Genomic DNA, 53,143 nt, shown 5'->3' with positions numbered 1-53,143 from the left:
CCTCGCACCAGATCGACCTGGCGTTTCTGCTCGGCCCGCTCAGGGATGAGCGCGCCGAGAATCTGTTTCTCTGCGATTACCCCTTGTCATGGCTGGCCAGCCCCAAGCTCAAGGTCGGCCGCCAGCCGGTGGCGCTCAAGCACCTGGCGCAGTGGCCCATCATCACCTATAGCGCCACCACGGAGCCGCACCGCGCCGTGCGCCACGCCTTGCAGGAGGCGGGCGTGAAGGCGCCGCGCATGTATGGCAGCTCGGCGCTCAGCGTGATCGTGCGCATGGCCATGGACGGCATCGGCACCGCCGTGATCGCGCCCATCTTCCTGCGCGAAGAGCTCAACCAGGGAGAGCTGCGCATCCTGCAGGTCAAGGCGCCGGACCTGCCGCCGCTGCATTACACCGCGAGCTGGATGCGCGGGCCGGACAGCCATGTGCCGGAGGTGGTGGCGCGCATGGCGCAGGAGATCGCGCATGCCGACAGCCAGCGGCGGGCCAGCGCGGCGCCGCGCTAGGCCTTCTCCTGGCGTTTTCCCTTAAGGGTTTAACCCTGATAAGAAAAGTTGATCGGGCGGTATCGCAACATGTGATTGGACGCTGGCGGCGGCATGAGGTGCAATGCCGCCCAACAACAGACATCACAAGGGAAAAACCATGGCCTCATCCGCCAAGCCTGCGTATCAGGCGCGCCTGGATGCGCGCAACGGCAAACATACCGGTCCCACGGCCAATGTCGCGCCGGGCCATGTGCAGGCCAACCTGGCCATCCTGCCGCGCGCGCTGGCCGCCGATTTTCTGCATTTCTGCCAGCTCAATCCCAAGCCCTGCCCTTTGCTCGCGATGTCCGAGCCGGGCGACCCCAGCCTGCCGCTCCTGGGCGAGGACATCGACATCCGCAGCGACCTGCCGCGCTACCGCGTCTGGAAGCACGGCGAACTGGTGGCCGAGCCCACCGATGTGCACGCCTATTGGCGCGACGACCTGGTGTCTTTCCTGATCGGCTGCTCCTTCTCGTTCGAGGAGGCCATGCTGGACAACGGCCTGCCGGTGCGCCATATCGAGCAGGGCTGCAACGTGCCCATGTACCGCACCAATGTGCCGACCGAACGGGCCGGTCCGTTCGGCGGCCCGCTGGTGGTTTCCATGCGCCCCTTGAAGGCCGCCGACGCCATCCGCGCCATCCAGGTGACCTCGCGCTTTCCGTCCGTGCATGGCGCGCCGGTGCATCTGGGCGACCCCTCGCTTATCGGTATTGCCGATATCAATCGGCCCGACTATGGTGATGCGGTCGAAATCCGCGAAGGGGAAATCCCGGTCTTCTGGGCTTGTGGCGTGACACCGCAATCCGTGGTGGCCGCCGTCCGGCCGGAGTTCTGCATCACGCACGCGCCGGGCCACATGCTGGTCACCGATTGGCTGAACAGCCGCGTGGCCATTCTTTGAGTGCTGAAGGCCCAAGGGCCGTCTGTTTCATCCGCTTTTCATAAACCAAGAGTCCTCCAGAGGACGAGAGGCGACAAGGCTTCATGCCGCGGCACGGCCGCGGCGAAGTGCCGCGCCGGTTGGCGGCGCGGCGCTCCCGATCTGCTTTCTACACAGAAGTATTTTTCAGGAGTCGAGTGATGAAGATGAAACGCTACGCGGGCGCAGCCGCGATTCTGGCGCTGGCCTGCGCCGCCTTCGGGGCCCAGGCCCAGGACAAGACGGTGCGCATCGGCGCCATCTATCCGCTGAGCGGCGCGCTGGCCTCCACGGGCGCCGAGATCAAGGCGGCCATCGAGCTGGCGGTGGATATCGTCAACAATCCGCATCCGGAGCTGGAGGGCATCCCGCTGGCCGCCGGCAGCGGCCTGCCCGCGCTGGGCGGGGCCAAGATCGAGGTGGTGTTCGGCGACTCCCAGGGCAAGCCCGAAGTGGGCCTGGCCGACGCGCAGCGCCTGCTGGACCAGGAAAAAGTGGTGGCCCTGACCGGCGCCTACCAGTCGGCGGTGACCAAGACGGCCAGCCGCATCGCCGAGCAGCGCGGCATCCCTTACGTCAACGGCGAATCCAGCAGCCCGGACCTCACCGAGCGCGGCTACAAATGGTTTTTCCGCACGTCGCCCAATGACGACACCTTCGTCGAGAACATGATGCAGTTTCTCGATGGCATCAAGGCCGTGCCCACGGCCAAGATCGCCGTGGTGTACGAGAACACGGACTTCGGCGTGAACACGTACAAGGCGGTGGAGAAATTCGCCAAGCAGTACAAGCGCCAGCTGGTGGCCAATATCGCCTATAGCGCCGGTTCGGCATCGGTCACGGCCGAGGTGCAGAAGCTGGCCGCGGCCAAGCCGGATGTGGCCATCTTCGCCAGCTATACCTCCGACGCCATGCTGTTCGTGCGCACCATGCGCGAGAGCAAGTATGCCCCGCCGGTGTTCCTGGCCAATGACGCGGGCTTCATTGATTCGCGCTTCGTGCAGGAAGTCGGGCCGCAGGTGCAGGGCGTGCTGTCGCGCGATGTCTGGGGCAACGACGTGGCGGCGGCCAAGGCGGGCCTGAAGAAGATCAACGATATGTACAAGGCCAAGACCGGCAAGGACCTGAACGGCAACAACGCGCGTTCCATGCAAGGCGTGCTGGTGCTGGCCGATGCCATCAACCGGGCGGGTTCCACCGATCCCGAGGCCATCCGCAAGGCCCTGGTGGCCACCGACCTGGCCGAGGCCCAGGTGGCCATGCCCTGGGCCGGCGTGAAGTTCGACGAGAAGGGCCAGAACACCAAGGGCGCCGGCCTCATCCTCGAACTCAAGGGCAACAGCTACCAGACCGTGTGGCCCGAGAAGTATCGCAGCGACAAGAGCCTGCCCACGCTGCCGTTCAGCTGGAAATAAACCTGTTGCGTGACGGAGGCGGCCGCGCGGGGCCGCCTCGGGGAGTTCGATATGTTTGAAGCGCTTTCGGCGGGCCTGTTCAACGGGCTGATCTACGCCGCCGTGGCCGTGGGCCTGGCCTTGATCTGGGGCATCACCGACGTCATCAACTTCGCCCATGGCGAGTTCCTGATGCTGGGCATGTATGCGGCCTATTGGATGTTTACGCTGGGCCACCTGGATCCGACCCTGTCGGCGCCCTTGGTCGCCATTCTGCTGGGCTTCGTGGGTTTCCTGACCTACGCCCTCATCATCAAGCGCCTGCAGAAGGGCCCGGCCATGGCCGTCATCCTGGCGACCTTCGGCCTGGGCCTGGTGCTGCGCCAGCTCGCCTTCATCGCTTTCTCGCCCGACTACCGCAGCCTGCCCGACACCCTGGTGTCCGGCAGTGTGTCGCTGGCCGGCATCTCGCTGGGACGGCCCCAGGTCGTGACCGGGCTGGTGGCCCTGGCCCTGGTGGTGGCGCTGTTCTTCCTGGTGTACCGCACGCGCTGGGGCCATGCCCTGCAGGCGGTGGCCGAGGACCGCCAGGTAGCCGCGCTGGTGGGGATTTCGCCGGACCGCGTCAATGCCCAGGTCTGGATGCTGGGCAGCGCGGCGGTGGGCCTGGCCGGCGCCTTGCTGACGACCTTCTTCTATGTGTTTCCCTCGGTAGGCACGGTGTTCGGCCTCCTGGCCTTCGTCGCGGTCTGCATGGGCGGCTTCGGTTCGCTGCCGGGCGCTTTCATCGCCGGCATCCTGATCGGAATCATCGAGGCGATGACGGGCTATTTCGTGGCCCCGGCGCTCAAGACCGTGAGCGTGTTCATCCTCTTCATCCTGGTGTTGTGGTATCGCCCGCGCGGGCTGTTCGGGCGGTGGTGAGATGCAGATGACAGATAAACAAATCCCGGCGGCCGGCCACCCCGGCCTGCCCAAATGGCCGATCGCGGTGGCGCTGCTGGCGGCCGCGCTGCTGGCCCTGGTGCCCCTGGCCGTGCGCGACGCCTTCACCTTGCAGGTGCTGCTGCTGGCCATCATGTTCGGGGCGCTGGGCGCCTGCTGGAACCTGGTGGGCGGCTTTCTGGGCCGCATCTCCTTCGGGCACGGCGTGTTCATCGGCGTGGGCGGCTATACGACGCTCTTGCTGTTGCAGCATCTCAAGCTCACGCCGCTGCTGGGCATCCCGCTGGGCGGGCTGATCAGCGCGGCGCTGGCCTGGCTGGTGGGCGGCCCCACGCTGCGGCTGTCGGGCCACTATTTCGCCATGGCGACCATCGCGCTCTTGCAGATCGGCCTGCTGCTCATGGTGAACTGGGACTGGGCCGGCGGCGCCGTCGGCCTGGAGGCGCCGATCGCCGATGCGCCGTGGATGCTGCTGTTCCGCACCAAGGTGCCTTATTACTGGATCGCGCTGGCGCTGGCTTTCCTGACGTTTCTCGCCACCTATCTGCTGGTGCATTCGCGCACGGGCTTTTACTGGCGCGCCATCAACGGCGACGAGGCGGCCGCGCGCAGCCTGGGCGTGCCGGCCGACCGCTACAAGATGCTGGCCTTCGTCCTGTCTGCCGGCATGACGGGCGTGTGGGGCGGTTTTTTCGCCATGTACGTGGGTTTCATCGATCCCGAGTCCATGTTCAGCCTGACCATGTCGGTGCAGGTGGTGCTGGTCGCCATCCTGGGCGGGGTGGGCACGCTGGTCGGGCCCTGGTTGGGCGCGGCCGTGCTGCTGCCCTTGTCGGAGGGCACGCGGGTGGCCTGGGGCAGTTCAGGGCTGGGGCTGGATCTGCTGATCTTCGGCCTGGCGATTCTGCTGGTCACACTCTTTCTGCCGGGTGGCCTGGTGACCCTGAGGAGGCGTCGTGGCACTGCTTGAAGTCAAGGACCTGACCAAGCGCTTCGGCGGCTTGGTCGCCAACAAGGATATTTCGCTGTCGGTCGAGGAAGGCGAGATCGTCGCCATCATCGGGCCCAACGGCGCGGGCAAGAGCACGCTGTTCAACGGCCTGGTGGGACACCACGAGCCGACCTCGGGCACGGTGCGCTTCAAGGGCGAGTCCCTGGCCGGCAAGCGGCCCGAGCAGGTCGCCGCGCTGGGCCTGGTGCGCACCTACCAGATCCCGCGCAGCTTCGGCCAGATGACGGTGCTGGAGAACGCCATGGTGGGGGCGCTGCTGCGCCATCCCCGCCTGGCCGACGCGCGCCGCGAGGCCCTGCGCGTGCTGGAGCTGGTGGGCCTGGCCGATCGGCATGACGTCAAGGCCGCGGGCCTGAATGTCGCCGGCCAGAAGCGCGTCGAGCTGGCCCGCGCGCTGGCGACCGAACCGCGCATGCTGCTGCTCGACGAGGTGGCCGGCGGCCTGAACCCGGCCGAAGCCATCGCCTTGGCGGAGATCCTGCGCGGCATCCATGCCGCCGGGGTCACGCTCATCATCGTCGAGCATGTGCTGGAAGTCGTGATGCGCCTGGCGCAGCGCGTGCTGGTGCTGAATTTCGGCCAGACGATCGCCGAGGGGCCGCCGCAGGACATCGTGCGCCATCCCGCCGTGATCGAAGCCTATCTGGGGAGAAAGCACCGTGCCTGACATGATGCTGGAAGTGGAGAACCTGAGCGTGGCCTATGGCGGCGTGCAGGCGGTGCGCGAGCTGTCCCTGCAGGTGAGGGCCGGCGAGATCACGGCGCTGTTGGGCGCCAACGGGGCGGGCAAGTCCAGCACGCTGATGGCCATCGTGGGCGCGGTGCGGCCCAAGACCGGCCGCGTGCGCTTCGAAGGGCGCGACATCACCGGCACGCCGCCCCAGCACCTGGTGTCGCAGGGCATCGCCCTGATCCCGGAGGGCGCGCGGGTGTTCGCGCGCCAGTCGGTGGCCCAGAACCTGCGCCTGGGCGCCTACACCGTGCGCGACGAGGCGGTGTTCGCCGAGCGGCTGGAGCGGGTCTATCGCTTGTTTCCGCGCCTGAAGGAGCGCGAGACGCAGCTGGCCGGCACCATGTCGGGCGGCGAGCGCCAGATGCTGGCCATCGGCCGGGCGCTCATGAGCGGGCCGCGCCTGTTGCTGATCGACGAGCCCAGCCTGGGCCTGTCGCCCCTGCTGGTGGAACAGGTCTTCGATGCGCTGGCCGCGCTCAACCGCGATGACGGCCTGTCGGTGCTGCTGGTCGAGCAGAACATGAACCAGGCCCTGGAGGTCGCGAGCCGGGCCTATGTGATGCAAAGCGGGCGTGTGGCCCTGGAGGGCGGGGCGGCCGAGCTGGCCGCTTCCGACGAGGTCCGCCAGGCCTATCTGGGGATGTAGCGCCGGGCCCTGGCCGGCCCGGCGGCGCGCCCGCCGGGCTCAGCTCAAGGGCAGGGTCAGCACGCCCTGGACCGCCGGGCGCATCATCAGGCGGCGGTACCAGGCGGCCAGGTTGGGCGTCTCGGGCCGCTCGATGGGCAGGCCGAACCAGCGATGGGCGGCGCAGCCCAGCGGGATGTCGCCCATGGTGAACTGCGAGCCGGCGATGAAGTCGCGGCCTTGCAGCGCTTGTTCGAGTAGCAGCGCGCAGGCGGCCGAGCGCTTGACCGCGGCGGCGATGGCGGCGGGGTCGCGCTGTGCTTCGGGCGTGCGGATCAGGCCCAGGAAGGCCGGGCCCAGGGCGGGCTGCCACTCGGTGGCCTGCCAGTCCATCCAGCGGTCGGCATCGGCGCGCACACAGGGATCGGCGGGCCACAGCGAGCCCGCGCCATAGCGCGCGGCCAGATAGCGCACGATGGCGTTGGATTCCCAGAGCACGAAGCCGCCGTCGTCGATCACGGGCACGCGGCGGTTGGGATTCATGCGGCCGTACTCGGGCGTGTCCAGGCCGCCGAAGGCGCCGCCGGCTTCGGTCAGGGTGTGGGGCAGGGCCAGTTCGCGCACGGCCCAGACCACTTTCTGTACGTTGACGGAACTCAGCCGTCCCCAGATCTTCAGCATTGCTGTCCTCGTCGTCAGCGCGGCGGCAGGTCGCGCCGCAGAAAGCCTGCGCCGCGCGCGAAGCGCGGCCAATCGAAGGCGGGGCCCGGGTCGGTCTTGCGCCCGGGCGCGATATCCTCGTGCCCCCAGGCCGCGCGGATGGGCAGGCGCGCGCGCAGGCGCTGCGCCAGTTCGGCCAGGACGGCGTATTGCGCGTCGGTGTAGGGCAGGTCGTCGGTGCCCTCCAGCTCGACGCCGACCGAGAAGTCATTGCAGCGCTCGCGTCCCTCGAAGCGCGAGACGCCGGCATGCCAGGCGCGGTCGTATACCGAGGCGAACTGCACGATGCCGCCGTCGCGCCGGATGAAGAAGTGGGCCGAGACCCGCAGCCCCGCCAGGCGGGCAAACCAGGGATGGGCGCCGAGGTCGAGCCGGTTCAGGAAGAGATCGGCCACATAGGGGCCGCCGAACTCGCCGGGCGGCAGGGTGATGTTGTGCACGACCAGCAGCGAGACCTGCGCGCCGGGCGGGCGGGCATCGACATTGGGCGAGGGCAGTCGCGTGACGGCGGGCGCGGGGCGCAGCCAGCCGTGGCGATCCAGTTGCAGCGTCATGGCGGATGGCGGATCAAGGGCAAGCCGCATTATGCAGGCCCCGCCGCCGCTTGCCTATGGCGCCGGCCCCAGGCGGGCGTGTTCTTGGCCGCACCAGGTCCGGCCGTTGAGGAGCAAGGCCTCCGAGCGCGGCAGGTGGATGCCGCAATGGGCGCAGCGCACCATGGGCTCGGCGGCCCGGGCGGCCGGCGGCGCGGCGGGCTTGCGGGGGGCGTCGCGGCGGCTGCCGCGCGCGTTGAGCATGCGCCAGGCGGTCAGCACGACCAGGATGGCGAAGAACCAGAAAATTATCTTGCCCACCTGGGGTCAACTCCGATGCAGAATCATTTCCAGCACGAACCGGCTGCCGGTATAGGCGAGGATGAGGAAGCAGAAGCCGGCCACCGTCCAGCGCAGCGCCACCCGGCCGCGCCAGCCGCGCGCCTGGCGCCCGACGAGCAGGCCGCCGAAGGTCAGCCAGGACAGCAGCGTGAAGATGGTCTTGTGGTCAAAGGGCAGGATGCGGCCGGTCAGCAGGATGGAGGCCACCGAGCCCGTGGCAACCGCCGCGCTCAGGACCAGGAAACCGATGAAGATGATGCGGAACAGCAGCTGCTCCTGCACCAGCAGCGGCGGCTGGGCGTCCAGGACGCGGCCGACGATGCTGCGGGAAGCCGGGGCGTCCAGGGGGCGGTGCAGGTGCCGGTCCAGCAGCGCCATCAGCATGGCGTGCAGCGCCGCGATCGTGATCAGGCCGTAGGCGGCCAGGGCGATGATCAGATGGATCCGCAGCCAGGGATTGCCGGCATGGGGCACGATCACCCCTTGCGGGAACCCGGCCGCCAGCAGGGTGGCCAGGGTGGCGGCCGGCAGGAGCAGCAGCTGCACCCCGTCGATGCGGATGAACAGGCTTTCGAGCCAATACATGATCAGGCCCAGCCAGAGGGCGGCCGACAGGGCCAGGGCCCAGCCGATGAAGATGTGATCTGTCCCCAGCATTGATTCGCGCAGGGCGTAGCCGTGCACGATCAAAGCCCCGAGCAGGCAGAGCCGGGCGATCTTGCCGGTCTGCTCGACGCTGCCGGCGCGCTGCAGGCGGCGCCACATCGAGGCGCCCAGCACGGCGTAGACCAGGGCGGCCACGGCGTGAAATACAATGCCTGATGACATAAAAACCGTTGTCTGGGTGGGGCCAGGGCAAATGTCACCCGCTGACATCGCCCGCCGCGGGCCTTTGCGGCCCGCGCGGTCCCGTTCAATCAATTAGTTTAAGCGGAAACGCCTCTCATGCTCGATAACCTTACCCAACGCCTGTCGCGCGTCGTCAAGACGCTGCGCGGCGAAGCCCGCCTGACCGAGGCCAACACCCAGGAGATGCTGCGCGAAGTGCGCATGGCGCTCCTGGAGGCCGACGTGGCCCTGCCCGTGGTGCGCGATTTCGTCGCCCGCGTCAAAGAGAAGGCCCTGGGCGAGGAGGTGTCCTCCAGCCTGACGCCGGGCCAGGCCCTGGTCGGCGTGGTCCATAAAGAACTGACCGCCCTGATGGGCGGCGACCTCGGCCCGGGCAGCGGCGAGCTGTCGCTGGCCGTGCAGCCGCCGGCCGTCATCCTCATGGCCGGCCTGCAGGGCGCCGGCAAGACCACCACCACCGGCAAGCTGGCGCGCTGGCTGGCCGAGGGCGAGCACACCCAGGGCGGGCGCAAGACCGGCAAGAAGAAAGTCCTGGTGGTTTCGGCCGACGTCTACCGCCCGGCGGCCATCGAGCAGCTCAAGACCGTGGCCGCCCAGGTGGGCGTGGATTTCCTGCCGTCGGACCCCAGCCAGAAACCCGAGGACATCGCCCGCAACGCGGTCGAGCATGCGCGCCGCCACCACTATGACGTGCTGATCGTCGACACGGCCGGCCGCCTGGGTATCGACGAGGCCATGATGCGCGAGATCGCCGCGCTGCACGCCCTGGTCAAGCCGGTGGAGACGCTGTTCGTGGTCGACGCCATGCAGGGCCAGGACGCGGTCAATACCGCCCGGGCCTTCGCCGAGGCGCTGCCCCTGACCGGCGTGGTCCTCACCAAGCTCGACGGCGATGCGCGCGGCGGCGCGGCGCTGTCGGTGCGCCACATCACCGGCAAGCCCCTGAAATTCGTCGGCGTCTCCGAGAAGCTCGACGGGCTGCAGCCCTTTCATCCCGAGCGCATGGCGCAGCGCGTGCTGGGCATGGGCGATATCGTCTCCCTGGTCGAGCAGGCGCAGAAGAACATCGACATCGCCGAGGCCGAGAAGCTGGCCAAGAAGATCAAGTCGGGCGATAAGTTCGACCTGAACGATTTCCGCGAGCAGCTGGGCCAGGTCAAGAAGCTGGGCGACATGAATTCCCTCTTGGAGAAGCTGCCTTCGCAGTTCCAGCAGGCCGCCGGCCAGCTGCAGGGCGGCCAGGCCGAGAAGCAGCTGCGCCGCACCGAGGGCATCCTCAATTCCATGACGCCGGGCGAGCGCGCCAAGCCCGAGCTCATCAAGGCCTCGCGCAAGCGCCGCATCGCCGCCGGCGCCGGCGTGCCGGTGCAGGAGGTCAACCGCCTGCTCAATCAGTTCGAGCAGATGCAGGGCATGATGAAGCAGATGAAAAAAGGCGGCATGGCCAAGATGATGCGCGCCATGGGCGGCCTGAAGGGCATGGGGCGTTTCGGCGGATTCGGCCGCTGAGCCAGCCTTCGCCCCAAACAAAACAGGGTGCCGCGAGGCACCCTGTTTTGTTTGGCCGGCACCCGCTCAGCGGGCCTTGGCCACGGCGGCGTTCCAGGCCGCGACGACCTTCTCGTAGTCGGCGGCCGCTTCGAGCTGGTCCACCGGGAAGATCTTGATCGAGGCCAGCTCCGGCAGGGTGGTGAGCTTGGAGACTTCGATGTCGCTGCGCGAGGGGCGGCGGAAGTTCTTCACCAGCTGGGCCGTCTGGGCTTCCTTGCTGAGCAGGCCTTCGTACAGCTGGCGGGCCGCCTCGACGTTCTTGGCGCCCTTGATGATGAACATGCCTTCGGGCGCCAGGTAGCTGCCCTCGGACGGATAGACCAGCTTGATTTCCTTCTGGCCGCCCGCCACGTATTCCTGCGCGGCGTATTCCAGCGTCAGGCCCACGGCGTATTCGCCGGCGGCCACGCCCTTGTACGTCGTGCCCGAGGAGCCGGTGACCACGGCATTGGCGGCGATCTTGTCCAGGCCCTCGGTGCCGAACTGTTTGTACAGGCCGTAGACCAGCATATAGGCCGTGCCGCTCTTGGACGGGTCGGTGATGGCGAACTTGCCCTTCCATTGCGGCTGCATCAGGTCGGACCAGGTGGCGGGGGCGGGCGCGCCCTTGAGCTGGCGCTCATTGACCATCATCACCATGACATGGACATTGGTGCCCATCCAGAGATTGTCCGGGCCGCGGAATTCGGCCGGAATGGCGGCCACGTCCTTGGGCGTATAGGGTTCCAGCTGCGCCCGGTAGGCGCCCAGGGTGCCGAAGCCGCCGCTCCAGAACAGGTCGCCGCGCGGGTTCTGCGCCTCGGCCTCGATGCGCTTCATCAGCGTGCCCGTGCCGCCGGTGACCGGCCGCACATCCAGCTTGGGCATGGTCTTCTTGACCGCTTCCAGCGCGGTGTCGATGGTGTCGGTATTGTTGGACGAATACAGGATGACGGTCTGGGCCTGGGCGGCGCCGCCGGCGAGGGCGGCGGCCAGCAGGCTGGATTGCAGCAGATGAGAGAAGCGCATGGAAAGGCCTTTTTCTGAGAGTGCTACTTGCCGGAGAACAGGTTGACCTTGAAGGCCTTGATCGACACCACCACCGGGACCAGGATCACGGTGACGAGCGCGGCGCCATAGGCCGACGCCATGCCCAGGCGCCCGCCGTCAACCTGGCGGAAAATGGCGATGGGCATGGTTTCCAGCCCGCCGCTATAGGCCACGATCGAGGCCGAAAGCTCCGAGATCGTGGTCAACCACATGAGGATCGCCGAAGAGATGATGGAGGCCTTCATGGCAGGCAGCATCACCTTGAAGAAGGTCATGAGCGGCGAGACGCCCAGGCTGATCGAGGCTTCCTCGATGGAGTCGGGGATGTTGAACAGCGTGGACGAGGCGTTGCGCACCGCGAAGGGCAGGCGGCGCACGGTGTAGCACAGCACCATGATGGCCGAGGTGCCCGCCAGTATCAGCCAGCCCGTATTGAAGGTCTGCACCAGGGCGATGCCCAGTACCGTGCCGGAAATCGTCAGCGGCAGCACCAGGATGTAGTCCAGCAGCTGGGTGGCGCGGTTGCGCTTCTTGACCGTGAGATAGCTGGCCAGCACGGCGAAGGCCACGCCCAGCAGCGTCGCCAGCGAGGCGAACTTGATCGAGTTCAGGATGGGTTCGGGCGCGCCATGCAGGGCGCGCTGCATGCTGGCCAGCGACCAGCTGCCCCAATGCATGACCGGGCCGCTGGTATGCGTGAAGGCGGCGATGAAGACCACCACCAGCGGCAGCAGCGACAGCAGCACGATGAGCGTGACGCCGCCGGCATAGCCGGCCGCGGCCCAGGAGCGCACGCGGCGCGGCGCCGGCGCGCGGCCCTGGGTCATGGTGTAGACCTTGCGCTCGACCATGCGCTTTTGCACGAAGAGCACGGCGGCCACGATGCCGATCGACACCACCGACATGGCGCTTTGCAGCGTGGGGCTGCCGCCCATTTCGTTGACGAAAGTGTTGTAGGTCATCACCGACAGCAGCGGCACGCGGCTGCCCAGCATGATGGACAGCGCGAAGTTGCCCACCACCAGCGTGAAGACCACCAGGGCATTGACCAGCACGGCCGGCGCGATCACCGGCACCATGACACGGATGCGCGTAAGCCAGGGCGGGGTGCCCAGGCTCAGGCCGGCTTCCTCCAGCTGGCCGTCGAAGCCGCGCAGCGCGGCCAGCACACCCAGGTAGATATAGGTGTAATAGACCAGCGTCATGGAGAAGATCATGCCGCTCCAGCCGTAGAAGGAGGGCAGCTCGATGCCGATCTCGCGCAGGGCATTGGTGAGCAGGCCGTTGTTGCCCAGCACCAGCAGCCATGACTGGCCGACGATGATCTCGGGGATCACGATGGTCAGGATGGGCAGGATGGCCACGAGATTTTTCAGCGGAAAATCGTAGCGCGCCACCATATAGGCGAAGGGCACGCCCACCAGCACCGTGCAGGCGGTGACGACCGCGCCCAATACCAGGGTGTTGCGCAAGGCCTGCAGGTATTCGCCGTCTTGCGCCAGGGCGGCAAAGCCTTCGAGCGAAAAGCCGCCGGAGGCGCCGGTCACGCTGTTGCCGAAGAGCACGGCCAGCGGGTAGATCACGAAAAACAGCAGCAGGGCCAGGCATGCCGCTGTCAGAAGGCCCCAGGGCCACCACTTGAAGCTCATGGCCGGCCTCTTATTCGCTGACCACGCGGCTGTCGGTGGGCACCAGCACCTGCACGGCATCGCCGGGCTGGAAGTCGGCCACCATATTGCCGGCATGCAGTTCGACGCGGATTTCGCTGTTGTCCTCCAGCACGATGCGGTAGGCGGTCTTGAAACCCAGGTATTGGCGCCGCAGCACGCGGCCGGGCAGGGAATTGGGGATGCGGGGCGCGGCGGCGATGAGGCTGAGCTCTTCCGGCCGGGCAATGAGGATGCCGCGCTCGCCCAGCGCCGGGCTGCCCTGGGCGCCGTCGAACGGGTGCGCGCCGATCCGGTAGCGCACATGGGGAAGCCCGCCGTTGTCGCTGCCGGAGACAATCTCGGTGGGCACCGGGATCACATTGGCCGAGCCGATGAAGTCCGCCACATAGGCGTTGACCGGCGTGCCGTAGAGGTCTTCGGGCGAGCCCAGCTGGGCGATGTTGCCGCGGTCCATGATGGCGATCTGGTCGGACATGGCCAGGGCTTCTTCCTGGTCGTGGGTGACGAAGACCGTGGTGATGCGCGCCTCGCGCACCAGGTCCAGGATGACGTCGCGCATCTGCACGCGCATCTTGGCGTCCAGGTTGGACAGCGGTTCGTCCATCAGCAGCACGCGCGGCCGGATGACCAGGGCGCGGGCCAGGGCCACGCGCTGGCGCTGGCCGCCGCTCATCTGGGCCGGGTAGCGGCCGGCCAGCGCGGCCAGGCCGACCTTGTCCAGGGCTTCGGCCACCCGGGTCTTGATCTCGGCGCGGCCCACGCCGCGGGCGCGCAGCCCATAGGCGACGTTGTCGAACGCCGTCTTGTCGGGGAAGAGCGCATAGTCCTGGAATACCATGCCGATATCGCGGCGGTGCGCCGAGACATGGGTCATGTCATCCTGGTCGAACAGCAGGCGGCCGCCGTCGGGCTCGTAAAAGCCCGCGATGCAGCGCAGCAAGGTGGTCTTGCCGCAGCCGCTGGGGCCCAGCAGGGTGTAGAAGGCGCCGTCGGGGATGTGCAGAGACAGGTCCCGCAGGACGCTCTGGCCGTCGAAAACCTTGACGATACGGTCGATAGTGATGGATGCCATGGATGATCCTGCTTCTCGCTGCCCGCATCATAGAAAGGCGGCCGCCACGCCACCAGCGGGCATTTTTAAACACAGCTGTAAGTTTTTCTGGGGGCTGGGCCGCGCCGCATCCCCTAGAATGGCCGCAACCGCAACAGCGCCGCCGGCAACGCATCGGCGGCCGCAGAGATAGAACGCACAAGTGGGAAAGAATCGCAAACGCAGGCAGGCCGGGCGCTGACCATGGCCCGCAGCCTGCCTCCTCTCAAGGCCCTGAGGGTGTTCGAAGCGGCGGCGCGGCTGCGCAGCTTTACCGCCGCCGCGCAGGAACTGAACATCACGCACAGCGCGGTCAGCCAGCAGATCCGTGCGCTGGAGGACTTCATCGGGCAGCCATTGTTCGCGCGCGAGGCGCGCGGGGTGGCCCTGTTGCCCGATGCCCTGGGGTATTTCTCCGAGGTCCAGGCCAGCCTGGAGCGCATCGCCCAGGCCACCGCCCACCTGAAACGCCCGCGGCAGGCGCGGCAGCTGCGCCTATGCGCCACGCCCTCGCTGGCCATGAAGCTGCTGATCCCCGGGCTGGCGGATTTCCAGCGCCTGTATCCCGAGATCGATGTCGAGGTCTCGACCCTGGGCCGGCAATTCATCGATCGCGCCGACGCCGCCCACGACCTCATCATCCAGCATGGCCCCATGCAAAGGCCCGACCACGTCTGCCTGCCCTGCCTGGAAGACAGCTATGTGCCGGTGGCTTCGCCGCGCTTCATCGCCCGGCACCGCCTGCGCCGGCCGGCCGATTGCGTCGGGCATCCGCTGCTCAAGGTCAGCGGCTGCCTGGACCACTGGACCCAGTGGTTCGGCCTGGCGGGCGTGGAGGTGCCTTCCATGCTGCCCGGGCCGGTCTTCGACCATCATTTCCTGTCCATGCAGGCGGCCAGCAATGACCTGGGCCTGGCCCTGGCGCCCTGGTGTCTGCTGGCCGAGGATATCCAGGCTGGCCGCCTGCAACCGATTTTCGAGCAACCGCGCCTGCCCAATGCGGGCGTGCATGGGCTGTTCCGCCCCGATTCGCCGGCCGCGCCGCTGGCGCGGCTGTTTCTGGACTGGCTTGCCCGTCCCAACAAGGAGTACGCATGACTGCATTGACGCTTGCCCCCGGCCTGAGCCTGCGCGGCCCCCGGCCCCGGCTGCGGGATTTCAAGCTCATCGCCTTCGACATGGACTCGACCCTGCTGGCCATCGAGACCCTGGACGAACTGGCCGATTTCGCCGGCCGCAAGGAGGAAGTCGCGGCGCTGACCGAGGCGGCCATGCGCGGCGAGATCGCCGACTACAAGGCCAGCCTGCGCCAGCGCGTGGCCCTGCTGGCGGGCTTGCCCGCAAGCGCGCTGGATACCGTCTGGCGCGAGCGGGTGAGGCTGAACCCGGGCGTGGAGACGCTGATCGCGGCCTGCAAGGCCGCGGGCCTGCGCTGCATCCTCGTGACGGGCGGCTTTACCTGTTTCACCGATCGGCTGGCGGCCCGGCTGGACCTGGACGATGTGCGCGCCAATGTGCTGGAGATCGCCGATGGCCGCATCACCGGCCGCCTGTTGCCCCAGCCCTGGGGCGATATCTGCGATGGCGAAGAGAAAAAGCGCATGGTGCTGCAGACCTGCCAGGCCATGGGCATCGCCCCGGCGCAGGCCATCGCGGTGGGCGATGGCGCCAACGACCTGGCCATGATGGGCGTGGCCGGCCTGAGCGTGGCCTACCGGGCCAAGCCCGCCGTGCGCGGGCAGGCGCGCGTGGCCATCGACGACGGCGGCCTGGACCGGCTGCTGGAGGTCTTTGCCGCCTAGCGCGTCGGACGCGCATAAAAAAACGGCCAAACATTGCGTTTGGCCGAATCAGCCGGCACTGACGGGGATGGCCAGTACCGGCACAAGCCGATCAACGCTGCGGGGTTGGCCGGCTTGATCAGGTATGGGTTCAGGACAGCGGCGGGATGCGCAGCACCTGGCCGGGATAGATCTTGTCCGGGTCGCTCAGCATGGGCTTGTTGGCCTCGAAGATGACGTTGTACTGGCCGCCCTTGCCCTTGCCGTATTGCGCCTCGGCGATCTTCCAGAGCGTGTCGCCCTTTTGCACCGTGTACATGGCGGCTTCGGGGGCGGCTTTCTTGGCCGAGAGCTGGTTGTCCACCTTGGCCACGCCCACGGTGTTGCCCAGGGCAAGCGCGATCTTCTCGGCCTCTTCGGTGGACGCGGCTTCGCCGCTCACCGTGACGGTGTCGCCATTGACGCTGATGTTCAGGTTGGATGCGGACAAGCCGTGCTTGTCGAGTTCTTTCTTGAGTTCTTCCGCCGTGGCGGCCTTGGCTTCGCTGGCGCCAAAGAGTTTTTCGCCGACATCTTTGATGAAACTGAGCAGGCCCATGGTCTTGTCCCTTTTCCGGTTGTTGATGACAACGAAGGCCGGGGTCCGCGGACCCCGGCGCCAGGCTCGATTATGGGCAAGCGGGCATGTCGGCGGAATGACGAGGTTGTAACAGCTTGCTAGCCGGGGGGCTCAGCCCCCGCCGACGGCCACCACGATCTCGACCTGGTCGCCCTCGGCCAACGGCGTGGCGGCATGCTTGCTTTTGGGCACGATTTCGCCGTTGCGTTCGACGGCCACGCGCTTGCCCGCATAGCCCAGGGTTTCGAGCAGTCCGATGACGGTGGTGGCGGCCGGCAGCTCGCGTGCCTGACCGTTAAGGGTAATCTGCATATCAGTCCTTGCTGCTTGCATAGCGGTTGGTGGCTTCGAGCAGCCGCGCCAGGATGCCGGGCTCGTCGAAGGCGTGGCCGGCGTCGGGCACGAGGTGGAAATCCGCCTCGGGCCAGGCGCGATGCAGCTCCCAGGCCGTGCGCGCCGGCGTGCAGACATCGTAGCGGCCTTGCACGATGGTGCCGGGGATGCCGCGCAGCTTGTGCGCATCGCGCAGCAGCTGGCCTTCTTCCATGAAGCCGGCATGCACGAAGTAATGGTTTTCGATGCGCGCGAAGGCCAGCGCCGCGCGGTCGGCCGCATGGCTTTGCTGGTGGCGCGGGCTGGGCAGCAGCGTGATGGTGTGGTCTTCCCACTGGCTCCAGGCCTTGGCGGCGCGCAATTGCTCGGCCGGATCATCGCTGGTCAGGCGCTTGCGGTAGGCCGCGATCATGTCGCCGCGCTCCTGCGGCGGGATGGGCGCCAGATAGTCTTCCCAGCGGTCCGGGAACAGCCAGGAGGCGCCTTCCTGGTAGAACCACAGCAGCTCGGCGCGGCGCAGGCTGAAGATGCCGCGCACCACCAGCTCGCTGACGCGCCGCGGATGGGTCTCGGCATAGGCCAGCGCCAGCGTCGACCCCCAGGAACCGCCGAAGACCAGCCAGCGCTGCGCACCCATGACCTCCTCGCGCAGCCGCTCCATGTCGGCCACGAGGTCCCAGGTGGTGTTGTGCTCCAGGCTGGCGTGGGGCGTGGAGCGGCCGCAGCCGCGCTGGTCGAACAACAGCACCTTGTAGCGCTCGGGATCGAACAGCTGGCGGTGCACTGGCGAGCAGCCGCTGCCGGGGCCGCCATGCAGGAACACGGCCGGTTTGCCTTCCGGATTGCCGCAAAGCTCCCAATACACCTGGTGGCCATCGCCGGTGTCCAGCATGCCATGGCGGTAGGGCTCGATCGCGGGATAGAGCATGGGGCGTACTCTCCAGTGAGGGGTCAGGCCTTGCGCTTGAAGATCAGGTCCCAGACGCCGTGGCCCAGGCGCAGTCCGCGGGTTTCGAACTTGGTCTGGGGGCGATAGCTGGGCCGTTCGGCGTAGTCTTGCGCGGTGTTCTCGAGCAGCGCCTCGCCGCCCAGCACTTCCAGCATCTGCACCGCGTAGTCTTGCCAATCGGTGGCGCAATGCAGATACCCGCCCGGCCGGATGCGGCTGGCCAGCAGATGCACGAAGGGCGGCTGCAGCAGGCGGCGCTTGTGATGGCGCTTCTTGGGCCAGGGATCGGGGAAATAGACATGCACGCCGGCCAGCGAATCGGGCGCGATCATGTCGCGCACCACTTCCACCGCGTCATGCTGGATGATGCGCACATTGGGGATCTGCGAGGTCTCGATCCGGTGCAGCATCGAGCCCACGCCGGCATTGAAGACCTCCACGCCCAGGAAGTTGTCCTCCGGCCGGGCCAGCGCGATCTTCTCGGTCGTCTCGCCCATGCCGAAGCCGATCTCCAGGATGGTCGGGGCCTCGCGCCCGAACACGGCGGCCGGATCCAGCCGGCGCGGCGCATAGGGGATGGCCCATTTGTCCATCAACTGCTCCAGCGCATCGCGCTGGCGCTGCGTGATGTGGCCGCGGCGGTGCACGAAGCTGCGGATATGCGCGGCGCCGGGGCTGGCCGGCGCATGGGCGGCCGGTTCCAGCGCGGCCTGGGTCGCCGGCGTCAGGGGCGCGGCATCGGCCGCGGCAGGGGGGGGATTCGTCGGGGTATTCGCATTCATAACCCGGATTGTAGTGGGAGGCGCCACCCTCCAAAAAATGGGGGCGCATGGTTCCGGAAGGCTGCGCCGCCGTCGGCGGGGCGGGTTACCATTCCCGCAAGCAACTCAGGGCGCCATCATGATCGACCATCTCGACCACCTCGTCCTCACCACCACGGACGAGGCCGCCTGCGTGGATTTCTACGTCGGGCTCCTGGGCATGACGCTGGAGACCTTCGGCCAGGGCCGCAAAGCCTTCCGGTTCGGCAACCAGAAAATCAACCTGCACATCAAGGGCAGCGAATTCGAGCCCAAGGCCCACCTGCCCGTGCCGGGCGCGCTGGACCTGTGCTTTATCGCGGCCGTCCCGCTGGACGAAGTGATCGCCCGCCTGCAGGCCAAGGGCGCGGCCATCATCGAAGGCCCGGTGCGCCGCACGGGAGCCGTCCATCCCTTGCGCTCCATCTACCTGCGCGATTCCGACCTGAACCTGATCGAGATTTCCGAACGCGCCGGCTAAGGCGGCGGGCGCCTGCGGCGCGGTGTCAGCCGGCGGGCGCAAGCGGGGGCAGGGGGAGCAGCCGCGGCTGGATGTCGGCCATGGCGTTTGCCAGTTGCGCGACCAGCGCCTGCGCGGCCGGCGACAGCGAGCGGTCGCGGCGGTGCAGCAGCCCGATGTAGCGGCGCGCGGATGCATCGCCCAGCGGCGTGCAGCGCAAGCCGGACAGGTTCAGCTCGGGCAGCGCCAGGCGCGGCAGCACGCTCACGCCCAGCCCCTGGCGCACCATGCCGGCGGCGGTGCCCATATGGGTCACGTCATAGCGCAGCGCGGTGGCGGGCGCGTTGACCTCGTCGCGCACGGCGCGGTCAAATTGCTGGCGCGCATTGGAGCCCTGCGACAACAGGATCAGGTCATAGCGCAGCACATCGCGCCAATGCAGCGTGCCGGAGCCGTCATCCAGCGGATGGCCGGCCGGATAGACGGCGCAGAAACAGTCCTCGCCCAGTGGCGTGAAAGCCAGGTCGGGCACCGGCTCGGCCTGCGCGGCCACCGCGAACTCGATCTGGTTGGTGCGCAGCAGGGTCACCAGCTCGTCGTTGTGCGCTTCAACCACGCGCACCTTCAGCGCCGGGTGCGCCAGGCGCAGGGTGCCGGTCGCGGCCGGCAGCAGGCTGAGCGCGGCCGAGGGCAGGGCGCCCAGCGCCACGTTGCCGCGCCGCACGGCGGCCAGGTCCGCCAGGCTGCGATAGGCTTCTTCAAGGTCGGCGATGGGGCGCTGCACGCGCGCATAGAAATCCTGCCCGGCCGAGGTCAGGCTGATGCTGCGGGTGGTGCGCTCGAACAGGCGCAGGCCCAGCACCTCTTCCAGGTCCTGGATGAGCGCCGTGAAGGACGGCTGCGTCACCCCCAGCTGGTTGGCCGCGTGCGTGAAGGAGCCGGTATCCACCGCCAGCAGGAAGGCCTTGAGCGGCCGGTATTTGATATTGATAGCCATGGGCTAAGAATATTAGATAAATATCTATTTGTGTCTAATAATTGGCCGGCCGATGATGGCGTCTATCGAAGCCCCCCGATTCAAAGACCTTATGGACGCATCAAGCTACAAGCCCTTCCGGCTGGGCGCCAGTTGGCGCCTGAGCCAAGCCGGCGACGCCGTCATCACCTCCATCAACCCGGCCGACGGCAGCATTGCCGGCATCGTCACCCGCGCCCTGCCGCAGGACGTGGACACGGCCGTCGCCATTGCCTGGGACGCCTACCAGCACAAGCCCTGGCGCAAGCTGCGCCCGGATCAGCGCGCGGCCACGCTGTATGAGATCGGGCGGCGCCTGTCCGCCGAGCGCGAGCCGCTGGCGCGACTGCAGATGCTGGACAGCGGCAAGCCGTGGAAGGAATGCCTGAACATGGTCGACAGCGCGGCCGGGCATTTCCGGTACTACGCCGCGGTGTGCGAAACCTGGCAGAACGAGATGACCTCGCCCCGGGGCGAGTACTTTTCGATGGCCCTGGCCGAACCCTTCGGCGTGATCGCCGCCATCACCCCGTGGAACTCGCCCATCATGAACGAGGCGCAGAAGGCCGCGCCCGCGCTGGCCGCCGGCAACGCGGTGCTGATCAAGCCCTCCGAGGAAACGCCGCAGCTGGCGCTGGAACTGGCCCGCATTTGCACCGAGGCCGGCTTGCCGGAGGGACTGCTGACCGTGCTGCCCGGGCACGGCGAAGACGTGGGCGCGGCGCTGGTCCGCCATCCCGGCGTGCGCATGGTGTCGTTCACGGGCGGCACCGAGACCGGCCGCGCCATCGGCGGCATTGCCGGCCAGCGCCTGATTCCGGTCGGCCTGGAGCTGGGCGGCAAATCGCCGCACATCGTGTTCGAGGACGCCGACCTGGATCGCGCCGTGGCCGGCGTCGTGTCGGGCATTTTCGGCTCGGCGGGCCAGAGCTGCGTCGCCGGTTCGCGCCTCTTTGTGCAGAAGTCCGTCTACACGCGCTTCATGGATGCGCTGGTCGAGCGCGCGCGGCAGGTCCGAGTGGGCCTGCCGGATGATCCTGCCACGCAGATGGGGCCGCTGGTGTCGCGCGCGCACCGCGACAAGGTCGCCGGCTACGTCGACATCGGCCGCGCCGAAGGCGGCCGGGTGCGGGTCGGCGGGTCGGCGCCCACCCAGGCGGAACTGGCCAAGGGATGGTTTTACCTGCCTACCGTGATCGACGGGCTGGGCAACGGGGCGCGCGTCTGCCAGGAGGAGATCTTCGGGCCGGTGCTGGTGGCGCTGCCTTTCGAGGACGAAGACGACGTGGTCCAGCAGGCCAACGACACGGCCTTCGGCCTGGCCGCCGGCATGTGGACCGGCGACTACGCCCGCGCCTGGCGCGTGGCGCGCGAGATCGAGGCCGGCTCCATCTGGATCAACACCTACAAGCAATCGCACATCGCCACCCCGTTCGGCGGCTTCAAGGCCAGCGGCATCGGGCGCGAAAAGGGCCTGCATGGCCTGCGCCTCTACAGCCAGGTCAAGAGCCTGTATTGGGGCATGCACGACAAACCCATGGGACTTTGAACAACTATGACGACTGAAAAGAAAGGCGCGGCGCTGTCCTTGCCCGACTCCCGCATCCTGATCGCCGGCGCCGCCAGCCTGGTGGGTTCCCATACCGCCGACGCCTTGCTCGCGGCCGGCGCCAGGGAAGTGATCCTGCTGGACAACTTTGCCTTCGGCACGCCCGAGGCCATCGCCCACCTGCAGGACAACCCGCGGGTGAAAGTGCTGCGCGGCGACCTGATGCGCCTGCCCGACCTGCTGGCGGCCACCGAGGGCGTGGACGGCGTGCTGCACCTGGCCGCCTACATGACGCTGGGTTTTGCCCAGACGCCGTGGCAGGCGGTGGATGTGAACATCCGCGGCGCGCAAAACATGCTCGAAGCCTGCCGCGCCAACAAGGTGAAAAAGATCGTCTTCGCCTCGTCCAACGCCGTCTACGGCTACGGCACCGGCATCGCCGGCGCGCTGGCCGAGAACGGACCCTTCCATTCGGTGGGCGCCCCTCCCGCCGCCATCCTGTACGGCGCCTCCAAGATCATGGGCGAACAACTGTGCCGGCAGTACTACCAGAAGGCCGGCCTGGACTATGTGGTGCTGCGCTACTCCACCGTCTACGGCGAGCGCCAGCACTACCGCGCGGCCAATTCGCTGTACATCATGGAAACCTATGACCGGGTGCGCAAGGGCGAGCGCCCCGTGCTGCCGGGCGACGGCACGGACACCAAGCACTTCGTGCATGTGTCGGACGTGGCGCGAGCCAACGTCGCGGCCTTCCAGAGCAAGGCGACCGACGTGGCCGTGAATGTGTCGGGGCCGGCGCCCATCACCACTGGCGAACTGGTGCGCCTGGTCCTCGATTACTGCAAGAGCGACCTGCAGCCCGAGATCAAGCCGGACCCGCCGGGCACCGTGCGCCTGACCTCGGGCGGCGCGTTCCATATCCCCCACGATCTCGCGGGCGAGCATATCGGCTGGCAGCCCGAGGTAGGCATGGCCGAAGGCGTGGCCCGGCTGCTGGCCTGGCGCGAAGCGCAGGAGGCCGCGTAGCGGCGGCAGACAGGAAAGACCCGCCACACGGCGCCGAAGAGCGCCGGGGCAGTGACCCGCATCGCCGGTCCGCAGTGCAAAAAGCGGATCCGATGCGCACACGAGGAGACATCATCATGAAGATTGCATCCCTGCTGCTGGCGGCGGGCCTGGCCCTGGGCGTGTCGGCGCCGGCCGCCGCGGCGGCTTACCCGGAGCGCCCCATCCGCCTGGTGGTGCCCTTTCCGGCGGGCAGCACCACCGACGCCATGGCCCGCTTCCTGGGCGAACGTGTGGCCAGGACGCTGGGGCAAAGCGTCATCGTCGAGAACAAGGCCGGGGCGCAGGGCAGCATTGCCGCCTCCGAGGTCAGCCGGGCCGCGCCCGACGGCTACACGCTGCTGGTGGGCACCAACTCCACGCAATCGGCCAACGTCCACCTGTTCCACAAGCTGTCCTATGACCCCGGCCGCGATTTCGCGGGCATCACGCAATTCACCATGAACCCGCTGGTGCTGGTCGTCAGGCCGGATCTGCCCGTGCAGGACGTGGCGCAATTCATCGCTTATGCGAAGGCCCATCCGGGCAGGCTCAACTACGGCACGGGGAACACCGGCAGCCTGGCCGCCGCGCAGATGCTCAAGAGCATGGCGGGCATCCAGGCGATGGATGTGCCCTATGCGGGCACGCCCCAAGCCATCACCGATCTGCTGGCCGGACGGCTGGACTTCATGATCACGGACATCTCCGTGACACGGCCCTACATCGAGGCGGGCAAGCTGCGCGCACTGGCCGTCACGCCGCGCCAACGTGTCGCGTCCTTGCCGGATACGCCCACGCTGGCCCAATCCGGCTTGCCCGACTACGAGTTCGTGGCCTGGGGTGGATTGTTCGCGCCGGCCGCGACGCCCGCGCCCATCATCGACCGCCTGAACCAGGCGTTCGTGCAGGCGCTGCAAAGCGCGGAGGCGTCGGCTTTTTTCGCCAAGCAGGGCCAGGAGGCCGCGCCGCGCACGCCGCGGGCCTTTGATGACTACGTCGCGGCACAGACCGTGCTGTGGGGCGAGCTGCTGGCCGCGGCCGGCCAGAAGAAGCAATGACGGCGCGCCGCGCGCCGCCGACCAAGGCAGGAGGGGAGATGCGTGTCATCAACGTGGATGCCGCAAGGGTGAAGCGGCAGATCTTGGGCATCCTGGATGCCTGGGGCATGGCGGCCGATCTGGCGGAAACCGCCGCGGACATCATGGTCGAAACGGATTTGCTGGGCGTGGACTCGCACGGCGTGTCGATGCTGATGATGTACGAGGAAATGCGCGGCTCGGGCATGCTGTCGCTGACATCCCGGCCTGCCGTCGTGCGCGACCGGGGCTGCACGGCGCTGCTGGATGGCGGTGCGGGCCTGGGCCATCCGGTGTCGTCCATGGCCATGACGCTGGCGGCCGACAAGGCGCTGGCGCACGGCGTGGGCGTGGTGGGTGTGCGCAATTCACATCATTTCGGCGCGGCCGGACTGTATGCGCGCATGGCCAGCGCGCGCGGGCTCGTGGGCCTGGTCACCACCGCCACACGCGGCATGACGATGGTGCCGCCGCGCGCGGCGGCGCCCGTGCTGGGCACCAACCCCTTGGCGTTCGCGGCGCCCGCGGGACGCAATCCGCCGTTCGTGCTGGACATGTCGACGACCACCGTGGCCGCCAACAAGGTCAAGGTCTATCAGCTGAATGACAAGCCCATGCCGCCGGGCTGGGTGGTGGATCCGGCCGGCGAACCGGTGCTCGATCCGCAATTGGGGATGGACTATGTCTTCAGGCGGCCCGAAGGCGGGCTCACGCCCCTGGGCGGATCGCTGGAGCTGGGCAGCCACAAGGGCTACGGCCTGGCGATGATGGTGCACATCCTGGGCGGAACGCTGACCGGCGGATCGTTCTCTCCCATTCGCAACCGCACACAGAAGCCGGGCGACCCCGACAACATCGGTCATTTCTTCATGGCCATCGATCCGGATGCCTTCCGCGACGAAGGCGAATTCGAGAGCGACCTGGACGCCGTCATCGACACGCTGCACGCCACGGCGGCGGCCGACCCGGGCAAGCCCGTGCTGGTGGCTGGCGATCCCGAGAACGCCACGCGCGAACAGCGGCTGCGCGAAGGCATCCCGATACCGGCCCGGCTGGACGCGCACATCCGCGATATCTGCGCGCGCAGCGGGGCCGAGTACGTACTTCAGTCGTCAGGACAACCACATCCACAGGAGACAGGACAATGAAGAAGCGCAATGGCATTGCCGGCGTGTTGATCGCCATGGGGCTGGCGCTGGGCGCAGGCGCGGCGCTGGCCGCGGGCTATCCCGACAAGCCGGTGACACTGGTCGTGCCCTACCCGCCAGGAGGCGCCACGGACGTCATTGCGCGCCTGATCGCGGAAAAGCTGCCGGCCGCATGGGGGCAGCAGGTCATCATCAACAACCGGCCGGGCGCCGGCACCACCGTGGCCGCCGAGGCGGTGGCGCGCTCGCCTGGCGATGGCTACACGCTCTACATGACGACGGCGGCGCACACCATCAGCGCCAGCCTGTACAAAAAGCTCAACTACGATCCCCTGAAGGATTTCGCGCCGCTGACGCTGACCTCCACGATTCCGCTGGTGCTGGTGACGGCGCCGTCCCTGCCGGTCAAGAACCTGGACGAACTGATCGCTTACGCCAAGGCGGCGCCCGACGGCCTGAGCATGGCCTCCACCGGCAATGGCACGCCCCAGCACCTGACCGGCGAGCTGTTCAAGGCCAAGGCGGGCATCAAGCTGGTCCACGTGCCCTACCGCGGCGATGCGCCGATGCTGGCCGACCTGATCGGCGGCCAGGTGCAGATGGCCTTCGTCACCCTGTCGGCGGCCCTGCCGCATATCCAGTCCGGCAAGCTCAATGCGATCGCGCTGGCGCATCCGCGCCGCGTCGACGCCATCGCGAAGGTGCCGACAATGGCGGAAGCCGGCATGAAGGACTTCGAGGCGGCCACCTGGTTCGGTCTGTTCGCGCCGTCCAGCATGCCGGACGATCTGCGCCAGAAAATCTACCAGGATGTCTCCAAGGTCGTGGCCACGCCTGAAATGACCCGCAAGCTGCAGGACATGGGCGGGGAGGTGAACAACAGTTCGCCGCAGCAATTCCAGGCTTTCATCAACGAGGAAGCGCGGCGCTGGGCGGAAGGCGTCAAGCTTTCGGGCGCGCAGATCGACTGAGCGGCCATCCGGACAAGAGGACACGCAAATGAGCCATACCGATCAAGCGCTGCTGGCGCGCTGTGCCGCCATTGCAAGCAGCACCTGGGCCGACGCCATGGACACGCTGGGCATCGCCGGCGTGGTGCAGGGCATCGCGCGCCGCAGCGGACAAGGCCGCATTGCCGGCTTTGCCGCCACGGCCCGCCATGTGTGGGGCGGACTGGGAGACTTCGACCGCGCCGATTTCGCGGTGGGCAGGCTGGTCGCCGCCACCGGGCCGGGGCGCGTGCTGATGGTGGACGCGGGCGGGACCTGCATTTCCACCTTTGGCGGCATCGCGTCCTTGGCGGCCTCCAGGCGCCAGGCCACGGCGGTGGTCATCGACGGCGCCTGCCGCGATGTCGACGAAATCCGGGAGACGGGCCTGTGGCTCGCCAGCCGCCATGTCACGCCCTTGACCGGCAAGACGCGCTTGCGCTTGCAGGCCATGGGCGAGCCGGTGACGATAGGCGGCGTGCAGGTGGCGGAGGGCGATCTGGTGATCGGCGACGACACCGGCCTGGTCGTCGTGCCGCGCGCGCGCCTGCAGGCGGTGCTGGCCGCCGCGCAGGAAGCCCTGGAGGTGGACGAACGGGTAGAGCGCGGCATACGCGACGGCCTGTCCTTCGCCGAGGCGGCCGCGGCGGCGAACTACATCCCGGCCCGCGCAGGAGACCGCGCGTGACGGCTGCCTACGATGTGGTGCAGGTGGCATCGCTGGGCCCGGCATTCGATGAGCGGCTCGCGGCGAACTACCGCGTCCTGCAGGCCTGGCGCGATCCGCTGGGCCTGGCCGCGTCCGGCAAGACATTGCCGGGGCTGCGGGTCGCGGTGACCTCGGTGCGGCATGGGTTTACGCGCTCGATGATGGACGCGCTGCCCGACCTGCGGGCCGTATGCAGCTGGGGGGTGGGGCACGACACGCTGGATCTGCGCGCGGCCGCCGAGCGCGGCGTCCGCGTCAGCGTCACGCCCGACGTGCTGGACGATTGCGTGGCCGACCTGGCCTGGGCGCTGCTGCTGTCGGTGGCGCGGCGCACGGCGGTGGGCGACCGTTACGTGAAGACGGGCCAATGGCGCGCGCTGGGCCAATTCCCCTTGGCTACCCGGGTGTCGGGCAAACGGCTCGGCATCCTGGGGCTGGGGCGCATTGGAGAGGCGATTGCCCGGCGCGGGGCGGGTTTCGACATGGAGGTGCGCTATCACAACCGCCGCCCCAGGCCGCAGTCGCCCTACGGCTACGAGGCTTCGCTGGAGGAGCTGGCCGCGTGGGCGGATTTCCTGGTGGTGGCTTGCGTGGGCGGCGCCGCCACGCGGCACTTGGTCAATGCGCCGGTCATCCGCGCGCTGGGGCCGCAAGGCATCTTGGTCAACATCGCGCGCGGCAGCGTGGTGGACCAGGCCGCGGCGCTGGCGGCGCTGCGATCCGGCGAGCTGGGCGGCGCCGGCCTGGACGTGCTGGAGCGCGAGCCCACGGACGCGGCGGAGTTCGCCGGACTGGACCAGGTGTCGCTGATGCCGCACGTGGGCAGCGCCACGCGCGAGACGCGCGCCGCCATGGCGGACCTGGTGTTCGACAACGTGGCGTCTTTCCTGCGCACCGGCAAGCTGCTCACGCCGGTCGCCGACCGCGAGATGCGGGCATGACGCGGGCTGCGCTGCTGGCTGAACTGGCGGCCCGCCTGGGCCAGCCCAATGTGCTGACGGGCGCGGATGCCGAGCCTTACCTGACCGACTGGCGCCGCGCCGTCACCGGCCGGGCCATCGCGGTGCTCAGGCCGGCCGATAGCGGCGAAGTCGCCCAAGTGGTGCGCCTGTGCGCGGCGGCCGGCGTGCCCGTGGTGCCGCAGGGCGGCAATACCGGCCAGGTGGCCGCTGCCACGCCCGACGCCAGCGCGTCGGCCGTGGTGCTGTCGCTGGCGCGCATGAACCGGGTGCGCGCCGTGGACCTGGACAACGACACGATCACCGTCGAGGCCGGATGCGTGCTGCAGGCGGTGCAGGAGGCCGCGCGCCGCGCGGGCCGGCTGTTCCCGCTGTCGCTCGGCGCGCAAGGCAGCTGCACCATCGGCGGCAACCTGGCCACCAATGCCGGCGGCACCCAGGTGCTGCGCTACGGCAACGCGCGCGAGCTGGCGCTAGGCCTGGAGGTGGTCACGCCACAGGGCGAGATCTGGGATGGCCTGCGCGGCCTGCGCAAGGACAACACCGGCTACGACCTGCGCGACCTGTATATCGGCAGCGAAGGCACGCTGGGCATCATCACCGCCGCGGTGCTCAAGCTCTTTCCTTTGCCGCGCGCCCAGCGCACCGCGCTGATCGCGGTCCCGGGCCTGGCACAGGCGCTGCAATTGCTGCGGCGCGCCCGCGCGGGCTTCGGAGCGGCGCTGACCGCCTTCGAAGTCATGTCGGTCCATTGCCTGCGCGATGTGGTCCGGGCATTTCCACGGCAGCGCCTGCCATTTGCCGATCTGCCCGATGACGCCTGGTGCGTGCTGTTGGAGATGTCCGACAGCGAAGACGAACAGCATGCGCAACAGCGGCTGGAGGCCGTGCTGGCGGGGGGATTGGAGGCGGGCGAGGCCCTGGACGCGGCGGTGTCGGTGTCCGGCGCGCAAAGCGCCGCGTTCTGGCATCTGCGCGAAAGCATCACGCTGGCGCTCGCCCAGGCCGGGGACTGCGTCAAGCACGACATCTCATTGCCCGCGTCGCGGATTCCCGAATTCGTGCGTGCCACCGACCAGGCCCTGGCCGCCGCCTTTCCCGGCGTGGCGATGCGCGTGTTCGGCCATCTGGGTGACGGCAATCTTCACTACAACCTGTTGCCGCCCGCGGGCGCGGCGCAGGCCGCCATCCAGCGGCTGGTGCATGACCGCGTGCACGAGGCCGGCGGCTCCATCAGCGCCGAGCAGGGCATCGGCCAGCGCCGTGTCGCGGACCTGCAACGCTACAAGAGCGCGGTGGAAATGGACCTGATGCGGCGGATCAAGCGCGCCCTGGACCCGCAAGGCGTGATGAACCCCGGCAAGGTGCTGTCCGCTGACCCGGACGGCGCGGTGCCTTGGCAGGCCGCCCCGCGGCCTGCGTGCTTGCTTGATGGCCGACCGGCCTGAAATCCCATATCTGGAGACACAAAATGGCTTTATCGTGCAGGACCCTGGCGCGCGTCGCGCTGTCTGTCGCCGGCTTTTGCGCCGCATTGCCCGCCTGGGCCTGGCCCGACCGGCCGATCGAACTCATCGTCGGCTTTGCGCCCGGCGGCGGCACGGACCTGACGGCCCGCTCGCTGGCCGTGTTCCTGGAAAAGGAGCTGGGCACCACCGTGGTGGTGCAAAACAAGCCGGGCGCTTCCAGCGCGATCGCGCTGTCCTATGTGGCGCGGGCCAAGCCCGACGGCTACACGCTGGCCATGACGAACATGCCAGGGCTCGTCTCGCTGCCGATCGAACGCAAGGCCGGCTTCACCGGCCAGGACTTCACCTATCTGGCCAACCTGGTGCGCGACCCCAGCGCCTTCAGCGTGGCCAGCGACAGCCCCTACAAGACGCTGGATGCGCTGATCGCCGCGGCCCGGGAAAAACCCGTCGCGGTCAGCTATGGGTCGACGGGCGTGGGCACCGACGATCACCTGGCGCTGGTGCTGTTCCAGGCCCTGACGGGCACCAAGCTGAACCACGTGCCTTTCAACGGCGCCGGCCCGCTGCGCAGCTCGGTGCTGGGCGGGCATACCGTCATCGGGGGCCTGAACCTGGGCGAAGTCATGCCCTATAACGGCAAGAACATGCGGGTGTTGGCGCAGGCGAGCGAAAAACGCTCGCCGCTGGGGCCGGATGTGCCTACGTTCAAGGAGTTGGGCGTGAACCTGGTGTTTGCCTCCGAGCGCGGCATCGTCGCGCCCAAGGGGCTGCCCGCCGATGTGGCCGAAAAGCTGCGGCAGGCGCTGGGCAAGGTCGCCGCCAACCCTGACTTCCAGGCCCAGATGAAGCAGCAGTTCACGGAAATGGATTATGTGGACGGCCCGCAGTGGCAGGAGCGTCTGAAGGGCGATGATGCCCGCCTGCGCCAGATCTGGGCCCGGACGCCCTGGGTGGAATAGCGCGGGCCGGGGGCCCCAGGCGGCCAAAAGGCAGGCTATAATTCGCGCCTGCGCTGATGCCGGCCCTGCCGGCATCAGCGCCAGCCTCCCCAAGGCGGGTGTAGTTCAATGGTAGAACGGCGGCTTCCCAAGCCTCAAGCGTGGGTTCGATTCCCATCACCCGCTCCACTTCAACTTTCCATGGTGTTCCAAGGAAGTCCATGGAGTGCTGCAAGTCATTGTCACGGTTCGGTTTTTTCGGAAAACCCGTTCCAGTGACGTCCAGCGAAATCCACTGACAGCCGGTCAAAACCGGTACATTAAGTGGTACATCGCAATGCGGAGCTTCCCAGTTCCGCATTGTTGCTGGGGGAGCCGGGGCCCGACGGGAAACATGGCACTCAACTCGCTTTCAAGGAGTTGGGATCATGCTTTCGGACCTCACGGTTCGCCAGGCCAAGGCGACCGGCAAACCGTACACCCTGGCCGACACAGACGGCCTTTCCCTCTTTGTTTCAGCCACCGGTGCAAAGGCGTGGCACTTCCGCTTCTCGTGGGGCGGCAAGCGCGACCGCATGTCCTTTGGCACGTATCCAGCGCTCTCGCTGAAGGACGCCCGTGCGCTTCGCGATGAAGCCCGCTCGCTGCTCGCCAAGGGCGTCAATCCCCACAGCGAACGCAAGCGCAAGCGGCATGCGATCGTCCTGGCCGGCGAGCACACCTTCATGGCCGTCTACGAGCAATGGCTGGCCCATCGCCGGCTCTCGCTGGAGGAAGGACGGCAGACCAGCCTGGAGCAGATCGGGCGCGTCTTCAAGAAAGATGTGTTCCCATCGCTGCGGCACCTGACCATCTACGAGATCACCCGCGCGCACCTGCTGGACATCATCGGCAAGGTGGAAAAGCGCGGCTCGCTGTCGGTGGCCGAAAAGCTGAGGACCTGGTTCGCCCAGTTGTTCACCTACGCAACGGTGGCGATCCCCAACATGGGCGAGAACCCGTCCAGGGACCTGGAAGTGGTCGCGCTGCCCTTGCCGCCGGTCGAACACAACCCGTTCCTGCGCATGCACGAGTTGCCGGCCATGCTGCAGACGCTGCGCAAGTACCGCGGGCGCCTGAACACGCAGTTGGGCATCCGGCTGCTGATGCTCACCGGTGTGCGCACCGGCGAGCTTCGCTTTGCCACGCCCGATCAGTTCGACCTCGACCGGGGCCTGTGGATCATCCCCGTAGCCAGGCTCAAGCAGCGCAAGCTGCTCACCAGGAAGAAGCGCAAGCGCCTGATCGACATCCCACCCTACATCGTGCCGCTGTCGGTGCAGGCGCAGGAGATCGTTCGCCACCTGCTCGACAACTTCAAGCCGGCCCAGGTTTATCTCATCCCCGGCGACTGGTGCCTGAAGAACCCGATCAGCGAGAACACGCTCAACGCCGCGCTCAAGCGCATGGGCTACGAGGACCAACTCACGGGGCATGGCATCCGGGCAACGATCTCGACGGCGCTGAATGAACTCGGCTACCCGAAGAAGTGGGTGGACGCCCAGCTCTCGCATGCCGATCCAGACAGGATCAGCGCGACCTACAACCATGCCGAATACGTCGAGCAGCGCCGTGTCATGATGCAGGACTGGGCCGATCGCCTGGACCTGTTCGAGCAGAACCAGGTCGAGGTTGCCAGCCGGCATCTGACCATCACGCTTCAGGGCCTGCCGACCATCGCCGGCCAGGCGGCCGTGCAGTCTCCGGTGGTCGACCTCACTGCGCCGCAACTGATCGTGACCGCGCCAACGCCCGACCAACTTGAAGCGCCGGCATCGGTGCAGCGGCTGTCGGCCGTGCGCATGCCCGAGTACGCACGGCCGCGCCTGTCGGAGGCGCAGCGCGAACGCCTGCAAGTGCTGGAGACCTTCGAGGCACCACACAACCTCTCGGTGGCGGACTACGCCAGGCTCGCGGGCAAGTCGCGCCGCTGGATCACCTACGAGATCCAGGCCGGCAACCTGCTGTCGATCCACATGGGGCATCGCGGGCAGCGGGTGCCGGACTGGCAACTCGATCCGCTCAAGCGCAGGCTGGTCCAGTCCGTCCTGAAGCAACTGCCACGGGGTATCGACACCTGGGACATCTACCACGCTCTTCTGCGCTCGTACGAGGCTCTCGGGACACGGCCGGCCATCGAAGCCGTCAATCCAACGAACCTGCACCTTGCCGCGCGGTTGGTGGCCGCACAGTGCATGCAGGCGAGCGAGCCAGTCGTGACGACCGAGTTCCCTGAGCAGGTCCGGCAAGGCGTGCAGCGGCTGGTGCGCGAAGCCGTCGCTGCCGATGCCGCCGAAGCGACGCCTAGAGTCTGATGAAGCCAGGGTCGCGTCGAAGTTCGGTCAGGCGTTTGCCTGGAGCGCTTGGAAGAACGGCTCCAGGCGGGTGCTGTCCGTATTTCGACGGCTCAGGAAGTACGTGGTGAGCGTCAGCGCTCCCTCTTGCAACGGACGCTGGAAAACGCCCAGGGGACGATGGCCCTCGATGCGGGCGACGGGTGCGAGGCAGACACCGTAGCCGGCGGCCACCAAGGTCATCATCAACCCGAACGAGGTGGCCGTCGTGACGTCCGAGGGGAAGACGCCGGCCGCCATCAGCAGCGTGTCGATCTGCCCGCAGTAGCCCACAAAGTCGCGGGCATCCAGGGCGATCCACGGGTTGTCGGCGGCCTGCTCCAGGGACACTGACGCGAACGCCAGCAAGGGGTGGTGGGCCGACACGGCCAATGCCAGCGCGTCTTGCCAGACGGGGCGGACATCGATGCCTTCCGGTGCTGCGGGCGACTGGCAGAGGCCTGCCTCGAAAGCCCCCGCGAGCAGTCCTCGATGCAGATCCTCCAGGCGTTCTTCATGAAGGCGAATGGGGTGGTTCGGATGGCGCCGGCGATGTTCCGCCATCGGCACCGACAACCGGGGATAGGCCAGGCAGTCCGACAGGGCAATGTTCAAAGGATCGGAAGCGATCATCGTGTCACCTGCACAACGCCGACACTGGAAAAAACCGGGCACGACCAGTCAATGAGATAAGTTTAACGTGGTTTAAATCCGCTTGGCGCGTGACGCTTCTGCTGATGCAGAAGCGATCGGTGCAACGCGGCAGACCCGCAGGGACAAGAACCTATGAAAGCGAGCCAGCGCGCGCTTTCGGCGTTGCCGTGCGCGAGGCCCGGTCTGCGCAGGGGCTGGCGCAGGAGGTGCTCGCGGAACAGGCGGGCATCGCCCGGTCGCACATGGGCAAGATCGAGCGCGGCGAGCACATGCCCACGCTGGTGTTGATCCTGCGGATCGCGAAGGGGCTGGGGTGCTCGGCCGCGGCACTGATGGCCGCGACCGAATCGCGACTGTCCGGGGAACAGGACACCATCGAATAGCCCGGCAACGCGGGCTTGGCCGGTCAGTCATCTGGTCGCAGGCATCTGGCATGCGTTGTGCCCGGGGGCGCTGAATTCCGCGCCAGGGACAGGTAGGGGTTGTCCGGCGGGACTTCCGCGAACAATGTCGAAGGCGTCGCCAACAGATAGCCGTGCAACCGCCGCGACTTGCGCGGCCCGGTGACTTCGCAGGTCCAGATGTTCAGGCCGCTGTCCTGTTTGCGGTGCAGTCCCAGCTTCTCGAAGCGCTTTTGCACCCATTGCCAGTCGTGCAGATTGTCCTGCCGGGCCAGCACCTGGATCTCCGGATGTTCCTGCACGTAGCGCTGGAAAACGCCGGGGCTGACCAGGTACGCCGTGCCATCGACGGTATGCACCAGTGCCTTCGCATCGTTGATGATGAGCTTGCGCGATTCGATGCCTTGCTTGAGCCAGGCAATGAAGTCTTCCCCGGACGGCGTGGCCTTCGTGGGAGCCGGCATGGTGGCAGGACTGGTCGGCGACAAATGAGTCACTGCCGCAGTTGCGGCGGCGGATGGTGATGGCGGTTCCGCGCTGGCGGACGATGCACTGGTGGTGGCTGCGTCGGACGCATCAAGCATCGACAGCAGATCGGAGACCGGGTCCGCGATCCCGGCCGGGGAATCCGCCACCCCAGGAGACGGTGAGGTGGCCGGGATGCCGGCGGAGGCCGGCGCTGTCTCATCGCCAGGGAGGGGCTCTTCCGTGGTGACCGTGCCGGAGAACGGTGCGGGACGCTCGCCCGACTCCCAAATCAAGGCCGGCGACAGGCGCAGGAAGGTAAAGCTGTGGGACCAGCCGGTGCCGCTCGTGACTGTCGCCCGCCAGATCGCCTTCCCATCCGGGGCGGGCTGCACGATGCCATGGTCCTGGAGCACCGTGAAGACGGCGGTGTTGTTCGATGGAATGCCTTCGATGCCCTGCGACAGGAGGTGTGCGCGCAGCTTGTCGCTGACTGTCTTGCTGACGAGCCAGAGTGCCTCCGGGGTCAGCCACCCATCCGACGGGCCGCCAGGCTGGTTCAGCTTGAATTCCTCGCGCAGCAGGTAGCGCAGACCATCCAGCAGCTTGCGCTGCAACGCATGCTTCGGCGCCGCCATCGCCCTGGCCGGATCACCGCCGAGCGCCAGGGCCACCGATGCCTGGTCAGCCTTGACGACCAGCTCTCCCAGCGTGCCGGCATGCTCGTACTGGCCCGCCAGCACGTACAGCAGCGCCGACCACAGGTCCTGGTAGTCGCTCAGCCAGTCGAGGATGCCGGCATCGAGCACACGGGTGTAGAGCAGTCCCGTGGCGGCGCCATGCAGCCGGTACTCGCGATCCGTCCGGTAACGAAAGCGGTACGGCTGCCGCAGCGGCCCGTGCCAGGGGTGCCAGACCAGGCCATCGGCCTGCTCGACGTGCAGGTCGACCGCGATCTTGCCAATGTCGTGCAGCAACGCGGCGTAGGCGGTCCCGGCGGTCCAGGCCTCGGCTTGCGCGGCCTGGGCCTCGGGCGAGGCGCCGGCCGGGAGCAAGTGGGACTGCCTCAGTTTGAGCGCGTAGGCCACGATCTCCAGGCCGTGGTCCAGCATGCCGCCCGGCCAGGCATGGTGATGCGCCTCCGAGGCCGGGAACTGCTGGACCAACTCGGCGTAGCGCTCCAGCGGCGCCAGGTACAGCGAGCGGAACTGCCGACGCGACAGCGAGGTGCGCTGCCAGATGTGTTCCAGCAGTCGCTGCCGGCGCGGCTCCGCCAGCAGCGATGTGGCCGACTGCGGTGGCGTCAGCCCTTTGGCAGGCTCGACAGGAGGTGGCGCGGTGGCGGTGGCCAGCGGCACCCGTTTGCGCTGGAACAGCGAAAGCATGGCGACATCCTGGTGATGGGCTGGCCGGAGGAGCCTTTTGGCCTTTTCGGGTAGGGCCTTTCCCCTTGAGGCCATTCCCTTGCTCCATCCCAGCCCTTTGGCCTTCGACAAGCCCTTTGATATAGGGGCAGTCGGCTTCGTGTGCCGCAATCAATGTGGAGCCGGTGCGCTCCAGGATCGGGCGGAACAGGCACTGTGTTTTCACCGGATCAGGCCGTTTCAACCGGCGCTGAAAGCGCAGCAGGCCCTGAAACCCCTGCGCCCGAAGGCTGCTTGTCGAGAATGAAGTAAGGAAGTAAGATTTCCTTTGAAACTTACGGAGGCCTTCCATGCTTGCCAAGCTCACTTCGAAAAATCAGATCACACTGCCCAAGGCGGCCGTGTCCGGCGTGGATGCGGCGGAGTACTTCGACGTGACCGTCGAGGGCGGTCGGATCGTCCTGACCCCCGTGCGGGTCCAGAAAGCCCAGGCCGTGCGCGAGAAGCTGGAGCAACTCGGGATCACCGAGCAGGACGTCGAGGATGCCGTGGCCTGGGCACGGCGCTGATGCGCAGGGTCGTGCTCGACACCAACATCGTGCTGTCGGCGCTGATCTTCAATGCAGGACGCTTGGCCTGGATGCGGCAAGCCTGGCAGCAACAGCAGTTGCAGCCGCTGGTCTGCCGGGAGACGGCCAGCGAACTGCTGCGCGTCCTGGCCTATCCCAAGTTCAAGCTGTCGAACTTGGAACAGCAGGAGTTGCTGGCGGACTTTCTGCCCTACGCCGATGTGGTGGAACTGCCGGCGCCATGGCCAGACCTGCCAGTCTGCCGCGACGAGAAGGATCAGGTGTTCCTGGTGCTCGCGCATGTCGGCAAGGCGGATGCGCTGATCACGGGCGATGCAGACATTCTCGCCATGCGAGAGGACTTTCCCGGCTTGATCATGACCGCCGAAGCATTCGCGGCGCGGCGGGCATGAAGGAAACCGGCATCACCTTGCCCAACGACCGTGGAACGACCATGAGGTAGCCAACCATGAAGCACACCGCACGCATGACCACCGCAGCGCGACTCGGCCGCTGGCTGGGCGGTGTATGGGGCGGTTGCCTGCGCGCGGAGCGTCGGACACATCGGTGGCTGATGGCGCAGGGACTGCCGGCGGGCGGTGCAAGGGTGCTGATCTGGGTGATCAAGCTGGCGATCCTCGGAGTGTTGCTGTACGTCGCGGTCTGGGCGGCGCTGTTGCTGGTCGCCGTCGTTGTGGCTGCCAGGATGGCGGAGCAGACGCCGGAGGGCGACGACGATTTCGATCTGCAATTTCCTGCGAGTCTGGATGAACTACGTCAAACGCCTGGCTACGATCCAAACCTCTACAACGACACCTCTCACGAGATGTACAGCGAAGACGATTGAAGCCGTTCATCGCTGAGTCATTTCAGCTTCCTCGACATGACGCCTGGCCCCTTGCCGCCTGCGTTGCCCGCGTCTTTGGTGCCTGCCGAGAACGCGTTTGCGACAGTTCCGGCCCGAATCCCTGCCCAAGTCAATGCTCCAATCCAGAATGCCGGGAGCACCAGGAACATAGTCGCCATCACGAAGTTCAGCAGCATGTCCCCGAAGGTGTTGTTGAGGCCTACCAGCGGATCGAAGTTCGTGTGCGGCCGGTTCCAGCCCCACCCCCAGCCGTAGAGCGCATCGAGGATCGTCGAGTCGATCCAGCGGGCGAGTTGGAACCAGAAGTCGGTGAAGAACAGCGCGAACTGCACCACGCTCACCGTGACCACGGTCTTGAGGTCATAGGTGCCGATCAGCAGCACCAGCGGGATGCAGATGACCAGCGCCATCTTGAGCAGGGACAGCACCATCGGCAGCGCCTGCCGCACCACGTCCATCGCCGGGAAATAGCCCAGTGATCCGACGGTCAGCCCCACGTCGCTGGCGGCGCGGGTGACGATGTTGGGCAGCGTCATGTCGATCTGGCCACCGTAGTCCGTGTAGACCGCCCCCTGGTTGAGCTTCTGCTGGCGAGGGCTGGCGACGGCGCGGATCACCGAGTCGTTGATCTCGGCCTGGCTCAGGAAGCCCGCCCAGCCGGCCAGTCGCGTCAGCAGGCTGGGATCGACCTGGGCCAGCAGTCGTGCCCGCAGGCCGTGGCCGCCGTCGGACCACCACTGCCGGCAGGTCGGGTAGCCGCCCCCGCCGGGCACCTGGGCCAGGCCGGCGTCGCGCGTGGCGTCGAACGGCCAGGCATCGCGCGGTGTCCTGGAGCGGTAGCTGTCGTAGAAGCCGGCGGTGCCGACGAAGTAGCTGGAACCGATCCAGGTGACGTCGTGCATCTGCACCTCGCTCAGGCTGGGCCGGGTCATGAACAGCTTGGCGCGGGCGGGGCCGTAGCAGTCGCGGGTGAAGTCGCTGACCTCCTGGGCCAGCACCGGGTCGTCGATGCGGGTCGCGTCGATGTCCATGCGGATCTGCCGCAGGTCGGTGCCGCAGGGAATGGCCGCGACCGAGGCGCCGGTGATCGCGCGCGAGATCGCGTGCATGGCGAACCACCACACGGGCACCTTGGCCGATTGGTTGTTGATCGTGCTGAACGATTGCGACCAGCCGGTATCGGTCGGCTCCGGGAAATTCACCTGGCACTGGGTCGAACGCGAGCGGTCGTACTTGATGGTGTTGAAATCGACATCAATGAAGGGAATGCCCGCGAACATGATCACCACGATGGCGACGAAGACGCGGTTCTCGATGCGGGCCGAGGACAGCACGCCCTTGTTGCCCTCGTCGGCGCCTTCCGCGCGGGCCTTCAGCCATTCCTGGATGACGATCGCCAGGAACGGGATTGCGAACATGCCGCTGGCGACCAGCACCGACCAGATGCCATTGTGGACCACCCAGGACACGAGCGTCAGGTAGTACTCCAGGTAGTCGGTCGTAAACAGCGTCATGGCGGCCCCCGCGCTACCGCGCCTGCATCAGCAGGCTGGCTTCGAGGGCAATCACGGCGACGATGGCCGCAATCTCCGCGCGCAGCAGCCGCTGCCCGGCAGCGCGCTCCGGTTCCCGCGCGCGCAGGCGACGTCGCATCCAGAGCCAACCCCAGGCGGTGGCGGCGTAGAGCAACAACCGCCAGGCCAGGAAGGCTCCGGATTGCGCTGCCATCCATGCTTGCCAGCCGTCGATGCCGCCTGCGATGCGGATGCCGACCACATTGACGGCGGTCGCGGCGATCAGCAGCGACACCACCCACACCAGCACCAGGATGGCACGCCGGCTGGACAGCCAGCGCAGGCACCGCCCCACGGTATTCATGGATGGCTTCCGCCGGACGGCGGCCGCTGCAGTTCATCGATGCGGTTGCGCACCGGATCGCCTTCGTAGATGCCGCGCGAACCCGCGGCGCGGGTGCTATGCCGCTGGATGATCGCCATCGGCGAGTTGCTGGCCAGTTCGCGGCGCAGTTCCAGTTCGGTCTTCAGGTTGTGAATCTCGCGATCGAGGATGTCGCTTTCGTGGGTGACGGCCTTCTGGGCCAGTTCGTTGGCGGCCACGTTGGGCTCCTTGCGCCCGGTCAGCAGCGTGCGTTGCAGCAGCAGCGCCTTCTCCAGCACGCTGGACAGCGCAACCTCCGAGGCCAGGCGCCGAGCCAGGATGTCCTGATCCGTTTCGTCGCGCAGTGCCTCGATCACGCCACGGGTGATGGGCAGCGACGCGCTGCTCGCAGCCTGCAGGTTCTGGGCCGTGGTCGGACGGCTGCCGGCGACCAGTTCCTGCAGGGCCTGCAGCTTGTCCTCGTATTCCTCTTGGATCAGCGGGGTCAGGCCAACGCCCGGCGTGGTGACGGTCTTGGTGCAGGCATCGCAGGTACGCTGCTCCTGCTCCCCCAGCACGCGAATGGCCCAGGCCGCCGCGGCATCGGGCGAACTCCAGGTCTGGCATGCCAGGTTGCCGCCGCAACTGGCTTGCGGAATCGAACTGGCATCGCCGACGCCACGGCCGTTGAGCAGGTTGTAGCCGGCACGGGTCACGTCGCCGACCACACGCACCGGACGTTGGCCCGCGCCGCCGGCGTTGTCTCCGCCGACCCACGGAACGCCGTTGTTGCCACGGTTCGCCTCGGCGTCGTCGATCGCCGAGACCGCATCGGTGCTCGCGACCGCCTGCTTCAGCGCCATGCCTTCGGCGAGTTGGTCCCAGCCGAGTTGCCCACCCGCCATGTCGGCCATGCGGTTGGCGATGGCACGGCAGGTCAGCTTGCTGCGATCGAAGTCCAGCCTGGCTTGCAGCACCCCATTGGTCAACAGGTTGTACAGCCCTGGATCGGCGCGCTGGATGATCAAGGCGGGCAGCGACGCCACGGCAGCGGTGGCGTTCTGGATCACCGAGGACATGATGGCCTGGAAGCCGTTGGTGATGCCGTTCAACTGGTTCTGCAGCGTGGTTGTGATGCTCATGTCGCCACAGATCAGGTTGCTGTTCCAGCCGACGCCAACGCCGATGGAGTGCATGTTGGCCGCACCGCTCATGGATACCGCGCGGCCGCCCCCAATGCTGTAGAGCACGTCATCGCCGATCACGCTGCCCTGATGCTGGACGCCGTACTCATTGATGCTGGTCTGCGCCCCGGCGCTGGAGCAGCACAGTGCTGCGATGACGGCCAATGCGAGAGACGTGAGGCGTCGGGTATTCGGGAGCGGAGACGTCATGGCATCGGGCCTCACTGGAAATCGACGCTGCCGAGGAACACCTGGCCGCGGCGCTGGCAGCAGCTATAGGGGCGCCACAATGCCCAGGCGTAGCCGCCCTGCCGCGCCTGCACCTTGGCATTGCTATGGGGGAATACCGCGCAACTGCTGGACAGCGTGGGGGTCAGCTCCTGCCACTTGCCCGTGGCGGCATCGGTTTCCATCAGGGCGCCGGCCGGCCAGTAGCCATCGCGCGAACTGGCGAGCAGCGGCTGGTACACGTGGATCTGGTTGCGGCGTGTCACGATGTCACCCGCGCGCTGGGCGACCACGGCCGCGGCCTTGTGGTCATCCACCTGGTGCAGGAAGCCGCCACGCGGATAGACGTTGCCCCAGAGATTCAGGCCCGTGCGCGTGCCGATCTCGCGCCGACCGGGAATCAGTGCTTCCGGATACAGCGCCTCGGGGATGTTGTAGCGCCATGCCAGCGTGTCGAGCGTGCTCAGCAGATAGGGCATGAAGGCGGTGCCGGCACCCTCGCAGGTGTAGCCGGAGGCGCTGGCGAACTGGCTGAACACATGGCCGCCGGGATGGCCGATGACGTCGGCGTTCTTGAACTTCGCCAGGTTGTTCTCGTGATCCTCGTTGGTGGTGCCGTCGCCACCGGCCTTCGCGGTCGGGTTCGGCAGGCTCATCGCCCGCACCTCGACCCAAGGGTTCTCGCCGGTGTTCGAGTAGCTCGATACCACGGCATCCGGAATGTAGTGGCGCACCTTGACCGAGGTGCGCACGGTGCAACCCGTCCAGGTGCAATAGAGCCAGTAGCAGATGCCGGTGACGCGGTATTCCATGCAATCCGGCGACAGGGTGGAGGCCACGATGGTGGCGGTGTTCAGTGCGAAGGACGATGCGGAACACCCCAGCAGCAGCGCTGCGACGGCCAACCGCTGGCGCCGGGATGGCGCGAACGGACGCCTCGTCATGGCTGCGTCCTCCGGTATTGGTCGATGCGGGCAACCGCACGGGCCACGTCCGTCTCGCCATAGACCACGTATCGGCGATCCACCAAGATGGCCGGAACCTTGGTGACGCCAAGGCTCCAGGCGTCGGCAATGCCCTGGTAGGCGGTGCCGATCCTGCGCTGCAGGTCCGTACCGCCCTGCTTCAGGCGCTGCTGGACGATGGCGCTGGCGCGCTCTGAATCGGAGGGTAGGTTGGCGGCCAGGTCAGCTTCAAGCACCGCGGCAGCGTCCAGGATGACGTGTCGGTCAGCCTGGCCAAGGACCGAGTGGTGGGAGTCGGTAACGACCCATACTTCCGCAGCAGCCGCTCGGGTGGCCAACGCCAGGATAGCAATGCCCGCAGCGAGCCATGCTGAGCGAGCACGGGCGGCTTGAGGAGCAGCGCGAGGGTCCATGAGACAACACCGGAGGGAAGCCAATCCGGTGACAGTCGAACCGAAACCAGGCCTCGACGCGACAAACAAAGCGGAGACCACCTTGCCCCGTTTTCACCATCCCTGTCCGCCCCGACTCGCTGATCGGACCTGCGCGCTTGCCAAAAGCTGACTGTGTGCAGTGGATGGGTATGGGCCAATCCGGTCTCGTGGCCAAGCTGTTCACACCGGACGCCGACGTGGCTTGACTGCTGACCGAGATTGATCTCGGCGATGACAATGACCACGCATTTGGTCTTTGCGATCTGGGCCTGGGACGCCGGAAATCGGCTGGGTCAGTCTGGGCGAACTGGCGACGGTGCTCGGCCGGCTGGGCCTGCCGATCGAACGCGACCCGTGGTTCCGTGCCGAGGAGCGATTGAGCGCCTGTGCGCGCGATGAGCGGCTGGCCGGGCGGATCGTTGTTTGACGCGGCCATTGGATCGTCGCAAGGCGTTCCTGTCCACTACGTTGAATCAGTGCAACGCCTTTTCGCCCGGGCGCAGCGTCAAGACGCGCACACCGCTCGCAGTGACGGCCACGGTATGCTCGAACTGAGCCGACAATTGCCCGTCACGCGTGACGACCGTCCACCCATCGACCTCTGTTCGGACGGCGGACCGCCCCTTGTTTACCATCGGCTCGATGGTAAACACCATCCCTTCCCGAAGCGCCAGACCCGTTCGCGGTTTACCCCAGTGCAGCACTTGCGGCTCCTCGTGCATTTCACGGCCGATGCCGTGGCCACAGTATTCCCTGACGATCGAATAGCCATTCCTGCGGGCATGCCGCTCGATGGCGTGGCCCACGTCGCCGAGCGTGGCGCCTGGGCGGACGGCCTGGATGCCTTTCCACATCGCTTCATAAGCCACTTGCACGAGCCGCTTCGCCTGGTGTGACACCTCGCCGACCAGATAGGTCTTGCTGGAATCGGCGATGTAGCCGTTCTTCTCCAGCGTGATGTCGAAATTGACGATGTCCCCGTCCTGCAGAATGTCCTTGGCGGAAGGAACGCCGTGGCAGACCACATGGTTGCGGGAGGCGTTGAGCGCGTAGGCGTACCCGTATTGCCCTTTGCTGGCCGGGCGCGCTTTGAGTTCATAGACGATGAAGTCATCGACTAGATCGTTGACCTGCATCGTGGACATGCCGATCAGGTTCAGCCGATCAAGATGGCTGAACACCTGCGCCAAAAGCTGGCCTGACTCGGCCATCAGCGCGATTTCTTCTGGGCGCTTGGTCATGCCGACCCCATCTTGATGGGTTGCGCCACAACGCCTGCGGCCCGCAGCTCACGGGTGACGATGTCGTTGAAGCTCAGTGTCGGGTTCATTTCGCACAGCATGCCGATCCTGATCCAGAAGGCCGCCTGCGCATTGATTGACCGGCACGATACCGCGCTGGCCTTGCGCAGTTGGTCATGCAGATCGTCGTCGATGTTCACGATACCCATGTGCTTTGATCTATATGAAACATATATGAATCATATAGTCTGGCTAGCCAATGGTGCAAGTGAGCTGATGACGTGACTAAAGACGGGGGCATTGATGTCTGGGCCTCCCCGGCCAAGGAAGATGACCGGTCGCGCTGTCGTGCTTTGCATCGAACCCCCTTCGGGGCTTCGCCCCTGTCGGGCTTCCATCGTTCCCTCGCTTCGCTCGGCTAGCACCTTCGGCCCCGCTTCCTGTTTCTGCCCTACGCTCCGCTTGCGTGCGGTTTGGCAGACAGGGCGGCCGTTGCCATGTCCAGCAGTTTTCTCCGACCTATCACCTGTCGACGACAGTAGCCCGCGCCCGTGTCGTCGCGTGCTCATCGACAACGGTGCACGTGAGTACGCATGCTGCAGGGCCGCGTTCGGATCAGCATCCAGGGCAACCGCCGCAAGTTGGTCTCGCCTTCAGCAGCGATGAATCGCTTCGAGAACGAAGTCGGCCCGCTCGGCCACACTGGCGCGCGGAAGCAACCTGACTTCGTAGCCGAGTGCCCGGTAGGTTGCATCCAGGTGGGCGTATTCCGCCTCAGCCTCGGGAAAACCGTGCCGCCGCGCCTCGTCTGCGCAATAGATGTCCGGCCAGGGCGGTGCGAGGAACACGAGCCGCCCATAAGGGCGGGATTCGCCCAGACTTTGCGCCAACGGTACCCCGTAGAGTCGTTGAAGCGCTGCAGCGGCGTCGATCAACCCTCGGTCGAAGAAGACCGGACCAGCGTCCCGTGCCGCGCCTTCGAGATCCATGGCGGCGACGCGCAGCGCCTCCCGCAGAAAGGCCGCCATGTCGGTCCATGGCAAGGCGTTGCCGCCCTGTCGAATCTGCTCGGCGATGATCCTCCGCCCGGGTTCGGCGACGGTCGCATGACCACGCCGCCGCAGCTCCCCGAGCAAGGTCGACTTGCCGCCGCCGGAGCACCCCGAAATGACCACCTGAGATGGCATCGGCGTCATGTCAGGGTTTGCTTCGACCAGCAGACGGTTTGTCAATTCACTTGTCATCATTGGTTTTGCCGAAGAGACAGGCCCCACGCAACGGTGGCGCTAAGCATGCCAAAGGCGCAGACCCCGGCCCATCCATGCGCAGTGAAGGCCCACCCGCCTGCAGCAGCGCCGAAGGCCCCGCCAAGCAGCATCGCGCCCATGAACACGGTGTTCAGCCGGCTGCGCGCACCCGCGTCCAACGCATAGACCATGGTCTGGTTCGCCACCTGGACTGACTGCACGGTCACGTCGAGCAAGAAGATGCCGAGGACGAGTGCAGGGATCGATGAGCCACCCAGGTACAGCACGGCAAATGCCGTTGCGGTTCCCACCGCGCCAGCACGGACGACTGCGTCATGTCCGCGCCGGTCGGCAAAACGGCCAGCCGCCGGTGCAGCCAACGCGCCGCACACGCCGACCAGCGCGAACAGGCCGGCGGACACCGCGCCGAGCTGCAGTGGCGGCCGCTCCAGCCAGAGCGCGAACGTTGCCCAGAAGCCGATCATGCTGGCAAACAGCAGGAACTGGACGGCCACAGCTTGGCGCAAGGAAGCGTGCTTGCGCACCAAATGCCACATCGACAGCAGCAATCGTCCATAGCCGAGATTGGTGGACGGTGGCACCACCGGCAGCGTCCATGCCAGCCGAAAGCCCAGTACCAGCATCAGTGCCGCAGAAAAGCCGAAGACGGACCGCCAGCCCCAGAGCTCGGTCATCCAGCCGCTCACCACACGGGCCAGCAGGATGCCGATCAGGATGCCGCCCGTCACCACGCCGAGCACCTGCCCCTTGCGGTGGGAGGGTGCCAGGTGGACGGCCAAGGGAACCAGTTGCTGCGTCACGGTGGCGCACAAACCCACGGCGAGGCTCGCCAGCATCAATTGAACGAAGCCGGAGGACGCGGCTGTCATCACCAGGGAGAGCACCAGCGTCGCCAGCGTTCGCAGGATGAGCGACTTGCGCTCCAGGCGGTCGCCCAGTGGTGCCAGGAACAGCACGCCCAGGGCATTGCCCGCCTGGGTGAGCACAGGCAGCCAGGTCACGGTCCCCGCAGAGAGTACGAACTCCCGGCTCAGTTCGCCGAGAAGCGGCTGGTTGTAGTAGCTGTTGGCCACGGATGCGCCCGCCGCCAGGGCAATGGTCCACAGCAGATGGGAGGGCAAGGCTGACGTGGCAGGCATCGGTGCGGCACGCGATGCATCGCCGGGGTGACCTGGGATATTGCTCATTCAAGGTGTCCGGCCGTATCAACTCTCGGCTTGCGGACAAGCTCTCACCAGTTCGGGCGATCCGTTCCCGGCGGCACTGACGGTCGCGCATAGCCGGCCGGTGTTCGCGCCAGTTGCGCGCTGGGACGCACGGCGCGCAGCAGGCCGAAGCCGGAGACTTCGTCGGCGAGCCAGGGGCTGAGGTCCGGCCTGCCGGCCCGCAGGCCCTCTTCGATGCGCCCCAGACCGCGCAGCCAGTGCCCGGTCTGCGCCAGCGACACCTGCACGTGCCAGCTTCCCCCTTCGCGCGACTGTCGCCACAGCGCGGCGGCGGCGCCGAAAGCCATCAGGAAGCCGCTGGCCTGGTCGAGGATCTGCATCGGCAGCGCGCGCGGCTTGCCGTCGCCCGCCGCTTCGCCCTCGGCGTGGTTGAAGCCCATTGCCGTCTGCACCAGCGAATCGAAACCGCGCCGGTCGGCCCAAGGCCCTTGCGTGCCGTAGGCGGTCAGCGACACGGCGACGATGCCGGGCCGGCGCGCGGCCAGGGCCTCGGGCGAGAAGCCGAGCGCGGCCAGGCCGCCAGGCCGGTACCCCTGCGAGAACACGTGGGCGTCTTCCACGAGCCGCCACAGCGCTTCGCGTCCGGCCTCGCTGCGCAGGTCGATGTGCGCCGAGCGCTTGCCGCGGCTGGTTTCGGCAATGGCGGCGATGTTGGGCAGGTTCGGTGAGTTGACCAGCATCACGTCCGCGCCGAACGACGCCATCGCCCGCCCACCGACGGGGCCGGCCAGGATGCGCGTGAGGTCGAGCACGCGCAGGCCGGCGAGCGGCCGCTCATCGGCCGCCAGGGGCGGCAGTGCGCGCGGTGGCGCATCGGCGATTCGGGTGATGGTTATCAAGGGTTGCGAGGCCACCGCCTGCCCCTGGGGCGTGGCATCCCACTCGGCGAAGCTGCGCAGCGCCGTGGCCACCAGCGCGTGGTCGGCCGAGGCCTGCTCGAAGTCCAGCGCCTTCCAACCCCGCAGGGCCTGCTCGGCGTCGGCGCGTGTGGCGGTTTCCGGGTCCAGGCCCAGCAGGCGCAGCGCGCCATCGCGGTGGTGCGGGAAGTTGGTGTGGACACGTACGTGGCCATCGGCGCAGCGGTACAGGCCGGCGAACGGGTCCCACAGCTCGGGCTCCTGGCCGTCGAGCGTGAACCAGCCGGTGCATTCGGCGGCGGCGTGGGCCATGTCCACCGCGACACGCTGGCGCGGAGCACCCCGCTCATGGCCCAGTTCGCAGGCGGCGAGCGCAGCCGCGGCAATGCTGGTCTGCGCGGCGGTGCCGACGGCGAAGGACGAGGGGAACACCGGGTCGCTGCCCGTCAGCGCGATCCCGGCCAGCGCCTGCGGCGGCAGCCCGCCCAGCGACCAGAGCGCAGTCAGTGCATCGAGTGGATTCATCGAATGGACTCCTCACAGAAAGTTCGCCAACTGAATCGACACGCTACCCCGTCGGCCGAGTCGGGTTGGCAGATCCAGGCGGGAGGCAGGGTCGGCGCCGCGTTGTCCGCAAACGCAGCGGACCGCGGAAAGCAGCATCGCGCGCCATTGGCGATGCCGGGGAGCGCCGTATTCGCACAGGCGTGGGCGTCGCGCGCCCGCTGCAAGCGATCCATCATGCGCCCGCCTTCAGCCCGAAGTACGCAGAGAGCGCCAGGCCGGTCGCCACGATCGTCCAACGCAGCGCCAGCGGCGGAATCCAGCGCGCCAACCGCGCGCCGGCATAGCCCCCCACGATCGCGCCCAGCAGGACCGCACTGCCTTGCGCCCAGGCGATGGACCCGGTGGCGACGAAGAGCATCACCGCGGCACTGGTCACGACGGTAGCCATCGCATTCTTGACGGCGTTGGCCTCCTGGACATCGCGCACACCCAGCAAGGTCAGGATCGCCATCAGCATGATGCCCAGGCCGGCGCCGAAGTAGCCGCCATAGAGTGCGGTCAGGAACTCCGCCCCCGCAGCCACCAGGTGCGGCACCTGACCGCGAGCATGCCGCTCGATGGCCTGGCGCAGCCAGGGCCCCAGGGCGAACAGAACGGTCGCGACGAGGATCAGCCACGGCACCAGACGGCTGAACTGTGCATCTCCGGTGAACACCAACAGTGCGGCGCCCACCAGCGAACCGGCACCGACCACGGGCAGGCTGCGCCGCAACGCGGCGCGGTGGCGCCCGAGTTCGCTGCGATAGCAGAGCAGGCTGCTCGCATGCCCCGGCCAGATCGACACCGCGCTGGTGGCGTTGGCCACCACGGGTGGTACGCCGGCAGCCAGCAGCGCGGGAAAGGTGAAGAATGTGCCGCCGCCGGCCACCGCATTGCAGATGCCGCCGATCATGCTGGCACCGGCCAGCAGCAGGAAGGTTCCGATGTCCATGCCGCTCGCACCTCAGCTCGTCGGCCTGGACAGGGCCAGACGCAGGCCAAACCCCATCAGCGCCAGGCCGGTGAGCGCATCGAGCGAGCGCATCACCGTGGGCCGGCGCAGCCAGCGTGCCAGGGGCCGCGTGGCCAGCACCAGTGCGGCGAACCAGAGCAGTCCCATCGCGGCGTGGATGCCGGCCAACAGCACGCTGAACCCGACCACCGGCACGTCGGCGGGAACGAACTGTGGCAGGAGGCTCACGTAGAACACCCCGACCTTGGGATTGAGCAGATTCGTCAGCAGACCGCGCAGGAACCAGCGCTCGCCACGCACGAGCGGCGGATCGTCTGCGGGCAGCGTCGGGAGGCTCTTGCGCGCGCCAGAGATCAGCTTCCAGCCGAGCCAGAGCAGATAGGCCGCGCCCGCGATCTGCAGCAGGGTGTAGGCGAGTCGGGAGACCGCGAGCACCGCGCCGAGCCCGAGGGCCGCGATCAGCCCCCAGATCAGCACGCCGGTCACGATGCCGCCGCCCGCCCTCATCGCCTTGCGCCCCCCTTCCACAGCGGCCGTGCGCAGTACCAGCGCCGTGTCCAGGCCGGGGGTCAAGGTGAGCAGCAGCGCCGTCAGCGTGAAGCCCAGGATCGCGGTCGATGCATCCATTGGGGGGATCTCCGTCAGAGCACAGACAAGTCCAGTGACTCGCTGTACGTCGTCGATTCGATGGTCTTGACGATGGCCTGGCCGCAGATCACTGCGCCACGCGCCGCGTCGTAGGTCAGGCTCGGCGCGCCATACAACTCCCAGCCGCTGTTCAGGGCCGCGGTGACGCGGTGGCAGAACGCCGCGTCGTCGATGCCGGTCAGGTAGCGATACGCGCGCATGCTCACCCTCCCGGTCGATTCGATGCCGGCATCTGGACGCGCAGCCCCGCTCCGAATGCCTGCAGCAGATGCCAGCCGGTGTCCCAGTCGCCCACGCCGCTGGCGGCATTGATGTGCCCGAGGGCGCCGATTTCCACGCATCCCGCTGCCCAACCCATGGCCATGCGCCGGGCGTGCTCCGGCGAGCCATAGGGGTCGTCGCTGCTGGCGACCACCAGCGCGGGAAACGGCAGGGGTTCGGTCGGTGGCGGGCCGAACTCGCTCGCCTCGCCCGGAAACGCCGGTGCGCCGGGGTCAGGGACGGCAACGAGGAAGGCGCCCCGGACCTGGGCGATCCGATGCTGGATGTTTTCCCCGATTCCCGGCCGCGATGCCCAGTGCGCGACGAGCAGGCACGAAAGGCTGTGTGCGACCAGGACGACGGGCGCGCCGCACTCGTCGATGGCCGCATCGAGTGCCTGCAGCCAGTCGGCCAGGTCCGGCCTGTCCCAGTCGGCAGGTTGGAATCGCCGGCCATGCTCCTGGCGCGACGCCCAGCGCGTCTGCCAATGCTCCGGCCCGGAATTGCCGATACCGGGAAGCATCAAGAGGCGAACGGTCTGAAGGTGGCTCATGGTGGCGTGCGCGGATATCCGGAGTGACGTTGTCTGGCTGGAAACCTTAAGACCGATGCGTCGAATTGCCGAGTGAGAAGGTCTCAGCAAGCGTCGAGAAAAGCTCAATGGTCAGCTCGAATGGCCTTGGCTATCGTCGAAGTGCACTTCCTTCACAACCGACGAAGAAGCCCGCCGAGTTCGCCATGTCCGATATCCCGCTCCTGATTTCCTACGTCCTGGCGGCCTGGCTGTCCATCCTTACGCCCGGTCCGGCCATCCTGCTGGCGATGCGCAATGGCGCTCGCCAGGGCGTGGTCGCGAGCCTGTGGTCGACGCTGGGCAACATGTTGGGGTTGCTCGTGGTTTCCGTCGCGGCCGCGTGGGGCGTCGGCCTGTTCCTGCTTGCCTCCGCCCACGCGATGACCGCACTGCGGCTGGCCGGCGCCGCCTACCTGGCGTACCTCGGTCTTCGCCTGCTTGTGCAGGGCAGACACACGCGGCCGCCGGACGCCGGTGCCCATGACGCAGGGCCGGTGCAGGCCTTCGCGCTGGCGAAGGAAGGATTCCTGGTGGCGACATCCAATCCGAAGTCGATCCTCTTCTTCACCGCCTTCTTCCCCCAGTTCATCCGGGCCGACCAGGCGCTCATCCCTCAGTTCATGGGCCTGACCGCGATCTTCGTGATCCTCAGCGGCGCCACCTTGAGCGGCTATGCCGCCATCGCAAGCCGGGTGCGCGGGGCATTGGGCACTTCCGTCTGGCGCCAGCGCTGCACGCGCCTGGCGGGCATCGGCTTCCTCGGATTCGCCGCATGGATTCTTTTGTGGAGGCCGTCGAGCGGCGCCAAGGCCCTGGCCGCGTGATTCGTCCCCGGCCACGCGCACGCAACCGAGCACAGGCGGTGCGACCGACCCTGGAGAAGCGATGAACAAATCCTTCCTGCAAGTCGATGTGTTCACGAGCCAGCCGCTCAGGGGCAACCCGGCTGCCGTCGTGTTCGATGCCGACGACCTCGGTGCGCGGACCATGCAGCGGATCGCGCGCGAGATGAACCTGTCCGAGACGGTCTTCGTGCTGGCCCCGGAATCGCCCGACACCGACTATCGGGTGCGCATCTTCACGCCCTCCAGCGAGCTGCCGTTCGCGGGGCACCCCACAATCGCCACTGCGAGCGCGGTGCGTGCGCACCGTGGCGACCTGGCCGATGCAAGTCTGCTGCGGCAGGCCTGCGGCATCGGCATCGTGCCTGTCGAAGTCGTTCCGACCGAGGGCTCGCCGATCTACTGGATGACCCAGGCCAGCCCGCAGTTCCGCAGCACGGCCGTCGGTCCTGGGGAAATGTCGGCCCTGCTGGGCTGCGATGCGAACATGCTGGCCGCGATGCCGGTGGAAGTCGTCTCCACCGGCATCCCGTGGCTGATCGCCGAACTGCGCAGCGTCGCCGCCCTGGCGTCGCTGCGTCCCGACCTGCCTCGCATCGCCGAACGCTGCCGCGCATCGGGTGCCGTCGGCGTGACCGTCTTTGCCGAACACGAGGCCGACGCGCCGGTACGCTTGCGCCTGCGCACGTTCGCGCCAGGCGAAGGCGTGGCCGAGGACCCCGTCTGCGGGTCTGGAAACGGGTGTGTCGCGGCATTCCTGGCAAGGCACCGGCACGCATCGGCTCTCCAGGGGGGCTACCTTGCGGAGCAAGGCATCGAGATGGGGCGCGATGGCCTGATCCACGTCGAATGGACGCGCAACGGAGAAGAACTGACGGTGCGCGTCGGCGGCCAGGCCGTGACCGTCGCCAGCGGCACCCTGCATCTGTAGAGGCGGCGGCACGTTCAGCCGCTCGGTCGCCCATGGCTTGCCATGGTACCTGCGCGGCGTCCCTGACGAAGGCCTGCGCTGCAACGAACGCGGTTGCCCAGGGCTAGATCGGATCGACGGCGGGACTGTCGTCGCGCGAGAGCATGGCGCGTTCGATGAAGTGCTGCAGCGGTTCCGAGGGCTCGCTGTCCGGCCGCAACAGGTAGGTGGTCATGCATGCCGACGGGTCCGACAGTGGCCGCGCGATGATCTCGGGATGGCGGCAGACCGAAATCTGCGCCGCCGTGGCGAGGCCCAGTCCGTAGCCTGCGGCCACCAGCGTCAGCATCAATTCCAGTGTCGCGACCCGCTCTGCGATCCGTGGCTGGATGGCGGCCGTCCGGAGCAGCCGTTTGATCTGCCGATACGCACCCTCGCAGGTTTCCGGGTGGCACTTGATCAGGGGATAGCGCAGCAGTTCATCCAGAGGGACCTGCCTGAAGGCCAGCAAAGGATGGCGCGTCGGAATGGCCACCAGGATGGGATCGGACCAGACCGCCTCGCACAGGATGCCCTCTCCAGCCTCGTCGGACTGCGCAAACCCGGCATCGAAAGTGTCGTCGCGCAATCCGCGTACCTGCGATGCGAGCGGCGTCTCGAACAGGCGGATTTCCACATCGGGCTCTTCCTCCCGGCACAGGGCCAGGAGTGCCGCGAGGCGTGTAGGCGCGATACCGTCCGACAGCGCGATGCGCAGCATGCCGCGATAGCCCGTGGCGGCGGCCCGGACGTTGGTTCGTGCCTGTTCCAGCACCGCGAACACGCGGCGGGCATCTTCCAGCAGGACCTGGCCCGCCCAGGTGAGCTGGGTGCCGCGCCGATTGCGCTCGAACAGCGTGGCGCCGAGGTCGGACTCCAGTTCCCGGATGGTGCGCGACAGCGGTGACTGCTCGATATGAAGCCGCACCGCCGCACGCGTGAAGTGCAGTTCCTCGGCCACTGCCACGAAACAGCGCAGGTGTCGCAGCTCCATCGCACCACCTAGGCGTACGTGAGGCCAGGAGCTTGATTCACGCGAGCGGCTCCTCGGGCGCCGTGCCGGACAGCAGCGCCGTGATCGGCAAGGGTTGGAACAAGGGCTCGCGGCCGAGGACCTTCAGGCCGCCAGGACCGCTTTCGAGCAATCGGCGCTCTTCGCGCGCGACGAACAGTTCGGTGCGATAGCCATCGCATTCGGGAAGTCGCTGTAGCAGGTCGCGGATCGCGTCGCCCGCCCAGGGCGTTTCGCTGTCGAACTGGCCCAGCAGCCGGCCATGCCGGGAAATCACGAGGCGGTAGGCGTTCATGGCCGGACACTCCCGGCACTCGCGTGGATGGCCATCTCCTCCCAGCCCAGGCGCCGGGTGCGGATCAGTTGCTCGGCGGTATCGCCGCAGGCGCGCTCGACGGCCTGAGGCACCTCTATGCCAAGCAGGCAATGGCCGGTCAGGCGCGCGGCGAAGTAGTCGCCGGCCCCTTTCACCACGCAGGGCACGTGGGGATGCTCGAAGAGGCGCGATACCCCGTCCCGCGTCTCCAGCAGCGTCTGGACGACGGCGCTTTCGGGATCATCCTGGACACTGGTCACCACCACCCATTGGGTGGGGCCGCGCAACAGCGCGCGGGCAGCCTCGCGGCAATCCGCCAGACCCTGCAGCGTTCTGCCGGTGACCTGTTCCAGCTCGAACCGATTGGGGACGAGGCCGTGGGCTTCTGGAATCAGCAGCGTGCGCCAGGCCTCGGCCATGCCGGCCGCCGCATACACGCCCTGGTCGTAGTCGCCAATGACCGGATCCAGATGCAGGCGCAGTTGCGGGTGGCGCTCGCGCATCGTCGACCACCAGGATGCGAGGATCCGTGCCTGCGACGGCGCGCCGAGGAAGCCGACCTGCACAACGCGAGCGCGCGCGGGGATGCCACGCGCCTCCAGGTCATCCAGCCAGCCGGCGAACCACGCGTCGGGCACCGCGCCGCCATGGACCGAGGGATAGTGCGGGGTGTTGCTGAGCAGCGCGGTCGGCACCGCGGCCGTGAGCAGCCCGCAGGCTTCCAACGCGGGAATCGCCGCGTTGTTGCCGACCCGCCCGTAGACCACCTGGGACTGGATGCTGATGACATCGATGGGCACAGGTTGGGTCACCGTCATTCAGGACGCACCCCCGTGTCCTGCTGCCGGTCCAGCCACGCGCCGATCGTGCGGTGGGCCGCAGCCTTCAGCGTTGCCCCATGCCGCTCGGCATCCGCGCGCAGCGTGCTCGGATCGACGCCGGCCTGGCCCAGTTCGCAGCAATGGCCGACCAGCCAGCGTTCGATTCGGCTGGCATCGGCTTCCAGGTGGAACTGCAGACCCAGCACCCGGTCGCCGACCGCGTAGGCCTGCTGCGCGCAGCTTTCGGTGCTCGCCAGCAGTTCACTGCCCTCAGGCAGTTCGAAGCGGTCGCCGTGCCAATGCAACACCGGCACGCCAGCCAGCGGTGCCAGCACCGAGCGGCGGCCCGCATCCGTCAGTGTCAGCGCGTCGAAGCCGATCTCCTTGAAGCCCATGGGGGCGACGGCGGCGCCGAGCAGGCGCGCGATCAAT

At 67.5% G+C, this 53,143-nt stretch carries 59 protein-coding genes, 1 tRNA gene and 1 pseudogene (2 of these 61 cut by a window edge); 29 read left to right on the top strand and 32 right to left on the bottom strand.

The window, feature by feature from the left end; translation table 11 throughout:
• The 7 genes from AXA74_RS01370 to AXA74_RS01340 all read left to right on the top strand — a co-directional run.
• Positions 1–509: the 3' portion of a LysR family transcriptional regulator gene (locus AXA74_RS01370; protein WP_032963484.1), read on the top strand. It extends 409 nt beyond the left edge of the window; only the last 509 of its 918 coding nucleotides appear in the window; the start codon falls outside the window, past its left edge; it ends in the stop codon at positions 507–509.
• A gap of 139 nt (positions 510–648) precedes the next feature.
• Complete coding sequence (locus AXA74_RS01365; protein WP_032958376.1) at positions 649–1,437, top strand: putative hydro-lyase; 789 nt, start codon at positions 649–651, stop codon at positions 1,435–1,437.
• Between the two features lie 179 nt (positions 1,438–1,616).
• Positions 1,617–2,870, top strand: a complete 1,254-nt coding sequence (locus tag AXA74_RS01360) for an ABC transporter substrate-binding protein (protein WP_029578062.1) — start codon at positions 1,617–1,619, stop codon at positions 2,868–2,870.
• Between the two features lie 51 nt (positions 2,871–2,921).
• Complete coding sequence (locus AXA74_RS01355) at positions 2,922–3,773, top strand: branched-chain amino acid ABC transporter permease (protein ID WP_029578063.1); 852 nt, start codon at positions 2,922–2,924, stop codon at positions 3,771–3,773.
• A gap of 1 nt (position 3,774) precedes the next feature.
• On the top strand, positions 3,775–4,764 hold the full coding sequence (locus tag AXA74_RS01350) for a branched-chain amino acid ABC transporter permease (RefSeq protein ID WP_029578064.1): 990 nt from the start codon (positions 3,775–3,777) through the stop codon (positions 4,762–4,764).
• Positions 4,751–5,473, top strand: a complete 723-nt coding sequence (locus tag AXA74_RS01345) for an ABC transporter ATP-binding protein (protein WP_032963486.1) — start codon at positions 4,751–4,753, stop codon at positions 5,471–5,473. The genes AXA74_RS01350 and AXA74_RS01345 overlap by 14 nt, the downstream gene beginning before the upstream one ends.
• A 4-nt stretch (positions 5,474–5,477) precedes the next feature.
• Positions 5,478–6,185 (top strand): ABC transporter ATP-binding protein, encoded by a 708-nt coding sequence (locus tag AXA74_RS01340; RefSeq protein ID WP_029578066.1) that lies wholly within the window; start codon positions 5,478–5,480, stop codon positions 6,183–6,185.
• Between the two features lie 39 nt (positions 6,186–6,224).
• Here the strand turns inward: AXA74_RS01340 and AXA74_RS01335 are convergent, their stop codons facing one another.
• From AXA74_RS01335 to AXA74_RS01320, 4 genes are read right to left on the bottom strand one after another with little or no spacing between them, the layout of a single operon-like run.
• Complete coding sequence (locus AXA74_RS01335; RefSeq protein WP_032979500.1) at positions 6,225–6,845, bottom strand: glutathione S-transferase family protein; 621 nt, start codon at positions 6,843–6,845, stop codon at positions 6,225–6,227.
• A gap of 14 nt (positions 6,846–6,859) precedes the next feature.
• Positions 6,860–7,438, bottom strand: coding sequence for a 1,6-anhydro-N-acetylmuramyl-L-alanine amidase AmpD (gene ampD, locus AXA74_RS01330; protein ID WP_029578068.1), 579 nt, complete (start codon positions 7,436–7,438; stop codon positions 6,860–6,862).
• A 54-nt stretch (positions 7,439–7,492) separates the two neighbouring features.
• Positions 7,493–7,738 carry a PP0621 family protein gene (locus AXA74_RS24055; protein ID WP_029578069.1) on the bottom strand — a complete coding sequence of 82 codons (246 nt, stop codon included), beginning with the start codon at positions 7,736–7,738 and terminating at the stop codon, positions 7,493–7,495.
• A gap of 6 nt (positions 7,739–7,744) precedes the next feature.
• Positions 7,745–8,587, bottom strand: coding sequence for a cytochrome C assembly family protein (locus AXA74_RS01320; RefSeq protein WP_029578070.1), 843 nt, complete (start codon positions 8,585–8,587; stop codon positions 7,745–7,747).
• 117 nt (positions 8,588–8,704) lie between these two features.
• Here AXA74_RS01320 and ffh point away from each other — a divergent pair, with 117 nt between their 5' ends.
• On the top strand, positions 8,705–10,117 hold the full coding sequence (gene ffh, locus AXA74_RS01315; protein WP_029578071.1) for a signal recognition particle protein: 1,413 nt from the start codon (positions 8,705–8,707) through the stop codon (positions 10,115–10,117).
• Positions 10,118–10,183: 66 nt separating this feature from the next.
• On the opposite strand, the gene AXA74_RS01310 is transcribed toward ffh, so the two are convergent.
• From AXA74_RS01310 to AXA74_RS01300, 3 genes are read right to left on the bottom strand one after another with little or no spacing between them, the layout of a single operon-like run.
• A complete protein-coding gene (locus AXA74_RS01310) occupies positions 10,184–11,167 on the bottom strand; it encodes an ABC transporter substrate-binding protein (RefSeq protein ID WP_032979499.1) in 984 nt (327 codons plus the stop codon).
• Positions 11,168–11,190: 23 nt separating this feature from the next.
• A complete protein-coding gene (locus tag AXA74_RS01305; protein ID WP_029578073.1) occupies positions 11,191–12,837 on the bottom strand; it encodes an ABC transporter permease in 1,647 nt (548 codons plus the stop codon).
• A gap of 10 nt (positions 12,838–12,847) precedes the next feature.
• Positions 12,848–13,930, bottom strand: coding sequence for an ABC transporter ATP-binding protein (locus AXA74_RS01300; RefSeq protein ID WP_032963496.1), 1,083 nt, complete (start codon positions 13,928–13,930; stop codon positions 12,848–12,850).
• Positions 13,931–14,152: 222 nt separating this feature from the next.
• Here AXA74_RS01300 and AXA74_RS01295 point away from each other — a divergent pair, with 222 nt between their 5' ends.
• Together AXA74_RS01295 and serB are read left to right on the top strand one after the other, a co-directional pair.
• Positions 14,153–15,046 carry a LysR substrate-binding domain-containing protein gene (locus tag AXA74_RS01295; protein WP_029578075.1) on the top strand — a complete coding sequence of 298 codons (894 nt, stop codon included), beginning with the start codon at positions 14,153–14,155 and terminating at the stop codon, positions 15,044–15,046.
• The gene (gene serB, locus AXA74_RS01290) at positions 15,043–15,750 is read left to right on the top strand and encodes a phosphoserine phosphatase SerB (protein ID WP_032979498.1); all 708 of its coding nucleotides are present in this window, start codon (positions 15,043–15,045) and stop codon (positions 15,748–15,750) included. Before AXA74_RS01295 ends, serB begins: the two co-directional genes overlap by 4 nt.
• Positions 15,751–15,880: 130 nt before the next feature.
• Here the strand turns inward: serB and lysM are convergent, their stop codons facing one another.
• The 4 genes from lysM to trmB all read right to left on the bottom strand — a co-directional run bounded on the left by lysM (position 15,881) and on the right by trmB (position 18,412).
• Positions 15,881–16,327, bottom strand: a complete 447-nt coding sequence (gene lysM / locus AXA74_RS01285; RefSeq protein WP_029578077.1) for a peptidoglycan-binding protein LysM — start codon at positions 16,325–16,327, stop codon at positions 15,881–15,883.
• A gap of 132 nt (positions 16,328–16,459) precedes the next feature.
• A complete protein-coding gene (thiS, locus tag AXA74_RS01280; protein WP_029578078.1) occupies positions 16,460–16,660 on the bottom strand; it encodes a sulfur carrier protein ThiS in 201 nt (66 codons plus the stop codon).
• A gap of 1 nt (position 16,661) precedes the next feature.
• The gene (gene pip, locus AXA74_RS01275; protein ID WP_029578079.1) at positions 16,662–17,609 is read right to left on the bottom strand and encodes a prolyl aminopeptidase; all 948 of its coding nucleotides are present in this window, start codon (positions 17,607–17,609) and stop codon (positions 16,662–16,664) included.
• 23 nt (positions 17,610–17,632) lie between these two features.
• Entirely contained in the window at positions 17,633–18,412 is a 780-nt protein-coding gene (gene trmB, locus AXA74_RS01270; RefSeq protein WP_029578080.1) for a tRNA (guanosine(46)-N7)-methyltransferase TrmB, read from the bottom strand.
• Between the two features lie 118 nt (positions 18,413–18,530).
• Between trmB and AXA74_RS01265 the strand changes: the two genes are divergently transcribed.
• A complete protein-coding gene (locus tag AXA74_RS01265) occupies positions 18,531–18,911 on the top strand; it encodes a VOC family protein (RefSeq protein ID WP_060833125.1) in 381 nt (126 codons plus the stop codon).
• Positions 18,912–18,936: 25 nt separating this feature from the next.
• Here the strand turns inward: AXA74_RS01265 and AXA74_RS01260 are convergent, their stop codons facing one another.
• Entirely contained in the window at positions 18,937–19,887 is a 951-nt protein-coding gene (locus AXA74_RS01260; RefSeq protein ID WP_029578082.1) for a LysR family transcriptional regulator, read from the bottom strand.
• Between the two features lie 91 nt (positions 19,888–19,978).
• On the opposite strand from AXA74_RS01260, the gene AXA74_RS01255 reads away from it, so the two are divergent.
• From AXA74_RS01255 to AXA74_RS01205, 11 genes are all read left to right on the top strand, one after another.
• The gene (locus tag AXA74_RS01255; protein WP_029578083.1) at positions 19,979–21,454 is read left to right on the top strand and encodes an aldehyde dehydrogenase; all 1,476 of its coding nucleotides are present in this window, start codon (positions 19,979–19,981) and stop codon (positions 21,452–21,454) included.
• Positions 21,455–21,460: 6 nt separating this feature from the next.
• The gene (locus AXA74_RS01250; protein ID WP_029578084.1) at positions 21,461–22,483 is read left to right on the top strand and encodes an NAD-dependent epimerase/dehydratase family protein; all 1,023 of its coding nucleotides are present in this window, start codon (positions 21,461–21,463) and stop codon (positions 22,481–22,483) included.
• Positions 22,484–22,599: 116 nt separating this feature from the next.
• Positions 22,600–23,562: a Bug family tripartite tricarboxylate transporter substrate binding protein gene (locus tag AXA74_RS01245; RefSeq protein ID WP_032979497.1), complete on the top strand. Its 963-nt coding sequence runs from the start codon at positions 22,600–22,602 to the stop codon at positions 23,560–23,562.
• Positions 23,563–23,600: 38 nt separating this feature from the next.
• Positions 23,601–24,728 carry an Ldh family oxidoreductase gene (locus AXA74_RS01240; protein ID WP_032979496.1) on the top strand — a complete coding sequence of 376 codons (1,128 nt, stop codon included), beginning with the start codon at positions 23,601–23,603 and terminating at the stop codon, positions 24,726–24,728.
• Positions 24,725–25,699, top strand: coding sequence for a tripartite tricarboxylate transporter substrate binding protein (locus tag AXA74_RS01235; protein WP_032979495.1), 975 nt, complete (start codon positions 24,725–24,727; stop codon positions 25,697–25,699). The genes AXA74_RS01240 and AXA74_RS01235 overlap by 4 nt, the downstream gene beginning before the upstream one ends.
• Before the next feature lie 28 nt (positions 25,700–25,727).
• A complete protein-coding gene (locus AXA74_RS01230; RefSeq protein WP_032979494.1) occupies positions 25,728–26,405 on the top strand; it encodes an RraA family protein in 678 nt (225 codons plus the stop codon).
• Positions 26,402–27,367, top strand: coding sequence for a 2-hydroxyacid dehydrogenase (locus AXA74_RS01225; protein WP_032979493.1), 966 nt, complete (start codon positions 26,402–26,404; stop codon positions 27,365–27,367). Before AXA74_RS01230 ends, AXA74_RS01225 begins: the two co-directional genes overlap by 4 nt.
• Positions 27,364–28,833, top strand: a complete 1,470-nt coding sequence (locus tag AXA74_RS01220) for an FAD-binding oxidoreductase (RefSeq protein ID WP_048939750.1) — start codon at positions 27,364–27,366, stop codon at positions 28,831–28,833. The genes AXA74_RS01225 and AXA74_RS01220 overlap by 4 nt, the downstream gene beginning before the upstream one ends.
• A gap of 23 nt (positions 28,834–28,856) precedes the next feature.
• Positions 28,857–29,816 (top strand): tripartite tricarboxylate transporter substrate binding protein, encoded by a 960-nt coding sequence (locus AXA74_RS01215; RefSeq protein ID WP_032979492.1) that lies wholly within the window; start codon positions 28,857–28,859, stop codon positions 29,814–29,816.
• Between the two features lie 94 nt (positions 29,817–29,910).
• Positions 29,911–29,984, top strand: a tRNA-Gly gene (locus AXA74_RS01210).
• Between the two features lie 239 nt (positions 29,985–30,223).
• Positions 30,224–32,149 carry a tyrosine-type recombinase/integrase gene (locus tag AXA74_RS01205; RefSeq protein WP_060833124.1) on the top strand — a complete coding sequence of 642 codons (1,926 nt, stop codon included), beginning with the start codon at positions 30,224–30,226 and terminating at the stop codon, positions 32,147–32,149.
• A gap of 27 nt (positions 32,150–32,176) precedes the next feature.
• On the opposite strand, the gene AXA74_RS01200 is transcribed toward AXA74_RS01205, so the two are convergent.
• The gene (locus AXA74_RS01200) at positions 32,177–32,800 is read right to left on the bottom strand and encodes a LysR family substrate-binding domain-containing protein (RefSeq protein WP_060833123.1); all 624 of its coding nucleotides are present in this window, start codon (positions 32,798–32,800) and stop codon (positions 32,177–32,179) included.
• Positions 32,801–32,904: 104 nt separating this feature from the next.
• On the opposite strand from AXA74_RS01200, the gene AXA74_RS01195 reads away from it, so the two are divergent.
• A complete protein-coding gene (locus AXA74_RS01195) occupies positions 32,905–33,204 on the top strand; it encodes a helix-turn-helix domain-containing protein (RefSeq protein WP_060833131.1) in 300 nt (99 codons plus the stop codon).
• 23 nt (positions 33,205–33,227) lie between these two features.
• Here AXA74_RS01195 and mobH read toward each other — a convergent pair whose 3' ends face one another.
• Positions 33,228–35,072: a MobH family relaxase gene (gene mobH / locus AXA74_RS01190; RefSeq protein ID WP_060833122.1), complete on the bottom strand. Its 1,845-nt coding sequence runs from the start codon at positions 35,070–35,072 to the stop codon at positions 33,228–33,230.
• 329 nt (positions 35,073–35,401) lie between these two features.
• Here mobH and AXA74_RS01185 point away from each other — a divergent pair, with 329 nt between their 5' ends.
• Genes AXA74_RS01185 through AXA74_RS01175 form a run of 3 tightly spaced genes read left to right on the top strand, consistent with a single transcriptional unit; the run spans position 35,402 to position 36,467 of the window.
• Entirely contained in the window at positions 35,402–35,620 is a 219-nt protein-coding gene (locus AXA74_RS01185) for an AbrB/MazE/SpoVT family DNA-binding domain-containing protein (protein WP_006489017.1), read from the top strand.
• Positions 35,620–36,033, top strand: a complete 414-nt coding sequence (locus AXA74_RS01180; RefSeq protein ID WP_060833121.1) for a putative toxin-antitoxin system toxin component, PIN family — start codon at positions 35,620–35,622, stop codon at positions 36,031–36,033. The genes AXA74_RS01185 and AXA74_RS01180 overlap by 1 nt, the downstream gene beginning before the upstream one ends.
• A gap of 56 nt (positions 36,034–36,089) precedes the next feature.
• Positions 36,090–36,467 carry a DUF3742 family protein gene (locus tag AXA74_RS01175; protein WP_032958318.1) on the top strand — a complete coding sequence of 126 codons (378 nt, stop codon included), beginning with the start codon at positions 36,090–36,092 and terminating at the stop codon, positions 36,465–36,467.
• Positions 36,468–36,484: 17 nt separating this feature from the next.
• On the opposite strand, the gene AXA74_RS01170 is transcribed toward AXA74_RS01175, so the two are convergent.
• The 5 genes from AXA74_RS01170 to AXA74_RS01150 are packed head-to-tail and all read right to left on the bottom strand — an operon-like array spanning position 36,485 to position 41,156.
• Positions 36,485–38,002, bottom strand: coding sequence for a conjugal transfer protein TraG N-terminal domain-containing protein (locus AXA74_RS01170; protein ID WP_060833120.1), 1,518 nt, complete (start codon positions 38,000–38,002; stop codon positions 36,485–36,487).
• A 13-nt stretch (positions 38,003–38,015) separates the two neighbouring features.
• Positions 38,016–38,366, bottom strand: coding sequence for a hypothetical protein (locus tag AXA74_RS01165; protein ID WP_060833119.1), 351 nt, complete (start codon positions 38,364–38,366; stop codon positions 38,016–38,018).
• Entirely contained in the window at positions 38,363–39,760 is a 1,398-nt protein-coding gene (locus AXA74_RS01160) for an integrating conjugative element protein (protein WP_060833118.1), read from the bottom strand. The genes AXA74_RS01165 and AXA74_RS01160 overlap by 4 nt, the downstream gene beginning before the upstream one ends.
• Positions 39,761–39,771: 11 nt before the next feature.
• On the bottom strand, positions 39,772–40,722 hold the full coding sequence (locus AXA74_RS01155) for a TIGR03756 family integrating conjugative element protein (RefSeq protein ID WP_060833117.1): 951 nt from the start codon (positions 40,720–40,722) through the stop codon (positions 39,772–39,774).
• Positions 40,719–41,156, bottom strand: a complete 438-nt coding sequence (locus AXA74_RS01150) for a TIGR03757 family integrating conjugative element protein (protein ID WP_039748494.1) — start codon at positions 41,154–41,156, stop codon at positions 40,719–40,721. Before AXA74_RS01150 ends, AXA74_RS01155 begins: the two co-directional genes overlap by 4 nt.
• Positions 41,157–41,344: 188 nt before the next feature.
• On the opposite strand from AXA74_RS01150, the pseudogene AXA74_RS23725 reads away from it, so the two are divergent.
• Positions 41,345–41,604 (top strand): annotated as a pseudogene (locus AXA74_RS23725) (DUF2958 domain-containing protein); the annotation flags it as partial.
• 46 nt (positions 41,605–41,650) lie between these two features.
• Here the strand turns inward: AXA74_RS23725 and map are convergent.
• The 9 genes from map to AXA74_RS01105 form a co-directional block, all read right to left on the bottom strand.
• Complete coding sequence (gene map, locus AXA74_RS01145) at positions 41,651–42,418, bottom strand: type I methionyl aminopeptidase (protein ID WP_020649374.1); 768 nt, start codon at positions 42,416–42,418, stop codon at positions 41,651–41,653.
• Positions 42,415–42,627, bottom strand: a complete 213-nt coding sequence (locus AXA74_RS01140; RefSeq protein WP_020649375.1) for a ParD-like family protein — start codon at positions 42,625–42,627, stop codon at positions 42,415–42,417. The genes map and AXA74_RS01140 overlap by 4 nt, the downstream gene beginning before the upstream one ends.
• Positions 42,628–43,071: 444 nt before the next feature.
• The gene (locus AXA74_RS01135) at positions 43,072–43,665 is read right to left on the bottom strand and encodes an AAA family ATPase (RefSeq protein WP_223819785.1); all 594 of its coding nucleotides are present in this window, start codon (positions 43,663–43,665) and stop codon (positions 43,072–43,074) included.
• Positions 43,662–44,873 (bottom strand): MFS transporter, encoded by a 1,212-nt coding sequence (locus AXA74_RS01130; protein WP_081093920.1) that lies wholly within the window; start codon positions 44,871–44,873, stop codon positions 43,662–43,664. Before AXA74_RS01130 ends, AXA74_RS01135 begins: the two co-directional genes overlap by 4 nt.
• Positions 44,874–44,917: 44 nt before the next feature.
• On the bottom strand, positions 44,918–46,294 hold the full coding sequence (locus AXA74_RS01125; protein WP_060833115.1) for a CoA transferase: 1,377 nt from the start codon (positions 46,292–46,294) through the stop codon (positions 44,918–44,920).
• A 214-nt stretch (positions 46,295–46,508) separates the two neighbouring features.
• A complete protein-coding gene (locus AXA74_RS01120) occupies positions 46,509–47,267 on the bottom strand; it encodes a sulfite exporter TauE/SafE family protein (RefSeq protein ID WP_060833114.1) in 759 nt (252 codons plus the stop codon).
• Positions 47,268–47,279: 12 nt separating this feature from the next.
• The gene (locus AXA74_RS01115) at positions 47,280–47,915 is read right to left on the bottom strand and encodes a LysE family translocator (protein ID WP_060833113.1); all 636 of its coding nucleotides are present in this window, start codon (positions 47,913–47,915) and stop codon (positions 47,280–47,282) included.
• A gap of 14 nt (positions 47,916–47,929) precedes the next feature.
• Positions 47,930–48,136, bottom strand: coding sequence for a DUF1737 domain-containing protein (locus tag AXA74_RS01110; protein WP_024889570.1), 207 nt, complete (start codon positions 48,134–48,136; stop codon positions 47,930–47,932).
• Positions 48,137–48,138: 2 nt separating this feature from the next.
• Positions 48,139–48,750: an RBBP9/YdeN family alpha/beta hydrolase gene (locus AXA74_RS01105; RefSeq protein ID WP_060833112.1), complete on the bottom strand. Its 612-nt coding sequence runs from the start codon at positions 48,748–48,750 to the stop codon at positions 48,139–48,141.
• Positions 48,751–48,857: 107 nt separating this feature from the next.
• On the opposite strand from AXA74_RS01105, the gene AXA74_RS01100 reads away from it, so the two are divergent.
• The gene (locus AXA74_RS01100) at positions 48,858–49,595 is read left to right on the top strand and encodes a LysE family translocator (protein ID WP_169800082.1); all 738 of its coding nucleotides are present in this window, start codon (positions 48,858–48,860) and stop codon (positions 49,593–49,595) included.
• Between the two features lie 61 nt (positions 49,596–49,656).
• Complete coding sequence (locus AXA74_RS01095; RefSeq protein WP_060833110.1) at positions 49,657–50,544, top strand: PhzF family phenazine biosynthesis protein; 888 nt, start codon at positions 49,657–49,659, stop codon at positions 50,542–50,544.
• 103 nt (positions 50,545–50,647) lie between these two features.
• On the opposite strand, the gene AXA74_RS01090 is transcribed toward AXA74_RS01095, so the two are convergent.
• The 4 genes in view from AXA74_RS01090 to AXA74_RS01075 are tightly spaced (at most 37 nt apart) and all read right to left on the bottom strand, a layout consistent with a single transcriptional unit that may run on beyond the window.
• A complete protein-coding gene (locus tag AXA74_RS01090; RefSeq protein WP_060833109.1) occupies positions 50,648–51,556 on the bottom strand; it encodes a LysR family transcriptional regulator in 909 nt (302 codons plus the stop codon).
• A gap of 37 nt (positions 51,557–51,593) precedes the next feature.
• Entirely contained in the window at positions 51,594–51,869 is a 276-nt protein-coding gene (locus tag AXA74_RS01085; RefSeq protein ID WP_060833108.1) for a hypothetical protein, read from the bottom strand.
• Entirely contained in the window at positions 51,866–52,708 is an 843-nt protein-coding gene (locus AXA74_RS01080; RefSeq protein ID WP_060833107.1) for a PfkB family carbohydrate kinase, read from the bottom strand. Before AXA74_RS01080 ends, AXA74_RS01085 begins: the two co-directional genes overlap by 4 nt.
• A protein-coding gene (locus tag AXA74_RS01075; protein WP_060833106.1) for a glutamine amidotransferase crosses the window boundary here: on the bottom strand, positions 52,705–53,143 show its 3' portion. It continues 278 nt past the right edge of the window; the window shows 439 of its 717 coding nt (coding positions 279–717); its start codon lies beyond the right edge, outside the window; its stop codon occupies positions 52,705–52,707. The genes AXA74_RS01080 and AXA74_RS01075 overlap by 4 nt, the downstream gene beginning before the upstream one ends.

It is taken from the genome of Bordetella hinzii LMG 13501 (genome assembly GCF_001548475.1).
GTDB lineage: Bacteria > Pseudomonadota > Gammaproteobacteria > Burkholderiales > Burkholderiaceae_B > Bordetella > Bordetella hinzii.
Note: the sequence above shows the minus strand (reverse complement) of the source record. Positions and strands in the feature narration are given on the sequence as shown.

Excerpts from the sequence above, each read along its gene's own strand:
- AXA74_RS01105 (WP_060833112.1), bottom strand. The coding sequence starts at position 48,750 with ATGAGCCACCTTCAGACCGTTCGCCTCTTGATGCTTCCCGGTATCGGC.
- mobH (WP_060833122.1), bottom strand. The coding sequence starts at position 35,072 with ATGCTTTCGCTGTTCCAGCGCAAACGGGTGCCGCTGGCCACCGCCACC.
- AXA74_RS01195 (WP_060833131.1), top strand. The coding sequence starts at position 32,905 with ATGCAGAAGCGATCGGTGCAACGCGGCAGACCCGCAGGGACAAGAACC.
- AXA74_RS01115 (WP_060833113.1), bottom strand. The coding sequence starts at position 47,915 with ATGGATGCATCGACCGCGATCCTGGGCTTCACGCTGACGGCGCTGCTG.
- AXA74_RS01095 (WP_060833110.1), top strand. The coding sequence starts at position 49,657 with ATGAACAAATCCTTCCTGCAAGTCGATGTGTTCACGAGCCAGCCGCTC.
- AXA74_RS01215 (WP_032979492.1), top strand. The coding sequence starts at position 28,857 with ATGGCTTTATCGTGCAGGACCCTGGCGCGCGTCGCGCTGTCTGTCGCC.
- AXA74_RS01185 (WP_006489017.1), top strand. The coding sequence starts at position 35,402 with ATGCTTGCCAAGCTCACTTCGAAAAATCAGATCACACTGCCCAAGGCG.
- AXA74_RS01365 (WP_032958376.1), top strand. The coding sequence starts at position 649 with ATGGCCTCATCCGCCAAGCCTGCGTATCAGGCGCGCCTGGATGCGCGC.
- AXA74_RS01350 (WP_029578064.1), top strand. The coding sequence starts at position 3,775 with ATGCAGATGACAGATAAACAAATCCCGGCGGCCGGCCACCCCGGCCTG.
- AXA74_RS01170 (WP_060833120.1), bottom strand. The coding sequence starts at position 38,002 with ATGACGCTGTTTACGACCGACTACCTGGAGTACTACCTGACGCTCGTG.
- AXA74_RS01255 (WP_029578083.1), top strand. The coding sequence starts at position 19,979 with ATGGACGCATCAAGCTACAAGCCCTTCCGGCTGGGCGCCAGTTGGCGC.
- serB (WP_032979498.1), top strand. The coding sequence starts at position 15,043 with ATGACTGCATTGACGCTTGCCCCCGGCCTGAGCCTGCGCGGCCCCCGG.
- AXA74_RS01160 (WP_060833118.1), bottom strand. The coding sequence starts at position 39,760 with ATGACGTCTCCGCTCCCGAATACCCGACGCCTCACGTCTCTCGCATTG.
- AXA74_RS01150 (WP_039748494.1), bottom strand. The coding sequence starts at position 41,156 with ATGGACCCTCGCGCTGCTCCTCAAGCCGCCCGTGCTCGCTCAGCATGG.
- AXA74_RS01220 (WP_048939750.1), top strand. The coding sequence starts at position 27,364 with ATGACGCGGGCTGCGCTGCTGGCTGAACTGGCGGCCCGCCTGGGCCAG.
- AXA74_RS01175 (WP_032958318.1), top strand. The coding sequence starts at position 36,090 with ATGAAGCACACCGCACGCATGACCACCGCAGCGCGACTCGGCCGCTGG.
- map (WP_020649374.1), bottom strand. The coding sequence starts at position 42,418 with ATGACCAAGCGCCCAGAAGAAATCGCGCTGATGGCCGAGTCAGGCCAG.
- AXA74_RS01265 (WP_060833125.1), top strand. The coding sequence starts at position 18,531 with ATGATCGACCATCTCGACCACCTCGTCCTCACCACCACGGACGAGGCC.
- AXA74_RS01180 (WP_060833121.1), top strand. The coding sequence starts at position 35,620 with ATGCGCAGGGTCGTGCTCGACACCAACATCGTGCTGTCGGCGCTGATC.
- AXA74_RS01205 (WP_060833124.1), top strand. The coding sequence starts at position 30,224 with ATGCTTTCGGACCTCACGGTTCGCCAGGCCAAGGCGACCGGCAAACCG.
- ffh (WP_029578071.1), top strand. The coding sequence starts at position 8,705 with ATGCTCGATAACCTTACCCAACGCCTGTCGCGCGTCGTCAAGACGCTG.
- AXA74_RS01260 (WP_029578082.1), bottom strand. The coding sequence starts at position 19,887 with ATGGCTATCAATATCAAATACCGGCCGCTCAAGGCCTTCCTGCTGGCG.
- lysM (WP_029578077.1), bottom strand. The coding sequence starts at position 16,327 with ATGGGCCTGCTCAGTTTCATCAAAGATGTCGGCGAAAAACTCTTTGGC.
- AXA74_RS01100 (WP_169800082.1), top strand. The coding sequence starts at position 48,858 with ATGGTCAGCTCGAATGGCCTTGGCTATCGTCGAAGTGCACTTCCTTCA.
- AXA74_RS01080 (WP_060833107.1), bottom strand. The coding sequence starts at position 52,708 with ATGACGGTGACCCAACCTGTGCCCATCGATGTCATCAGCATCCAGTCC.
- AXA74_RS01235 (WP_032979495.1), top strand. The coding sequence starts at position 24,725 with ATGAAGAAGCGCAATGGCATTGCCGGCGTGTTGATCGCCATGGGGCTG.
- thiS (WP_029578078.1), bottom strand. The coding sequence starts at position 16,660 with ATGCAGATTACCCTTAACGGTCAGGCACGCGAGCTGCCGGCCGCCACC.
- AXA74_RS01085 (WP_060833108.1), bottom strand. The coding sequence starts at position 51,869 with ATGAACGCCTACCGCCTCGTGATTTCCCGGCATGGCCGGCTGCTGGGC.
- ampD (WP_029578068.1), bottom strand. The coding sequence starts at position 7,438 with ATGACGCTGCAACTGGATCGCCACGGCTGGCTGCGCCCCGCGCCCGCC.
- AXA74_RS01165 (WP_060833119.1), bottom strand. The coding sequence starts at position 38,366 with ATGAATACCGTGGGGCGGTGCCTGCGCTGGCTGTCCAGCCGGCGTGCC.
- AXA74_RS01300 (WP_032963496.1), bottom strand. The coding sequence starts at position 13,930 with ATGGCATCCATCACTATCGACCGTATCGTCAAGGTTTTCGACGGCCAG.
- AXA74_RS01250 (WP_029578084.1), top strand. The coding sequence starts at position 21,461 with ATGACGACTGAAAAGAAAGGCGCGGCGCTGTCCTTGCCCGACTCCCGC.
- AXA74_RS01090 (WP_060833109.1), bottom strand. The coding sequence starts at position 51,556 with ATGGAGCTGCGACACCTGCGCTGTTTCGTGGCAGTGGCCGAGGAACTG.
- AXA74_RS01130 (WP_081093920.1), bottom strand. The coding sequence starts at position 44,873 with ATGAGCAATATCCCAGGTCACCCCGGCGATGCATCGCGTGCCGCACCG.
- AXA74_RS01155 (WP_060833117.1), bottom strand. The coding sequence starts at position 40,722 with ATGACGAGGCGTCCGTTCGCGCCATCCCGGCGCCAGCGGTTGGCCGTC.
- AXA74_RS01305 (WP_029578073.1), bottom strand. The coding sequence starts at position 12,837 with ATGAGCTTCAAGTGGTGGCCCTGGGGCCTTCTGACAGCGGCATGCCTG.
- AXA74_RS01320 (WP_029578070.1), bottom strand. The coding sequence starts at position 8,587 with ATGTCATCAGGCATTGTATTTCACGCCGTGGCCGCCCTGGTCTACGCC.
- AXA74_RS01310 (WP_032979499.1), bottom strand. The coding sequence starts at position 11,167 with ATGCGCTTCTCTCATCTGCTGCAATCCAGCCTGCTGGCCGCCGCCCTC.
- AXA74_RS01125 (WP_060833115.1), bottom strand. The coding sequence starts at position 46,294 with ATGAATCCACTCGATGCACTGACTGCGCTCTGGTCGCTGGGCGGGCTG.
- AXA74_RS01360 (WP_029578062.1), top strand. The coding sequence starts at position 1,617 with ATGAAGATGAAACGCTACGCGGGCGCAGCCGCGATTCTGGCGCTGGCC.
- AXA74_RS01340 (WP_029578066.1), top strand. The coding sequence starts at position 5,478 with ATGCTGGAAGTGGAGAACCTGAGCGTGGCCTATGGCGGCGTGCAGGCG.
- AXA74_RS01120 (WP_060833114.1), bottom strand. The coding sequence starts at position 47,267 with ATGGACATCGGAACCTTCCTGCTGCTGGCCGGTGCCAGCATGATCGGC.
- AXA74_RS01110 (WP_024889570.1), bottom strand. The coding sequence starts at position 48,136 with ATGCGCGCGTATCGCTACCTGACCGGCATCGACGACGCGGCGTTCTGC.
- AXA74_RS01295 (WP_029578075.1), top strand. The coding sequence starts at position 14,153 with ATGGCCCGCAGCCTGCCTCCTCTCAAGGCCCTGAGGGTGTTCGAAGCG.
- AXA74_RS01200 (WP_060833123.1), bottom strand. The coding sequence starts at position 32,800 with ATGATCGCTTCCGATCCTTTGAACATTGCCCTGTCGGACTGCCTGGCC.
- AXA74_RS01140 (WP_020649375.1), bottom strand. The coding sequence starts at position 42,627 with ATGGGTATCGTGAACATCGACGACGATCTGCATGACCAACTGCGCAAG.
- pip (WP_029578079.1), bottom strand. The coding sequence starts at position 17,609 with ATGCTCTATCCCGCGATCGAGCCCTACCGCCATGGCATGCTGGACACC.
- trmB (WP_029578080.1), bottom strand. The coding sequence starts at position 18,412 with ATGAATGCGAATACCCCGACGAATCCCCCCCCTGCCGCGGCCGATGCC.
- AXA74_RS01135 (WP_223819785.1), bottom strand. The coding sequence starts at position 43,665 with ATGATGACAAGTGAATTGACAAACCGTCTGCTGGTCGAAGCAAACCCT.
- AXA74_RS01240 (WP_032979496.1), top strand. The coding sequence starts at position 23,601 with ATGCGTGTCATCAACGTGGATGCCGCAAGGGTGAAGCGGCAGATCTTG.
- AXA74_RS01335 (WP_032979500.1), bottom strand. The coding sequence starts at position 6,845 with ATGCTGAAGATCTGGGGACGGCTGAGTTCCGTCAACGTACAGAAAGTG.
- AXA74_RS01355 (WP_029578063.1), top strand. The coding sequence starts at position 2,922 with ATGTTTGAAGCGCTTTCGGCGGGCCTGTTCAACGGGCTGATCTACGCC.
- AXA74_RS01230 (WP_032979494.1), top strand. The coding sequence starts at position 25,728 with ATGAGCCATACCGATCAAGCGCTGCTGGCGCGCTGTGCCGCCATTGCA.
- AXA74_RS01245 (WP_032979497.1), top strand. The coding sequence starts at position 22,600 with ATGAAGATTGCATCCCTGCTGCTGGCGGCGGGCCTGGCCCTGGGCGTG.